The 54,894-nt window shown below is 67.3% G+C and carries 56 protein-coding genes (1 of these 56 cut by a window edge); 30 read left to right on the top strand and 26 right to left on the bottom strand.

Annotated elements, in window-relative coordinates; genetic code table 11:
- The 7 genes from V9K93_RS17025 to recO form a co-directional block, all read left to right on the top strand.
- Positions 1–289, top strand: partial view of a DegQ family serine endoprotease gene (locus V9K93_RS17025; RefSeq protein ID WP_337302914.1) — the 3' end only. Its footprint begins 1,247 nt before the window's first position; only the last 289 of its 1,536 coding nucleotides appear in the window; the start codon falls outside the window, past its left edge; the stop codon is at positions 287–289.
- 180 nt (positions 290–469) lie between these two features.
- Positions 470–2,263, top strand: a complete 1,794-nt coding sequence (lepA, locus tag V9K93_RS17020; RefSeq protein ID WP_046985802.1) for a translation elongation factor 4 — start codon at positions 470–472, stop codon at positions 2,261–2,263.
- Between the two features lie 54 nt (positions 2,264–2,317).
- Positions 2,318–3,112 (top strand): signal peptidase I, encoded by a 795-nt coding sequence (gene lepB / locus V9K93_RS17015; protein ID WP_006382890.1) that lies wholly within the window; start codon positions 2,318–2,320, stop codon positions 3,110–3,112.
- A 52-nt stretch (positions 3,113–3,164) separates the two neighbouring features.
- On the top strand, positions 3,165–3,548 hold the full coding sequence (locus V9K93_RS17010) for a DUF4845 domain-containing protein (RefSeq protein ID WP_006382889.1): 384 nt from the start codon (positions 3,165–3,167) through the stop codon (positions 3,546–3,548).
- Entirely contained in the window at positions 3,538–4,218 is a 681-nt protein-coding gene (gene rnc / locus V9K93_RS17005) for a ribonuclease III (RefSeq protein WP_046985803.1), read from the top strand. The genes V9K93_RS17010 and rnc overlap by 11 nt, the downstream gene beginning before the upstream one ends.
- Entirely contained in the window at positions 4,215–5,111 is an 897-nt protein-coding gene (gene era, locus V9K93_RS17000) for a GTPase Era (protein WP_006382863.1), read from the top strand. The genes rnc and era overlap by 4 nt, the downstream gene beginning before the upstream one ends.
- An 18-nt stretch (positions 5,112–5,129) precedes the next feature.
- On the top strand, positions 5,130–5,849 hold the full coding sequence (gene recO, locus V9K93_RS16995) for a DNA repair protein RecO (RefSeq protein ID WP_046985804.1): 720 nt from the start codon (positions 5,130–5,132) through the stop codon (positions 5,847–5,849).
- A gap of 39 nt (positions 5,850–5,888) precedes the next feature.
- On the opposite strand, the gene V9K93_RS16990 is transcribed toward recO, so the two are convergent.
- On the bottom strand, positions 5,889–6,617 hold the full coding sequence (locus tag V9K93_RS16990) for a response regulator (RefSeq protein ID WP_046985822.1): 729 nt from the start codon (positions 6,615–6,617) through the stop codon (positions 5,889–5,891).
- 127 nt (positions 6,618–6,744) lie between these two features.
- Here V9K93_RS16990 and rlmD point away from each other — a divergent pair, with 127 nt between their 5' ends.
- The 9 genes from rlmD to V9K93_RS16945 all read left to right on the top strand — a co-directional run bounded on the left by rlmD (position 6,745) and on the right by V9K93_RS16945 (position 14,076).
- On the top strand, positions 6,745–8,079 hold the full coding sequence (gene rlmD / locus V9K93_RS16985; RefSeq protein WP_136639579.1) for a 23S rRNA (uracil(1939)-C(5))-methyltransferase RlmD: 1,335 nt from the start codon (positions 6,745–6,747) through the stop codon (positions 8,077–8,079).
- A 33-nt stretch (positions 8,080–8,112) separates the two neighbouring features.
- Complete coding sequence (locus tag V9K93_RS16980; RefSeq protein WP_046985805.1) at positions 8,113–8,598, top strand: CYTH domain-containing protein; 486 nt, start codon at positions 8,113–8,115, stop codon at positions 8,596–8,598.
- 112 nt (positions 8,599–8,710) lie between these two features.
- The gene (locus V9K93_RS16975; protein ID WP_012511804.1) at positions 8,711–9,406 is read left to right on the top strand and encodes a DsbA family oxidoreductase; all 696 of its coding nucleotides are present in this window, start codon (positions 8,711–8,713) and stop codon (positions 9,404–9,406) included.
- Between the two features lie 162 nt (positions 9,407–9,568).
- Positions 9,569–10,576: a beta-N-acetylhexosaminidase gene (gene nagZ, locus V9K93_RS16970; protein ID WP_337302913.1), complete on the top strand. Its 1,008-nt coding sequence runs from the start codon at positions 9,569–9,571 to the stop codon at positions 10,574–10,576.
- Complete coding sequence (locus tag V9K93_RS16965; protein ID WP_337302912.1) at positions 10,576–11,130, top strand: hypoxanthine-guanine phosphoribosyltransferase; 555 nt, start codon at positions 10,576–10,578, stop codon at positions 11,128–11,130. Before nagZ ends, V9K93_RS16965 begins: the two co-directional genes overlap by 1 nt.
- A gap of 82 nt (positions 11,131–11,212) precedes the next feature.
- The gene (locus tag V9K93_RS16960; protein ID WP_046985807.1) at positions 11,213–11,959 is read left to right on the top strand and encodes an S-methyl-5'-thioinosine phosphorylase; all 747 of its coding nucleotides are present in this window, start codon (positions 11,213–11,215) and stop codon (positions 11,957–11,959) included.
- An 88-nt stretch (positions 11,960–12,047) separates the two neighbouring features.
- A complete protein-coding gene (locus V9K93_RS16955) occupies positions 12,048–12,254 on the top strand; it encodes a cold-shock protein (RefSeq protein WP_005410590.1) in 207 nt (68 codons plus the stop codon).
- Between the two features lie 101 nt (positions 12,255–12,355).
- Positions 12,356–13,624 (top strand): FAD-dependent oxidoreductase, encoded by a 1,269-nt coding sequence (locus tag V9K93_RS16950; RefSeq protein ID WP_337302911.1) that lies wholly within the window; start codon positions 12,356–12,358, stop codon positions 13,622–13,624.
- 182 nt (positions 13,625–13,806) lie between these two features.
- A complete protein-coding gene (locus V9K93_RS16945) occupies positions 13,807–14,076 on the top strand; it encodes a hypothetical protein (RefSeq protein WP_046985809.1) in 270 nt (89 codons plus the stop codon).
- Between the two features lies 1 nt (position 14,077).
- On the opposite strand, the gene pdeM is transcribed toward V9K93_RS16945, so the two are convergent.
- The 4 genes from pdeM to V9K93_RS16925 are packed head-to-tail and all read right to left on the bottom strand — an operon-like array spanning position 14,078 to position 19,767.
- Positions 14,078–14,719 (bottom strand): ligase-associated DNA damage response endonuclease PdeM, encoded by a 642-nt coding sequence (gene pdeM / locus V9K93_RS16940; protein WP_046985810.1) that lies wholly within the window; start codon positions 14,717–14,719, stop codon positions 14,078–14,080.
- On the bottom strand, positions 14,709–17,168 hold the full coding sequence (locus V9K93_RS16935) for a ligase-associated DNA damage response DEXH box helicase (protein WP_337302910.1): 2,460 nt from the start codon (positions 17,166–17,168) through the stop codon (positions 14,709–14,711). Before V9K93_RS16935 ends, pdeM begins: the two co-directional genes overlap by 11 nt.
- The gene (locus tag V9K93_RS16930) at positions 17,165–18,772 is read right to left on the bottom strand and encodes an ATP-dependent DNA ligase (RefSeq protein ID WP_136639576.1); all 1,608 of its coding nucleotides are present in this window, start codon (positions 18,770–18,772) and stop codon (positions 17,165–17,167) included. The genes V9K93_RS16935 and V9K93_RS16930 overlap by 4 nt, the downstream gene beginning before the upstream one ends.
- On the bottom strand, positions 18,769–19,767 hold the full coding sequence (locus tag V9K93_RS16925; protein ID WP_046985813.1) for a ligase-associated DNA damage response exonuclease: 999 nt from the start codon (positions 19,765–19,767) through the stop codon (positions 18,769–18,771). Before V9K93_RS16925 ends, V9K93_RS16930 begins: the two co-directional genes overlap by 4 nt.
- 113 nt (positions 19,768–19,880) lie before the next feature.
- On the opposite strand from V9K93_RS16925, the gene V9K93_RS16920 reads away from it, so the two are divergent.
- Positions 19,881–21,518, top strand: coding sequence for an acyl-CoA dehydrogenase family protein (locus V9K93_RS16920; RefSeq protein WP_295382097.1), 1,638 nt, complete (start codon positions 19,881–19,883; stop codon positions 21,516–21,518).
- Between the two features lie 357 nt (positions 21,519–21,875).
- Here the strand turns inward: V9K93_RS16920 and V9K93_RS16915 are convergent, their stop codons facing one another.
- The 3 genes from V9K93_RS16915 to V9K93_RS16905 all read right to left on the bottom strand — a co-directional run bounded on the left by V9K93_RS16915 (position 21,876) and on the right by V9K93_RS16905 (position 24,085).
- On the bottom strand, positions 21,876–22,286 hold the full coding sequence (locus V9K93_RS16915; RefSeq protein ID WP_046985815.1) for a hypothetical protein: 411 nt from the start codon (positions 22,284–22,286) through the stop codon (positions 21,876–21,878).
- Positions 22,287–22,443: 157 nt separating this feature from the next.
- A complete protein-coding gene (locus V9K93_RS16910) occupies positions 22,444–22,785 on the bottom strand; it encodes a hypothetical protein (RefSeq protein ID WP_004153024.1) in 342 nt (113 codons plus the stop codon).
- A 124-nt stretch (positions 22,786–22,909) separates the two neighbouring features.
- Positions 22,910–24,085: a thiolase family protein gene (locus tag V9K93_RS16905; protein WP_012511797.1), complete on the bottom strand. Its 1,176-nt coding sequence runs from the start codon at positions 24,083–24,085 to the stop codon at positions 22,910–22,912.
- A 183-nt stretch (positions 24,086–24,268) separates the two neighbouring features.
- Here V9K93_RS16905 and V9K93_RS16900 point away from each other — a divergent pair, with 183 nt between their 5' ends.
- Entirely contained in the window at positions 24,269–27,112 is a 2,844-nt protein-coding gene (locus V9K93_RS16900; protein ID WP_337302909.1) for a S8 family serine peptidase, read from the top strand.
- A 44-nt stretch (positions 27,113–27,156) separates the two neighbouring features.
- Here the strand turns inward: V9K93_RS16900 and V9K93_RS16895 are convergent, their stop codons facing one another.
- Complete coding sequence (locus tag V9K93_RS16895; RefSeq protein ID WP_004153019.1) at positions 27,157–28,254, bottom strand: Glu/Leu/Phe/Val dehydrogenase dimerization domain-containing protein; 1,098 nt, start codon at positions 28,252–28,254, stop codon at positions 27,157–27,159.
- Between the two features lie 278 nt (positions 28,255–28,532).
- On the opposite strand from V9K93_RS16895, the gene V9K93_RS16890 reads away from it, so the two are divergent.
- Complete coding sequence (locus V9K93_RS16890) at positions 28,533–29,609, top strand: HDOD domain-containing protein (protein ID WP_046985817.1); 1,077 nt, start codon at positions 28,533–28,535, stop codon at positions 29,607–29,609.
- 3 nt (positions 29,610–29,612) lie between these two features.
- Here V9K93_RS16890 and V9K93_RS16885 read toward each other — a convergent pair whose 3' ends face one another.
- The 3 genes from V9K93_RS16885 to V9K93_RS16875 all read right to left on the bottom strand — a co-directional run bounded on the left by V9K93_RS16885 (position 29,613) and on the right by V9K93_RS16875 (position 32,597).
- Positions 29,613–31,202, bottom strand: coding sequence for a phospholipase D family protein (locus tag V9K93_RS16885; RefSeq protein WP_337302908.1), 1,590 nt, complete (start codon positions 31,200–31,202; stop codon positions 29,613–29,615).
- Positions 31,203–31,350: 148 nt separating this feature from the next.
- Complete coding sequence (locus tag V9K93_RS16880) at positions 31,351–32,049, bottom strand: RNA pseudouridine synthase (RefSeq protein WP_046985819.1); 699 nt, start codon at positions 32,047–32,049, stop codon at positions 31,351–31,353.
- Positions 32,050–32,096: 47 nt separating this feature from the next.
- A complete protein-coding gene (locus V9K93_RS16875; RefSeq protein WP_046985820.1) occupies positions 32,097–32,597 on the bottom strand; it encodes a M48 family metallopeptidase in 501 nt (166 codons plus the stop codon).
- A 61-nt stretch (positions 32,598–32,658) separates the two neighbouring features.
- On the opposite strand from V9K93_RS16875, the gene V9K93_RS16870 reads away from it, so the two are divergent.
- Both V9K93_RS16870 and V9K93_RS16865 read left to right on the top strand, forming a co-directional pair.
- Positions 32,659–33,216, top strand: a complete 558-nt coding sequence (locus V9K93_RS16870; RefSeq protein WP_046985821.1) for a DUF2058 domain-containing protein — start codon at positions 32,659–32,661, stop codon at positions 33,214–33,216.
- Between the two features lie 160 nt (positions 33,217–33,376).
- Positions 33,377–33,643 (top strand): DksA/TraR family C4-type zinc finger protein, encoded by a 267-nt coding sequence (locus V9K93_RS16865; RefSeq protein WP_100435179.1) that lies wholly within the window; start codon positions 33,377–33,379, stop codon positions 33,641–33,643.
- Positions 33,644–34,165: 522 nt separating this feature from the next.
- Here V9K93_RS16865 and V9K93_RS16860 read toward each other — a convergent pair.
- Together V9K93_RS16860 and V9K93_RS16855 are read right to left on the bottom strand one after the other, a co-directional pair.
- Positions 34,166–34,759, bottom strand: a complete 594-nt coding sequence (locus V9K93_RS16860) for a mechanosensitive ion channel family protein (protein ID WP_136639571.1) — start codon at positions 34,757–34,759, stop codon at positions 34,166–34,168.
- A gap of 35 nt (positions 34,760–34,794) precedes the next feature.
- The gene (locus V9K93_RS16855; RefSeq protein ID WP_046988612.1) at positions 34,795–34,974 is read right to left on the bottom strand and encodes a hypothetical protein; all 180 of its coding nucleotides are present in this window, start codon (positions 34,972–34,974) and stop codon (positions 34,795–34,797) included.
- Between the two features lie 125 nt (positions 34,975–35,099).
- On the opposite strand from V9K93_RS16855, the gene V9K93_RS16850 reads away from it, so the two are divergent.
- From V9K93_RS16850 to V9K93_RS16840, 3 genes are read left to right on the top strand one after another with little or no spacing between them, the layout of a single operon-like run.
- Complete coding sequence (locus V9K93_RS16850; RefSeq protein WP_019337006.1) at positions 35,100–35,678, top strand: RNA polymerase sigma factor; 579 nt, start codon at positions 35,100–35,102, stop codon at positions 35,676–35,678.
- Entirely contained in the window at positions 35,675–36,214 is a 540-nt protein-coding gene (locus V9K93_RS16845; protein ID WP_295382093.1) for a hypothetical protein, read from the top strand. The genes V9K93_RS16850 and V9K93_RS16845 overlap by 4 nt, the downstream gene beginning before the upstream one ends.
- Before the next feature lie 11 nt (positions 36,215–36,225).
- Positions 36,226–37,107: a DUF4097 family beta strand repeat-containing protein gene (locus tag V9K93_RS16840; RefSeq protein WP_136639569.1), complete on the top strand. Its 882-nt coding sequence runs from the start codon at positions 36,226–36,228 to the stop codon at positions 37,105–37,107.
- 49 nt (positions 37,108–37,156) lie between these two features.
- Here V9K93_RS16840 and V9K93_RS16835 read toward each other — a convergent pair whose 3' ends face one another.
- The 3 genes from V9K93_RS16835 to V9K93_RS16825 all read right to left on the bottom strand — a co-directional run bounded on the left by V9K93_RS16835 (position 37,157) and on the right by V9K93_RS16825 (position 39,236).
- Positions 37,157–37,339, bottom strand: a complete 183-nt coding sequence (locus V9K93_RS16835; protein WP_012511788.1) for a hypothetical protein — start codon at positions 37,337–37,339, stop codon at positions 37,157–37,159.
- Positions 37,340–37,350: 11 nt separating this feature from the next.
- Entirely contained in the window at positions 37,351–37,644 is a 294-nt protein-coding gene (locus tag V9K93_RS16830) for a YkgJ family cysteine cluster protein (RefSeq protein ID WP_050559906.1), read from the bottom strand.
- Positions 37,645–37,874: 230 nt separating this feature from the next.
- Positions 37,875–39,236, bottom strand: coding sequence for an Hsp70 family protein (locus V9K93_RS16825; protein ID WP_337302907.1), 1,362 nt, complete (start codon positions 39,234–39,236; stop codon positions 37,875–37,877).
- Positions 39,237–39,416: 180 nt separating this feature from the next.
- Here V9K93_RS16825 and V9K93_RS16820 point away from each other — a divergent pair, with 180 nt between their 5' ends.
- Positions 39,417–39,752 (top strand): zinc ribbon domain-containing protein YjdM, encoded by a 336-nt coding sequence (locus V9K93_RS16820; protein WP_046985596.1) that lies wholly within the window; start codon positions 39,417–39,419, stop codon positions 39,750–39,752.
- A gap of 7 nt (positions 39,753–39,759) precedes the next feature.
- Here the strand turns inward: V9K93_RS16820 and V9K93_RS16815 are convergent, their stop codons facing one another.
- Positions 39,760–40,902, bottom strand: coding sequence for a transglutaminase domain-containing protein (locus V9K93_RS16815; RefSeq protein WP_337302906.1), 1,143 nt, complete (start codon positions 40,900–40,902; stop codon positions 39,760–39,762).
- Positions 40,903–41,131: 229 nt separating this feature from the next.
- Between V9K93_RS16815 and V9K93_RS16810 the strand changes: the two genes are divergently transcribed.
- The 4 genes from V9K93_RS16810 (at position 41,132) to V9K93_RS16795 (ending at position 43,996) form a co-directional block, all read left to right on the top strand.
- Positions 41,132–41,734, top strand: coding sequence for an HD domain-containing protein (locus V9K93_RS16810; RefSeq protein ID WP_046985598.1), 603 nt, complete (start codon positions 41,132–41,134; stop codon positions 41,732–41,734).
- A gap of 49 nt (positions 41,735–41,783) precedes the next feature.
- Positions 41,784–41,957 carry an oxidoreductase-like domain-containing protein gene (locus V9K93_RS16805; protein WP_046985606.1) on the top strand — a complete coding sequence of 58 codons (174 nt, stop codon included), beginning with the start codon at positions 41,784–41,786 and terminating at the stop codon, positions 41,955–41,957.
- Positions 41,954–42,571, top strand: a complete 618-nt coding sequence (locus tag V9K93_RS16800) for a DUF998 domain-containing protein (protein WP_337302905.1) — start codon at positions 41,954–41,956, stop codon at positions 42,569–42,571. Before V9K93_RS16805 ends, V9K93_RS16800 begins: the two co-directional genes overlap by 4 nt.
- 78 nt (positions 42,572–42,649) lie before the next feature.
- The gene (locus tag V9K93_RS16795; protein ID WP_046985600.1) at positions 42,650–43,996 is read left to right on the top strand and encodes a virulence factor family protein; all 1,347 of its coding nucleotides are present in this window, start codon (positions 42,650–42,652) and stop codon (positions 43,994–43,996) included.
- Positions 43,997–44,121: 125 nt separating this feature from the next.
- Here V9K93_RS16795 and mprF read toward each other — a convergent pair whose 3' ends face one another.
- Complete coding sequence (gene mprF / locus V9K93_RS16790) at positions 44,122–46,686, bottom strand: bifunctional lysylphosphatidylglycerol flippase/synthetase MprF (protein WP_046985601.1); 2,565 nt, start codon at positions 46,684–46,686, stop codon at positions 44,122–44,124.
- A 192-nt stretch (positions 46,687–46,878) separates the two neighbouring features.
- Here mprF and V9K93_RS16785 point away from each other — a divergent pair, with 192 nt between their 5' ends.
- Positions 46,879–47,226 (top strand): RidA family protein, encoded by a 348-nt coding sequence (locus V9K93_RS16785; RefSeq protein ID WP_005418155.1) that lies wholly within the window; start codon positions 46,879–46,881, stop codon positions 47,224–47,226.
- Between the two features lie 53 nt (positions 47,227–47,279).
- On the opposite strand, the gene rnfB is transcribed toward V9K93_RS16785, so the two are convergent.
- The 7 genes from rnfB to V9K93_RS16750 all read right to left on the bottom strand — a co-directional run bounded on the left by rnfB (position 47,280) and on the right by V9K93_RS16750 (position 54,865).
- Complete coding sequence (rnfB, locus tag V9K93_RS16780) at positions 47,280–47,693, bottom strand: Rnf electron transport complex subunit RnfB (protein ID WP_046985602.1); 414 nt, start codon at positions 47,691–47,693, stop codon at positions 47,280–47,282.
- A 25-nt stretch (positions 47,694–47,718) separates the two neighbouring features.
- Positions 47,719–48,309, bottom strand: a complete 591-nt coding sequence (locus V9K93_RS16775; RefSeq protein ID WP_046985603.1) for an HAD family hydrolase — start codon at positions 48,307–48,309, stop codon at positions 47,719–47,721.
- Positions 48,310–48,385: 76 nt separating this feature from the next.
- A complete protein-coding gene (gene metG / locus V9K93_RS16770) occupies positions 48,386–50,467 on the bottom strand; it encodes a methionine--tRNA ligase (RefSeq protein ID WP_253079462.1) in 2,082 nt (693 codons plus the stop codon).
- 102 nt (positions 50,468–50,569) lie between these two features.
- On the bottom strand, positions 50,570–51,013 hold the full coding sequence (locus tag V9K93_RS16765; RefSeq protein WP_046985605.1) for a DUF2147 domain-containing protein: 444 nt from the start codon (positions 51,011–51,013) through the stop codon (positions 50,570–50,572).
- Positions 51,014–51,436: 423 nt separating this feature from the next.
- Entirely contained in the window at positions 51,437–51,841 is a 405-nt protein-coding gene (gene gloA2, locus V9K93_RS16760; RefSeq protein ID WP_046983546.1) for an SMU1112c/YaeR family gloxylase I-like metalloprotein, read from the bottom strand.
- A complete protein-coding gene (locus tag V9K93_RS16755) occupies positions 51,838–52,908 on the bottom strand; it encodes a serine hydrolase domain-containing protein (protein ID WP_046983547.1) in 1,071 nt (356 codons plus the stop codon). The genes gloA2 and V9K93_RS16755 overlap by 4 nt, the downstream gene beginning before the upstream one ends.
- A gap of 16 nt (positions 52,909–52,924) precedes the next feature.
- The gene (locus V9K93_RS16750) at positions 52,925–54,865 is read right to left on the bottom strand and encodes a DUF885 domain-containing protein (protein WP_046983548.1); all 1,941 of its coding nucleotides are present in this window, start codon (positions 54,863–54,865) and stop codon (positions 52,925–52,927) included.
- Between the last annotated feature and the right edge of the window lie 29 nt (positions 54,866–54,894).

Raw genomic sequence — 54,894 nt, 5'->3', positions numbered from 1 at the left:
CAATGCACTGCTTGGCCTGGATGTCAGTGATCTGACCGCGCCGCAGCGCAAGCAGTTCGGCCTGGACGGCAACGAAGGTGTGCGCATCACCGGGGTCAAGGGCCAGGCGGCACGTGATGCGGGCCTGGCGCCGGGCATGGTGATCCTGCAGGTCGGCCGCACCACGGTCGGCAGCGTGGATGCCCTGAACCGCGCGCTGTCCAGCTACAAGAAGGACGATGTGGTGATGCTGCTGGTACGTACCGGCAACGGCAACAGTGCCTTCGTGGCGGTCAAGGCCGGCCAGTAAGGCCTGCCGGGGCCGCCCTGGCGGCCATTGCGACTCCCCCGAAGCCCCGCCCTGGCGGGGCTTCGGGCATTCCGGACCCGGCCCGATGAGGCCGTTTTCGCGGCCGGGCCCCGGGCGTGCGATAATCGACCGTTACCCTGACGACGCCGCGCGCCGCCGCCACCTATGTCTTCTGATTCGATGCGGAACATCCGCAACTTCTCCATCATCGCCCACGTCGACCACGGCAAGTCCACGCTGGCCGACCGCATCATCCAGCTCTGCGGCGGCCTCCAGGCCCGCGAGATGGAAGCGCAGGTGCTCGACTCCAACCCGATCGAGCGCGAGCGTGGCATCACCATCAAGGCACAGTCGGTGTCGCTGCCATACCTGGCCAAGGATGGGCAGACCTACCACCTGAATTTCATCGACACCCCGGGCCACGTCGACTTCTCCTATGAAGTCAGCCGCTCGCTGGCCGCCTGCGAAGGCGCGCTGCTGGTGGTCGACGCCGCCCAGGGCGTGGAAGCGCAATCGGTGGCCAACTGCTACACCGCCGTCGAGCAGGGCCTGGAAGTGGTGCCGGTGATCAACAAGATCGACCTGCCCACCGCCGACATCGAGCGCGCCAAGGCCGAGATCGAGGCCGTGATCGGCATCGATGCCGCCGACGCCGTGCCGGTCAGCGCCAAGACCGGCCTGAACGTGCAGGACGTGCTGGAAGCCATCGTGCACCGCATCCCGCCGCCGAAGCCGCGTGACACTGACAAGCTGCAGGCGCTGATCATCGACTCCTGGTTCGACAATTACCTGGGCGTGGTCTCGCTGGTGCGCGTGATGCAGGGTGAGATCAAGGCCGGTGACAAGCTGCAGGTGATGTCCACCGGCCGCAACCACCAGGTCGACAACGTCGGTGTGTTCACCCCGAAGCGCAAGGTGCTGCCGGCGCTGCGCGCCGGTGAAGTGGGTTGGGTCACTGCCAGCATCAAGGACGTGCATGGTGCGCCGGTCGGTGACACCCTGACGCTGGCCGCCGACCCGGCGCCGAAGCCGCTGCCTGGTTTCCAGGAAATGCAGCCGCGCGTGTTCGCCGGCCTGTTCCCGGTCGATGCCGAAGACTACCCGGACCTGCGCGAAGCGCTGGACAAGCTGCGCCTGAACGATGCTGCGCTGCGCTTCGAGCCGGAAAGCTCCGAAGCAATGGGCTTCGGTTTCCGTTGCGGCTTCCTCGGCATGCTGCACATGGAGATCGTGCAGGAGCGCCTGGAGCGCGAGTACAACCTGGACCTGATCAGCACCGCGCCGACGGTGGTGTACGAGGTACTGAAGACCGACGGCACCATCATCAACATGGACAACCCGGCCAAGCTGCCGCCGGTGAACCATGTCGAGGAGATCCGCGAGCCGATCATCCGCGCCAACGTGCTCACCCCCGAGGAGTACATCGGCAACATCATCAAGCTGTGCGAAGAAAAGCGTGGCAGCCAGATCGGCATCAACTACCTGGGCAGCCAGGTGCAGATCAGCTATGAGCTGCCGATGGCCGAAGTGGTGCTGGACTTCTTCGACAAGCTGAAGTCGGTCAGCCGCGGCTATGCGTCGCTGGACTATCACTTCGTGCGCTTCGATGCCGGCCCGTTCGTGCGCGTGGACGTGCTGATCAACGGTGACAAGGTCGATGCGCTGTCGCTGATCGTGCACCGCAGTCACGCCGACCGCCGCGGCCGCGAGCTGTGCGAGAAGATGAAGGACCTGATCCCGCGCCAGCAGTTCGACGTGGCCATCCAGGCTGCCGTCGGCTCGCAGATCATCGCCCGTACCACGGTCAAGGCCATGCGCAAGAACGTGCTGGCCAAGTGCTATGGTGGCGACGTTTCGCGCAAGAAGAAGCTTCTGGAAAAGCAGAAGGAAGGCAAGAAGCGCATGAAGCAGGTCGGCCGTGTGGAGATCCCGCAGGAAGCGTTCCTGGCCGTGCTGCAGATGGACAACAAGTAAGCCCGCACCGGCCCTGCGGGGCCGGTCGTCTGGTGACGTTGCAAAGGACCCTGAATGAAACTGTTTGAGATCCTCCTGGTCGTGCTGACCCTGTCCTCGGGCCTGATCCTGCTCGCGGACAAGCTGTATCTCGCCAAGCGCCGCGCCCAGCGCGCGGGCCTGCTCGATTCCGAGCCGGTGCTGGTGGACTACTCGCGCGCGTTCTTCCCGGTGCTGGCGATCGTGCTGATCGTGCGCAGCTTCATCGCCGAGCCGTACAAGATTCCGTCCAGCTCGATGATGCCGAACCTGCTGATCGGCGACTTCATCCTGGTCAACAAGTTCTCCTATGGCCTGCGCCTGCCGATCAGCAACACCAAGTTCGTGCCGGTCGGTGAACCGTCGCGCGGTGACGTGGTGGTGTTCCACTTCCCGGGCCACAGCGACCAGGATCCGGCCAAGGGCGAGAACTTCATCAAGCGCGTGATCGGCGTGCCGGGCGACACCGTGGTCTTCGAAGGCGACGGCGTGATCCTCAACGGCGAGCCGCTGAAGTACGACAACAAGGGTATCTACGCCGGCCACAAGGGCCAGGGCGAAGGTGCCAACCTGCTGGTCGAGCACCTCCCGGGCCGTACCCATACCGTGCTGGAGACCGACTATCCGCGCGGCCAGGGCCAGTGGACCGTGCCTGCCGGCAAGTACCTGGTGATGGGCGACAACCGCGACAACAGCGACGATGGTCGTTTCTGGGGCCTGCTGCCGGAAGAGAACCTGCGCGGCAAGGCATTCCTGATCTGGCTCAACTGCCAGGGCTGGTTCTGCAAGGATGGCTTCGAGCCGTCGCGGATCGGTTCGAGCATCAACTGATCGGGCATCAACTGAGTATTTTCACATCCAACGCGTATCTGGGGAGAACGCAATGAAGACGATGAACACGCAGCGTGGCATGACCCTGACCTCGTTCCTGGCGGTCCTGATCGTGGTCGGTTTCTTCCTCTACATCGGCATGAAACTGTTCCCGATGTACCAGGAGTACTACGCGGTGCGCTCGGCGATGAAGAGCCTGGCCAACGAGCCGGGCGTGGGCAGCATGGAGCCGTCGCGGATCCAGGACCTGTTCTTCAAGCGCCTGTACATCAACTACTCGGACAACGTGAAGCCGGCCAACGTCAAGTTTGATCGTCGCGACAATGGCTGGACCCTCAAGGTCAACTACGAAGTGCGCCGGCCGCTGGTCGGCAACCTCGATGTGGTTGGCAAATTCGATTCTTCCCAGGACCTGACACGAAGCGGTGCCCAGTAAATTCATCCAACGTGGCGACCTGATCGGTCATGCCTTCAGCGATCCGGCCCTGCTCAAGCAGGCCCTGACGCATCGCAGTGCCGGTGCGCCGCACAACGAGCGCCTGGAGTTCCTCGGCGACAGCATCGTCAACATGATGGCGGCCGAGGCGTTGTACCAGCGCTGGCCCAAGGCTGACGAAGGCGCGATGACCCGTGCCCGTGCCGAGCTGGTGCGTGAAGGCGCGCTGGCGGTGATCGGGCGCACTCTGGAACTGGGCGAACGGCTGACCCTGGGGCCGGGCGAAATGAAGTCCGGCGGTCATCGTCGCGACTCGATCCTGGCCGACGCGGTGGAAGCCGTGGTGGCCGCGATCTACCTGGATGCTGGCTTCGAGGCCTGCCGGGCAGTGGTTCTGCCCTGGTTCAGCGCTTCGATCGAGGCATTGCCGGCCTCCGGCCGGCCCGAGAAGGACCCCAAGACCCGCCTGCAGGAATGGCTGCAGGCCCGACAGAAGGCGTTGCCGCAGTATGAACTGGTGTCAGAATCCGGTGACGACCATGCCAAACACTTCCGGGTACGCTGCATCGTAGCCGACCCGGCCGCCAGCACCGAGGGCGAAGGCGCCTCGCGGCGGCTTGCCGAACAACAGGCGGCTGCGGCCGTCCTAGAACAACTGGATTCCAAGTGAGCGAACAAACTCCCCATCATTGCGGCAGCGTGGCCGTCATCGGCCGCCCGAACGTGGGCAAGTCGACCCTGACCAATGCCCTGGTCGGCGCCAAGGTCAGCATCGTCTCCAACCGTCCGCAGACCACGCGCCATCGCCTGCTGGGCATCGCCACCTATCCGGAAGGCCAGCTGGTGCTGGTCGACACCCCCGGCCTGCACAAGGTGCAGAAGCGGGCGATGAACCGGGTGATGAACCGCGCCGCGCGCGGCTCGCTGGAAGGCGTCGACGCCGGCCTGCTGGTGATCGAAGCGGGTCGTTGGGACGAAGAAGACAGCCTGGCCTTCAATGTGCTGCGCGACGCAGGCATCCCGGTGGTGCTGGTGGTCAACAAGATCGACCGGCTGAAGGACAAGGGCGCGCTGCTGCCGTTCCTGCAGGAAGTCACGGCCGGCCGCGATTTCTCGTCCGTGCATCCGATCTCGGCGCAGAAGCGCAACGGCCTGGAAGCCCTGGTGCGCGACGTGCTGGCACTGCTGCCGGAAGCGCCGCCGATGTTCGGCGAAGACGAGATCACCGACCGCAGCCAGCGCTTCCTGGCCGGTGAGCTGGTGCGTGAACAGTTGATGCGCCAGTTGGGCGAAGAGCTGCCGTATGCCACCACCGTGGAAATCGAACGCTTCACCGAAGATGGCAACCTGCTGCGCATCGGTGCGGTGATCTGGGTCGAGCGCGAGGGCCAGAAGGCCATCGTGATTGGCAAGGGTGGTACCCGCCTGAAGGAGATCGGGGCCAAGTCCCGCCTGCAGATGGAGCGTCTGTTCGGGGCCAAGGTGTTCCTGGAAACCTGGGTACGCGTGCGTGAAGGCTGGTCCGACGACGAGGCCGCACTGAAGGCCTTCGGTTACGAGTAACCCGGAACGGTCGCTTCGATGCTGATCGAGGACGACACCGGCTTCGTGCTGCATGCACGGGCCTACCGTGAGACCAGCCTGCTGGTCGAGGTATTGAGCGCGCAGCATGGCCGCATCGGCCTGCTCGCGCGCGGTGTGTCCACTGCCAAGGGCCAGGTGCTGCGCGCCGCCCTGCAACCACTGCAGTGGATCCGCTTCAGCGCATTGCAGCGCGGTGAGTTGGCCCAGCTGCGTGGCGCCGAGGCGCTGGACGCGGCACCGCGTCTGGTTGGCCAGGCGATGCTGGCCGGCTTCTACCTGAGTGAGCTGACCCTGCGCCTGGCCCCGCGCCAGGACCCGCTGCCGGAACTGTACCTGGCCTACGGCGAAGCGCGTGCGCGACTGGGAGTGGGGGCGGGCCTGGCCTGGACTCTGCGCCGGTTCGAACGCGAGCTGCTGACCGCGCTGGGCCTGGGTTTTGAGCTGGACAGTGCCAGCGACGGTCAGCCGATCGACCCGGCCGCGCGCTATGAACTGGACCCACAGGAAGGCGCGCAGCGCCTGCTGAGCGAGCGCGGTGGCGAACGCCGCGCAGCCGCGACCGGCTCGGCGCTGCTGGCGCTGGCCGCCGATGAAGAGCCTGATGCCGCCGACCTGGCGAGCCTGCGCCTGCCGATGCGGCGGGTGCTGGCCCATCACCTCGGGCCGCGGGGACTGAAGTCCTGGGAAATGCTCGAGCAGCTCGCTCCCAGGCGTTGAGGGGTGTTTGGCAGGGCTTGCAGCCCTGCCGAGCGACCCTCAATGCAGCAGGGCAGCTACCGCGTCGCGGAACCCCGCCTGGGCCTGCCCGGACTCCGGCGCATGATGCAACTGGCGCACCGCACGGGCCAGGCGTGCCGCGCCCACGAAGCCGCAGCTTGCCTGCAACCGGTGCAATTGGCTGCGCAGCTGGCGCTCGTCGTGCTGGTCCACCGCCTGCTCGACCGCATCGCGCACGCCCGGCAATTCGGCCAGGAACAACTCGCGCAGGGCGATCAAATGGTTGCGCTGGCCATTGAGCGCGGCCAGCGCCGCCGTCTCATCCCAGTCCTGGACCTGCAGCTCGACCGCCGCCGGCACCTGTGCCATGACGATCCCGGCGGGGCTGTTGACCAGGGCGCGGCGCACGGCCTTCAGCAACTGGTCGCGGCCCAGTGGCTTGACCAGGGTGTCGCTGAACCCGGCCTCGCGCAGGCGGGCATGAATGGAGGTATCACCGTCGGCGGTATGCGCCAACGCCGGCGTATCGGGGTGTGAACGGCGCAGTTCGCGCAACAGCTGCGCACCGTTGCCGTCAGGCAGGTTGACGTCGATCAGCCACAGATCATGCGCGCCGGGCTCGGCGCTGGCCAGGGCACTGGCCAACGAGTCTGCGGTGTCCACGTCCGCCGGTAACGTTTCCAACGCCGCTTTGAAAAAACCGCGGCTGATGATGTCGTCCTCGACAAGCAGGAAGCGGGGCCGGCTGGCCCGCGGGGTCATCTGCATCAGGGCTGCCTCCATGTCAGCTGCTGTAATCATCAAGCACGGCGGCGGCGGGCGCAAGCGGGTCCGGACCCTGCCGGTCAGGATCTGCGACAATACGCGCCCATTTTTGCCCGCAGCCTGTCGCCACGTGGCCCGATCCCGTTCCCGCATCGACCGTACCCCGTTCCAGACCGAAATCCTCGACCTCAGCCATGATGGTCGCGGCGTCGCCCGCCGTGAAGGCGAGGGTGGCAAGGTCACCTTCGTCAGCGGCGCCCTGCCGGGTGAGGTGGTCATGGCTGAACAGACCGCCCGCAGCCGCCATTTCGACGAAGCGCGTACGGTGGAAGTGCTGAAGGCCTCGCCGCAGCGCGTCACCCCGAAGTGTCCGCACTTCGGCACCTGCGCTGGCTGCGTGCTGCAGCACCTGGACGAAGACCAGCAGATCGTCGCCAAGCAGCGCGTGCTGATGGACAACCTGGAGCGGATCGGCCATGTGAAGCCGGGCACCGTGCTGGCGCCGCTGGTCGGCGAGAGCTGGGGCTACCGCCGCAAGGGCCGCTTCTCGGTGCGCCGGGTCGAGAAGAAGGACAAGACCCTGGTCGGCTTCCGTGAACAGGATCCGCGCTTCGTTGCCGATCTCAGCCAGTGCCTGACCGTGATCCCGGAAATCGGTACCAAGGTCGAGGCATTGTCGACCTTCATCGAGTCGCTCGATGGCAAGCGCGACATCCCGCAGATCGAATTCATCGCCGGTGACCAGGCCGTGGTGCTGACCGTGCGCCACCTGCAGCCCTTGAGCGATGCCGACCGTGCTGCCTGGGCCGCCTTTGGCCAGCAGCATGGCTTCGTGATCTACCTGCAGTCCGGTGGCGTGGATACCGTGCAGCCGCTGGACGGGCAGGGCGTGCCGCTGTCGTTCCGGCTGGCGCCGTGGGACGTGGAGCTGGCGTTCCGTCCGCTGGACTTCATCCAGGTCAACGCCAAGCTCAACGAGAAGATGATCGCCCATGCCCTCGACCTGCTGGAGCCCGGCGAGGATGAGCGCGTGCTGGACCTGTTCTGCGGCCTGGGCAATTTCACCCTGCCGCTGGCCCGCCGCGTGCGCGAAGTGGTGGGTGTCGAAGGCGATGCCGGCCTTGTCGCCCGCGCCCGTGAGAATGCCGAACGCAACGGCCTGCCCAATGCCCAGTTCTTCAGCGCTGATCTGACCCAGGACCAGCGCAGCACGCCGTGGATGCGCCAGGGCTTCGACAAGCTGCTGCTGGATCCGCCGCGTTCGGGCGCGATCGAAGTGCTGCAGCAGCTGCCGTTGAAGCAGTTCAAGCGCATCGTCTATGTCAGCTGCCACCCGGGCTCGCTGGCACGCGATGCCGGCTACCTGGTCAATGAGCAGGGCTTCACCCTGGTCAGCGCCGGCGCCATGGACATGTTCCCGCATACCGCGCACGTGGAAAGCATCGCGGTGTTCGAGAAGCGCTGAACGGCTGCCATGCCCATCGCGCATAATGGCGCGATGGGCATCGAAATCGAACGCAAATTCCTCGTCAGCAGCGAGGGCTGGCGCGCCGCCGCGCACCGGGTCATCCCGATGGCGCAGGGGTACATCAACGACCTGGGCGCGCTCGATCGCGGCACACAGAACGCCTCGGTGCGCGTGCGCATCGAAGGCGACCATGCCGCGCTGAACCTGAAGTCGCGCACCATCGGCCACACCCGCCAGGAGTTCGACTATCCGATCCCGGTGGACGATGCCCGCGCACTGCTGGCGCTGTGCGTGGGTGGCCTGATCGACAAGCGCCGCCATCTGGTCGAATACGCCGGCCTGACCTGGGAAGTGGACGAGTTCCTCGGCGACAACGCCGGCCTGGTGGTGGCTGAGGTTGAGCTGGACAGCGCTGACCAGGCTATCGACCTGCCGGACTGGGTTGGTAACGAAGTCACCGACGACGCCCGCTACTACAACGTCGCGCTCGCCAACCACCCCTATTCACAGTGGTGAACCCTGAAAAGGGGACGGAGGGGATTAAGCCGCCTTTACCCCATCTGTGCGGAAAGCGACTTAATCCCCTCCGTCCCCTTTTATCGAGGGTGTCGGCCCCCATGTGGAAAGGATGAGAATCGACATCTACTCCGACGTGGTCTGCCCGTGGTGCTGGATTGGCAAGCATCGTTTCCAGCAGGGCGTGCAGTTGCTGGGCGCGGACGCGCCTGAACTCGACATCCATTGGCAGCCGTTCCAGCTGGACCCGGACGCGGACGCTACCCCGGTCCCGCTGCGCGAGGCCTACGTGCGCAAGTTCGGTGGTGTCGAGCGCACCGAGCAGATCCTCGGCCAGACCCAGACCACTGCGCGTGCAGAAGGCCTGCCGATGGATTTCGGCCAGGGCCAGGTGCGGGTGACCACGCTGCCGGCGCACCGGGTGCTGTGGCTGGCCGGCCAGCACGGCGTGCAGGATGCGGTCGGCGAAGCGCTGTTCCGCGCCCACTTCGAGCATGGCCAGAACCTGGCGGACCCCTCGGTGCTGATCAAGGCCGGCGTGGCTGGCGGCCTCGACGCTGGTGAAATCGCGCAGATGCTGGCCTCCGACCGCGGCCTGGCCGAGGTCGAAGCCAAGCTGGCGCAGGCCCATGCGCTGGGCATTTCCTCGGTGCCGACCTTCGTCATCGATGGAAAGTGGGCCATTTCCGGGGCACAGCCGCCGGAGGCCTTCGCCAACGCGCTGCGCCAGATCGCTGCCGAACAGGGCGCTCCGGCAGCTTCGGCTGACGGAGACGAGGCCTGCGGCCCGGACGGCTGCAAGGTCTGAGCGCACCCCAAAAGGGGACGGAGGGAATTAAGACGTATCCAGCCCGTAGGGGCCGATTGCGACTTAATCCCCTCCGTCCCCTTTTCTGACCACTGCGCCTGTCGGCCGGTTCTGCGACAATGCGGCACTGCGCCATGCGGGCGCGCGTTGTGGAGATCGACCATGCTGCTGATCGGCGTTGCCGGCACCGAACTGACTGCCCAGGAGCGTGACTGGCTGCAGCACGATGCCGTGGCCGGGGTGGTGCTGTTCAAGCGCAACTTCGCCTCGCGCCAGCAGGTGACCGATCTGAGCGCGGCGATCCGTGCCGCCGCCCCGCGCCCGCAGCTGATCTGCGTGGACCAGGAAGGCGGCCGTGTGCAGCGTTTCCGCGAAGGCTACAGCGAGCTGCCGCCGCTGCAGGACATCGGTGCGCTGTACGCCACCGATCCGCAGCAGGCGCTGGCCCTGGCCGAACAGCATGCCTGGCTGATGGCCAGCGAAGTGCGTGCCAGCGGCCTGGACCTCAGCTTTGCGCCGGTGGTCGACCTTGGTCGTGGCAACCGCGCCATCGGCAACCGTGCCTTCAGTGAAGACCCGCACGTGGTGGCGGCGTTCACCGCAGCGTACGTGCGTGGCATGCACGCGGTCGGCATGGCCGCCACGCTCAAGCATTTCCCCGGCCACGGCACCGTGCTGGAAGATACCCACGTCGATACCGCGATCGATCCGCGCGCGCTGGACGAGCTGCGCGCGCAGGACCTGGTGCCGTTCAAGGCCGGCATCGCCGCAGGCGCTGACGCGGTGATGATGGCGCACGTGATCTATCCGCAGGTGGCACCGGAACCCGCTGGCTACTCGCCGCGTTGGATCCAGGACATCCTGCGTGGCGAGCTCGGCTTCCGCGGCGTAGTGTTCTCCGACGACATCGGCATGGCCGCTTCGCACAGTGCCGGTGGTGTGCCGGCACGCGTGCATGCGCACCTGGATGCCGGCTGCGACGTGGTGCTGGTCTGCCATCCGGAACTGGTCGATGAAGCCCTGCATGCGGTGCAGGGACGCTCCCTGAATACTGCTGCGCTGCTGGGCCTGCTCGGTCGCGGCGCGCTTGGTTGGGACGGCCTGTTGGCCGATGCCCGCCATGGTGACACCCAATCCCATTTGCTTGAAACCCTTGGAAGAACCGTCTGATGCCCAACCTCACCATTTCCCAGGCCCTGGCCCAGGCTGACCTGCTGGTCGACCGCCCCACCATCGACAAGGCCATCGCTGGTATCGCCGACGCCATCGCGCGCGATTACATGGGCGAGGTGCCGCTGTTCCTGTCCATCATGCACGGCGCGCTGCCGTTTGCCGGCCAGCTGGCGCTGGAACTGGGCGCGCGCGGCCAGGACGTGCAGTTTGATTACCTGCACGCGACCCGCTACCGCGGTGAAACCACTGGCGGCGACCTGGTCTGGAAGCACAAGCCGGCCACCTCGCTGTTCGGCCGCCGCGTGTTGCTGGTCGACGACATCCTCGACGAAGGCTACACCCTGCAGGGCGTGCGTACCTGGTGCCTGGAGCAGGGCGCGACCGACGTGCGCATCGCCGCGATGACCGTGAAGCAGCATGACCGCGCGCTGCCGGACGTGGTTGCCGACTACGCCGGTATCGAACTGCCGGACCGCTACGTGTTCGGCTTCGGCATGGACGTCAACGAAACCCTGCGCTGCGTGCCGGCCATCTACGCGATGAAGGAATAACGGCGCAGCCGCCCGCGGCGTGTCTTCTTCCACCGCCGGCATCCTCGGGTGCCGGCGTTCGTCTTTTCATGGAGTGCTTCGAATGCAACAGATCGCCCTTGCCGTGATCGGCGGTACCGGTGTCTACAACCTGGCCAAGCTCGACGACGTGCAGACCCATGAGGTCGACACGCGTTTCGGTCGTCCCTCCGGCCCGGTACGCGTGGGCACGCTGCTCGGCCATCGCGTAGCGTTCCTGGCACGGCATGGCGAGGGCCATTCGCTGCCGCCGCACAAGATCAACTATCGCGCCAACCTGGCCGCATTGCAGCAGATCGGTGCGCAGCGGGTGCTTGCGTTGAACACGGTGGGTGGCATCGGCGACGACTTCGGTCCGCGCGTGCTGGCTTGCCCGGACCAGATCATCGACTACACCTGGGGCCGCATCAGCACCCTCTGTGAAGAAGAGGGCAGCGACGTGCTCCACGTCGATTTCGGCCATCCGTACACGCCGATGCTGCGCAGCAAGATCCTGGCGGCGGCCAAAGTGACCGGTGTCACGGTCCATGACGGTGGCTGCTACGGCGCGACGCAGGGCCCGCGCCTGGAAACCATCGCCGAAATCGCCCGCATGCGCCGCGATGGCTGCGACCTGGTGGGCATGACCGGTATGCCGGAAGCCGCGCTGGCACGGGAGCTGGGGCTTGATTACGCCTGCCTGGCGATCATCGCCAACTGGGCTGCCGGCTGTGGGGACGGCGAGGAGATCACGATGGCCGAAGTGCTGGCCAACGTGCAGGCGGCCAGCAACGGACTTCCGGAACTGGTGGGCGAATTGGCACGGGGGTGATTGTCTTCGCTGAGCAAGCTTTGCATACTCAGCTTGTGCGCGGGTTCAGCGTACACCACCCATTCATTGCATAAGGTCTCGCATCACCATGCCGAACGGTACCGTCAAGTGGTTCAACGACGCCAAGGGATTTGGCTTCATCTCGCCGGAGGATGGCAGCGCCGACGTGTTCGCGCACTTCTCCGCCATCAACTCCAAGGGCTTCCGCAGCCTGCAGGAAGGCCAGCGTGTCACCTATGACGTGACCCAGGGCCCGAAGGGTGCCCAGGCTTCGAACATCACGCCGGCCGAGTGATCCACTCGACAGTGCGTTGAAAACCCCGCTTCGGCGGGGTTTTTTTTGCATTGCCGCCTGCGACCCGTTCGCCATCGGCCCGGCTCGGGCACAATGCGGGCATGACGGAACGACTGCGCATCGCCGTGATTGGTTACGGCACCGCTGGCCAGGCATTGGCCATCCTGCTCACCCGTGACGGCCACGAGGTGGAGATCTTCGAGCGTGTGCCCACGCCCGGGCCGGTCGGGGCCGGCTTCCTGCTGCAGCCCAGCGGCCTGCAGGTGCTGTGGCAGATGGGCCTGCTCGAGGCCGTGCGTGCGCATGCCGCACCGGTACATCGCCTGTATGGCGATACGCCCTGCGAGCGTGCGGTGATGGACATGCGCTACGACGGCCTGGACGCGCGCCTGCATGGCCTGGGGATGCAGCGCGGGGCATTGTTCTCGCTGCTGGATGAAGCCCGCGCCGGCGCGGGCCAGTTGCATGCCGGAACGACCATCGTCGAGGTGGATGCCGAGCACGGCCGCCTGCGCGACAGCGAAGGGCGTCAGCACGGCCCGTTCGATCTGGTCATCGCTGCCGATGGCGCAGCGTCTTCGCTGCGCGGCACCATCGAGGAGGGCGCCGGGCTGGATCGTGTGTATCCGTGGGGCGCGCTGTGGTGCCTGTTGCCGGCCGAAGATTGGCCGCATCTACAGGAGCTGCGCCAGCGCTATGTGGCTGCGCGCAAGATGATCGGGCTGCTGCCGGTGGGTACCCGCCCGGGCGACGACACGCCGCGGCTGAGCTTTTTCTGGAGCCTGCCACGCGCCGACTTCGAACGCTGGCAGGCCGATGGCATGGCCCCCTGGCTGGATGAACTGCACACGCTGTGGCCGCAGGCCAGTGCGCGCTTCGCGCATCTGCAGGGCGCCGGACAGCTGGCGCGCGCGGTCTATCGCGATGCGGTGATGACGCGCTGGCATCACGGCCGGATGGTGCTGGCCGGTGACGCCGCGCATGCGATGAGCCCGCAACTGGGGCAGGGCGTGAACATGGCGCTGCTGGATGCGTTGGCGCTGCGTGATGCGCTGCGCGCGCACGGCGGCGGTGCGATCGCGCTGCAGGCCTACCAGGCGCAGCGGCGAGCGCACGTGGCCGTATACCAGCGCTGGAGCCGCTGGCTGACGCCGCTGTTCCAATCCGATCGTGATGTGTGGGCGAAGGCACGCGACGTGCTGCTGGGACCGATGGGGCGCCTGCCCGGTGGCCGTGGGCACATGCTGCGTGTGCTCAGCGGCACCCAGCACGGCTGGTTCGGTTCGCTGGCACTCGATCCCGCCTTCATCGATGCACTGGCCGATGTTGCCGAGCCACACCGCATCAGCACGGCAAAAGCACTCGCGTGAAGCCGCGTCGTCACGTGAATTAACGGTTGCCTCACTGCGGATATGCGACAAGAAGGGAGCACGCAAACGTCGCGTCGCCCGTTTTCCTTTCCGTGATCAACATCGCGCGTGGCCCGGGCGGTCCTGCCGTTGCAGCCTGTTGCGGCCCGGATGTGCCGCCCGATGTTGAAGAGGAGGACGCCATGTTGTTCGCGGTCGAAGAGCTGGAATCGGAAATCTGCAAGCTGCGCGGTCTGCTGCAGATGCTGCACGAGGACCAGCCCGACGTACTGGAGGACGTGTTCGAGTTCCATGTCGGCAGCCTGATCAGCCACGCATCGCAGGAGCATCACGCGCGTATCCGCGCCTGTGCGCAGGAGATGCTTGCGGCGATCCGGGCACTGCCGCGGCGGCGTGACGATGACACGCCGGATTTCCGCGTGATGCCGGAGCTGGACATCCGCCCGGCCTGAGTCATGGCGCTGGCAGTTGCACCAGGCTGCCTTCCACGCAGGCCAGCATGCGCTCGCCGCGTGCCGGTGCAGGAACGATGCCAGCGGTGAACGCGGAGAACGCGGGCAGGACCGTGATCCGCTCGCGCAGCCAGAAGGCGGGAAAGCGCCGGCGCAGCGAAGGCAATGCAACCTGCGGATGCAGATGCCCCGCGATCACGTGCAACGCCGCATCCGGTGTTGGTTCATGGCGGAGCAGGAATGGCGGCAGTCGCGCTTCCTCGTGGATCTGCACCTGCAGTTGGGCATGCGGCAGCTGACGGTCGTGATTGCCGCGCAGCACATGCACCTCCAGCCCGGCATTCCGTTCGCGCCAGCCCAGCCACTGCTGGTACCACGCTGCGCGATGCGCTGGCCCATGCAGGATGTCGCCGAGAATCCACAGTTCGCGACAGGCATGCTCGTCCAGCAACACCTGCAGTCGTTGCAGGTCTTCCGAAGTGCCGCCGCTCGGCAGCGCGATTCCCGCGCGGCGGAACACATCAGCCTTGCCCAGGTGCAGGTCGGCGATCAGCAGCGCCTGCCGCGCTGGCCAGTACAGTGCGCGCGTGCCGGCAATAATCATCGGCTCGCCGGCCAGCAGTAGCGGAAGTTCATCGGCCATGGCGGCGTTCCAGCTGGTGTGCGGCGCGCTGCACGCGGGTCCGCCAGTCTTCGTTGCTGAACTGCCCGCGCAGCCGCTCGGCCCACAGCGGGAACCCCAAAGGCGTGAGTGATGAAGGGCGCTGCACCAAAAGGGACTTCGTGCCGATCCTCGCCAGTACCTGCTGCAGTCCGGGAAGGTCCAGGCTGTCGTGCAACACTTCGTGTTCGGCCAATGCCAGCAGCAGATGGTCGGGATCGTGCTCGCGCAGCACGTCGTACAGCAGGCCCGCCGAGGCCTGCAGCTGGCGCAGCGAACGCGGCATGCCGCCTGGCAGGCTCGGCACCAGCAGGCCGGCCACGCGCGCGATGCCGCGGAACTGCCGACGCGCCAGCTCACCGAGGTTCACCGCTGCACGCAGGTCATCGAGCAGTTGATCGGTGGTGAACAGGGCCAGCCACTGCTGCGCGTCCAGATCGACCGCCTGTGCCGGTGCCAGCACCAGGCCGTGGTCGTTCACCGCATAGCCGATGCTGTTGCGCTGCCGGCGCGTGATGCGCAGTGCCAGCAGTGCGGCCAGTGCCTCGTGAACGTGACGGCCGGCAAACGGAAACACGAACAGGAACTGGCCCTCGCGGCGCCGCACCTCCTCCACCAGCAGGCGGTCCTGCCCCGGAAGTGCGGACAGTTGCTCCTGCAGTGCCAGCAGCGGTGCCAGCCAGCGTGATTCGGCACTCGCGTCGGCCCCTGACAGGACCGCTTCCAGTTCGTGCCCGAGCGCCATCGACAACGGCAGTTGGCCACCCTGCCAGCGCGGCACAACGCCGTCGCCAGCTCCGCGCGCCAGCCGCACGAAGGCGGTCATGTCGCGCAGCTGCACCAGCTCAAGCAGGCGGCCCGCGAACTGGAAACGATCACCGCGGCGCAGACGGCTGGCGAACTGTTCCTCCACCGCGCCCAGGCCTCCGCCGCGCAGGAACTGCACGCGAACGCTGCCATCGCTGCTGATGGTGCCGATTGACAACCGGTGGCGCAGCGCCTGGCGGCGATCATGCATTCGGTAGTGGCCATCGGCGTCCTGCACGACCTTGTGGAAATCGGGGTACTGGGCCAACGCCTGGCCGCCCTGCACGATGAATGTCAGCACCGCCTGCCACTGATCATCAGCAAGCGCGGCGAAGGCATGGGTGCGACGTACCTGCGCCAGCAACGCATCGCTGTCGAAGCCGCCGGCGAGCGCGCGGCTGACCGCATGCTGGGCCAGTACATCCAGCGACAGTGTCGGCGGTCGCCGTGCTTCGACCACGCCTTCACGCAACGCGCGGCGCACGGCTGCGTACTCGGCCAGTTCCAGCGCGTGGCTGGGAATGCACAGGACGGTGCCGCTGGCACCGGGACGATGGCGCGCGCGGCCTGCGCGTTGGCGCAGGCGTGCCACGCCCTTAGGGCTGCCGAGCTGCAGCACCTGTTCGACCTCTGGAAAATCCACGCCAAGGTCGAGGCTGGACGTGGCGACCACGCAGCGCAATGCGCCGGCGCGCAGTCCTTCCTCGACCTGCTGGCGCAGCACCGGATCCAGCGAGCCGTGGTGCAGCGCCAACGTGTGTGGATCTTCCGGCCAGACCGCGGCCAACGCCTGGTGCCACAGTTCGGCCTGCGCGCGGGTGTTGGTGAATAACAGGCTGCTGCGCGCCTGCATCAGCGCGTCCAGCACACGCGGCAGCTGTGCAAGGCCAAGATGCCCGGCCCACGGAAAACGTTCTCCTGGTTCGGGCAGCAGGCTGCGTACCGTGATCGGGCGCGGGCGGACGCCTTGCACGATCGGTGCGTCCGGACGGTCGGGCAGCAGCACGTCGCGCGCCTGGGCAAGATTGCCCAGCGTGGCCGACAGCCCCCACAGCTGCAGCGCGGGGGCGGCGTCGCGCAGCACCGCCAGGTCCAACTGCAGCAGCACGCCGCGCTTGTTGCCCAGCAGTTCATGCCATTCGTCCACCACCACGCAGCGCAGCTGGCGCATGCGCGGCAGCGTATCCGGATAGCTCAGCAGCAGCGCCAATGATTCCGGCGTAGTCACCAGCACATCGACGCGACCCTCGCGTGCCTGTCGGCGTTCGCGGCTGCTGGCGTCGCCACTGCGCAGCCCGACGCGCCAGCCCAGTCCCAGTCCATCGACCACGGTCTGCAGTGCGTGGGCGGTATCGCTGGCCAATGCGCGCAAAGGCGTGACCCACAGCACCTGCAGCGGACGCACCGCACTGGCGCGGCGGGGAGCCGGCTGCGGATCGATCATCGCCTGCAGCAAGGGGCCGCCGAACATCGCCAGCGTCTTGCCGCTGCCGGTGGGTGTGTGCAGCAGGCCGGATTCTCCTGCCAGGTAATGCCGCCACATCGCGCGCTGGAACGGCAGTGAGCGCCAGCCTCGCGTCGCGAACCAGTCTTCCAGCCGGCGCAGCGCCTGGCTGCGGGTCATCGCGCCAGCGCCTGCAGGCTGGCCAGCTGGTCGGCCTCACTGGCCGGTTTGTCGTGCCGCCAGCGCAGGATGCGCGGAAAACGCACGGCGATCCCGGACTTGTGCCGGCTGCTGCGGTTGACCGCTTCGAACCCGAGTTCGAATACCTGTTCGGCGCGCACGCTGCGCACAGGCCCGAAGCGCTCGCGCGTGTTGGCGCGGATCCAGCGATCGAGAGCCAGGATCTCCTTGTCGTCCAGACCCGAATAGGCCTTGGCTACCGGCACCAGCGTGTCGCCGTCCCATACCCCGAAGGTGTAGTCGGTGTACAGCGTGCTGCGCCGCCCGTGTCCAGCCTGCGCGTACAACAGCACGGCATCGATGGTGAGTGGATCGACTTTCCATTTCCACCAGTCGCCGCGTCGTCGTCCGGACTGGTAAGCCGATGCGCGCCGCTTCACCATCAATCCTTCGACACCACGCTCGCGTGCTGCTTCCCGCAGTGCTGCAGCCTGCGACCAGTCATCGGCGGGAACTTCGGGCGAGAGCTGGATACGCGTGTCGCCCAGTGCGCCGATGACTTCGGCGAGGCGCATGCGCCGTTGCTGCAACGGCAGTCCGCGCAGATCCGCGCCCTCCTGTTCAAGCAGGTCGTAGGCCAGCACCCGTACCGGTGTGTTGCGCAACGTCGCCGTACCGGGCTTGCGCCGTTGGATGCGGGTCTGCAGCGCGGTGAAGGCGCGCGGCAGGCCGGTGGCCTCATCCCAGGCCAGCAGCTCGCCGTCCAGTACGCAGCCATCGGGGAGGCTCATCGCCGCCTGTTCGATCTCGGGGAAGCGGCCGTCCAGGCGTTCCTCGCCGCGTGACCACAGTGCCACTTCGCCACGCCGGCGCAGCAGTTGCAGGCGGATGCCATCCCATTTCCATTCCAGCAGCCAGTCGTCGACGGGACCGAGGCGATCGCCGGGAGTGCCTTCCAGTGGCGAGGCGAGGAAGAACGGGTAGGGCTGTTGCCGGTCCAGTGGCAGCTCGTCCGGCGACAACAGCTGGCCCAGCAGCCCGGGTGAGGGCACCCAGGCGCCGAGCATGCGCTGGGCGATGCGCGCGATGTCCAGGCCGGACCATTCGGCCAGCGCCTGCTGCACCAGACGCTGCGAAACACCCACGCGCAGGGCGCCGGTGAGCAGTTTGTTGAACACCAGGCGTTCGCGGCTGCACAGCTGCTGCCAGCCCGAGACCACCGCCTCGCGGCGTACCGGTTCGGGCTGGTTGGCCACCGCCAGGAGGTGCTGTTCGATCCATTCGGCCAATGGCCGGTCGAGCGAAGGCTGCGCTGGATCATCCAGCAGCAGGGTCAGTGTCTCGGCCAGGTCTCCGACCTGGGCATAGCTGTCTTCGACCAGCCACGGTGGCAGCGCCGATTCTTCGGCAATCCAGGCGCGCAGTTCGCCACTGGCGGCGATCTTGCGGCGTGCGCCGCCTACCTTGCCGCCGCTGAGCAGGTACAGCGCCCACGCCGCATCATGCGCACGTGCATGGCGGAAGTAGTCGACCAGCGCCGCACGCTTGTCCAGTGTCGCGGTGCTGCGGTCCAGGCGCTGGTAGAGCGCGGCGAAGGCCTTCATTCCTCGCTCCCGAAATCGGTACGGAAGGCTTCGGCAGCCACGCCGCGCTCGCGCAGGTAGGGAATCAATGCGTCGGTATTGCCATGGGTGGCGATTACCCGCTGCGCGCCGGTCTGTTCGATGGTCTGCAGCAGTGCGGGCCAATCGGCGTGGTCGGAAATGACGAAACCGCGATCGACATTGCGGCGACGACGGTTGCCACGCAGTTGCATCCAGCCCGAGGCGAAACCCAGCTGGTGGCGGCCGAAGCGGCGCATCCATGGTGTGCCCGCGGCCGAGGGCGGGGCGAGGATCAACTGGCCCGCCGCGTCCGGCTGGCGGCCCTGTTCGGCCACGGCGAGCGTCTCCAGCATCGGTACGCCGGCCTGCCGGTAGACCGCCACGCCATTGGCGATGGCGCCGTGCAGCCAAACCGGGCGATCATCCAGCGGCAGCAGTTCAGCCAGCACCCGCTGCGCCTTGCCGAGGGCATAGCAGAGCAGGATCGCGGCCTCGCCGCGCTGCTCGCATTCGCGGCGCCAGGCGACGATCTCTGCAGCGACTGCGGGGGTGTCCGGCCAGCGATAGATCGGCAAGGCAAAGGTGGCCTCGGTGATGAAGGTATCGCAGCGCACCACTTCGAACGGCGTGCAGGTGGGATCAGGCTGGCGCTTGTAATCGCCGGAGGCTACCCAGACCTGCTCGCCGTCATCGATGCGCACCTGCGACGAACCGAGTACATGGCCGGCCGGATGCAGCGACACCTGCACCCGGCCGAGCTGGAAGGGCACACCTTCGGCATGCGCCTGCACCGGTACATCACCGAGCCGCCAGCGCAGGATCGGCAGGCTGCCTTTGCTGCAGTGGTATTCGCCCATGCCCGGGCGGGCGTGGTCGCCATGGCCATGGGTGATGACCGCGCGCGGCACCGGCCGCCAGGGATCGATATGGAAATCACCCGCGGCGCAGTACAGCCCTTCCGGGCGCAGTACCACCAGATCGTCGTTGCCTGCCATGCGATCACTGTGGCGCGCGCTTCGTGCACGGGGTGAGAATCGGCCTGAACGCGGGCTTGGCGGGCGATGCGGCACAATCGGGACGCACACTTCTTGCCGCCAGGATGGACCGGATGAGTGGACCGAGCTTCAGCAGCAATGCGCCCTTCGAAACCCATGTGGTGCTCAACCAGCCACCCCCGTTTGCCGGCCGCCAGCTGTGGACCGACGATGTGGCGTTGATGGAGGCGGTGCAACGCGAAGGCGCCGGCAGCTTCGCGCCGCGGTTGGCGGTGTACGGCGCGCTGGCCGGTGATGAGCTGTACCGGCTCGGCTTCGATGCCAACCGCGATCGCCCGCGCCTGCGCACGCACGATGCGCAGGGCCACCGCATCGATACGGTGGAGTTCCATCCGGCCTATCACCAGCTGATGGGTACGGCGAAGTCGCACGGCGTCGCTGGATTGTCCTGGCACGAGCCACAGCCCGGCGCACATGTCGCGCGGGCGGCGCTGAGCTACCTGCACCACCAGGCCGAGGCCGGCACCAGTTGCCCACTGACCATGACCCACGCAGCGGTGGCGGTGCTGCAGTCGCAGCCGCACCTGGCCGAGTGGGCGCGCAAGGCCGCCGCGCCGGTCTACGACCCGCGCGATGTACCGGCAACGGACAAGGCCGGCATTACCCTCGGCATGGGCATGACCGAGAAGCAGGGCGGTTCGGATGTGCGTGCCAACAGCACGCGGGCCGAACCGATCGATGGCGAGCGTTACCGGCTGGTTGGCCACAAGTGGTTCTTTTCGGCACCGATGTGCGATGGCTTCCTGGTGCTGGCACAAGCGCCGGGGGGATTGACCTGCCTGCTGATGCCGCGCCGGCTGGCCGATGGCGACCGCAATGCGTTCCGGTTGATGCGGCTGAAGGACAAGCTCGGTGACTGGGCCAACGCGTCCAGCGAGGTCGAGTTCTGCGGTGCGCAGGCATGGCGCGTGGGCGAGGAGGGGCGCGGCGTGGCCACCATCATCGGCATGGTGATGATGACCCGCCTGGACTGCATGCTGGGCGCGGCGGCGGAGATGCGCATGGCCTTGTCGCAGGCGCTGCACCATGCACGCCATCGGCGCACGTTCGGCAAGCTGCTGGTGGAGCACCCGCTGATGGCCAACGTGCTGGCCGACCTGGCGCTGGAGTCGGAGGCGGCCACGGTGCTGTCGATGCGCATCGCGCGTGCAGTGGACCGTGCCGGTGTGGACGCCAATGAGGCGGCGCTGGCGCGGGTGGGTACGGCGCTGGGCAAGTACTGGGTCTGCAAGCGTGCGGCGGGCTTCGTCAACGAGGCGCAGGAATGCCTGGGTGGCGCGGGCTATGTGGAAGAGTCGATGCTGCCGCGCTTGTACCGGCAGGCGCCGTTGAATTCGATCTGGGAGGGCAGCGGCAACATCCAGTGCCTGGACGTACTGCGCGCGTTGGCGCGTGAGCCGGAGGCGCTGGAGGCGCTGCGCACGGAACTGGCGTCGGTGGCCGACCGGGATGCGCGCTATGCAGCGGCATTGCAGCGCTGGGCAGCGGCGGCGCCGCCGGACGAGTCGCAGGCGCGGCTGTTCTGCGAGCGCACTGCGCTGCTGCTGCAGGCCGCGCTGCTGCTGCGTGCGCGCAGCCCGATGGCGGAGGCATTCGTACGCAGCCGGTTGGAAGGGGATCACGGGCTGGCGTTCGGGACGCTGCCGATGGGGCTGGATCTGTCGGCGATGCTGGCACGCGCGCTGCCTTAGGGGCGGCCAACGGCGGAGCCCCTCGTGGTGGGCGCTGATACTGATGGGTGGGCCGCGCGGGTAGGTCGCGCAGGGGGCGCCGTGAATACGTCCTTGTAGCTCGGTCGCCGCTTGCTCGTGTACGCAGTCCTGCGCACACGGCAAGACCGGGGTTGGGCGTCCTGCCCAACCCGCCCGAGGCATGCCTCGGGCCCATGCGGCTCACGCCCCTGCGCAACCTACCCGCGCGTCCGAGGACGCTTTCCGTACGCGTCCACCACGGAAGCAACAGAAAGAGCAGAGAGCGAAAAGCAGAAAAGCCGCGGCAATGCCGCGGCTTTTCCTGTGGCGCCGAGCCGATGCTTGGCGAACGAACCTTTAGTGCTTGGCTTCTTCCTTGGCCGCGTTGGTCTTCGCGTCGTTGGCGACATCGCGGGCCTTGTCGGCAACCTTCTGCGCGGCGTTGGCGGTGGCGTCGCTGGCGTGTGCGGCGGCGTCGGTTGCAGCGTCCTTGGCCTTGTCGGCAGCGTTGGCGGTAGCGTCTGCTGCCTTGTCCAGCGCCTGCTGGGTATCGGCGGCGGCCTGCTCGGAGGCGGCGGCGGTCTTGTCGGCGGCTTCGCGGGTGGCAGCCGCAGCCTTGTCGACGGCGTCGCGGGCGGCAGCGCCAGCGCTGTCGGCGGCCTGCTGTGCGTCCTGCTTGGCCTGTTCGGCTTCCGGGCCCTTGCAGGCGGCCAGGGCCAGCAGCAGGGAGGCGGCCAGCAGGGTGGTGGTGATCGGACGAATCTTCATGGCGGTCTCCGGTACTGCAATGGATGGGGACGCCAGCCTATTCATGCCGTTGTGAAGACGGGGTCGCGATGCAGCGGCTCAGTCGCGCGCATTCGGGAAAAGAAAAAGCCGCTGGCGAACCAGCGGCTTTTCCAGAACAGCGTGAAGAAAGAAGTTATTACTTCTTGGCTTCTTCAGCAGCGTCCTTGGCCTTCTCAGCGGTGCCTTCAGCAGCCTTGGCAGCGTCAGCAGCGGCGCCGGCAGCGGCGTCGGTGGCAGCAGCGCCAGCCTGGGCAGCAGCGTCAACCGAAGCGTCAGCAGCGGTGGCGGCGGTGTCAGCGGCCTGCTGGGCAGCGTCGGCGGTCTGGGCGCCAGCAGCGGCGGCCTGGTCGGCAGCAGCCTGGGCTTCGGTGGCGGCTTCGTTGGCCGAAGCAGCGGCGTCCTGGGCAGCTTCCTGCTTCGAGCAGGCGGCCAGGGCCAGAGCCAGGGACATCGCGACCAGCAGCTTGTTGATGCTCATTGTGTAAATCCTCGTCGTTAGAATTAGGCAACGCGCATGCTGCGCGCCGACAACATGATGACAAGCCAAGATTGGGTGTCAAGCGATCCCGCATTCATTTTTGCGAAATCATCGTTAAATCTTTTTAAATCAATTCGATGGCGATTGCGGTTGCTTCGCCGCCGCCGATGCACAGGGTGGCAATGCCGCGCTTGCCACCGCGCGTGCGCAGGGCGTTGACCAGGGTCACCACCAGGCGTGCGCCGGAGGCACCGATGGGATGGCCCAAAGCGCAGGCACCGCCATTCACGTTGAGCTTGTCGTGCGGGATGCCCAGTTCGCGCATCGGCGCCATTGCGACCACGGCAAAAGCCTCGTTGATTTCGAACAGGTCGACCTGGTCCAGCGACCAGCCGGTCTTGTCCAGCAGCGTGTGCAGCGCGCCGATCGGGGCGGTGGTGAACCACTCCGGTTCCTGCGAATGGGTCGCGTGGCCGACGATGCGGGCCAGCGGCGTGATGCCGCGCGCCGCGGCGTCTTCCTCAGTCAACAGGACCACTGCAGCAGCGCCATCGGAGATGCTGGAGGAGCTGGCGGCGGTCACGCTGCCGTCCTTCTTGAAGGCCGGACGCAGGGTCGGGATCTTGGCGATGTCCGAACGGCCCGGCTGCTCGTCGGTGGCGACCTCAACCTCGCCCTTGCGGGTGGCGACCTTCACCGCGACGATTTCATCGGCGAACGCACCGTTGGCCTGTGCGGCCTGCGCGCGCTTGACCGATTCAATGGCGTAGGCGTCCTGCTCTTCGCGGCTGAACTGGTACTTGTCCACCGCACATTCGGCGAACTCACCCATCGCCTTGCCGTCGTATGCGTTGACCAGCCCATCGTGGGCCATGTGATCGACCGCCTGGAAGTTGCCGAAGCGGTTACCGGTGCGCGAGTTGGGCAGCATGTGCGGCGCGTTGGACATCGATTCCATGCCGCCGGCGACGACGATGCGGGCCGAACCGGCCTTGATCAGGTCATGGCCGAGCATGATGGTCTTCATGCCCGAGCCGCATACCTTGTTGAGGGTGGTGGCACCGACCGACAGCGGGATGCCGGCAGCGATCGCGGCCTGGCGGGCGGGCGCCTGGCCGAGGTTGGCCGGCAGCACGCAGCCCATCAGGACTTCAGAAACGTCGCTGGCCGGGACACCCGACTGCTCCAGGGCGGCGGCGATGGCGGCCGCGCCGAGGGTCGGGGTCGGCACACCGGTGAACTGGCCGAGGAAGGAGCCGATGGCGGTGCGCTTGGCGGCGGCGATGACGATGTTGGACATGGCAATCTCGTTGATGCGTAAGCAATGTTCGGAAAGGAGACCGGGGGCCGTTGGAAGCGTCCCGGTTTCCCGGCAGACTGCGTGGGGGTCGGCCCAAGTATAGAGGGTCGGGGAGGGCCGCCGCTGGGCGCCGCCGCATGCCTGCCAGGATCAAGGCAGGCCAACGTTCATGGGAAGGAATCGATGGAACGCACGACGATGATGAGGTCTGTCCTGGCAACCGCGCTGGCGCTGGCGCTGACCGCTTGTGGTGGAGGTGGTGGCGGCAGCAATGTGCGCATCGATCCGCCTGCTCCCCCCGTGCCGCCACCGACCACGCCGCCACCGACCACGCCGCCGCCGGCCAAACCGCAGGAGCCGACCTTCGATGCGCATCTGGCAGTCACCAACGCGCGTGCCGCACAGGCCGCCGGACTGACTGGCCAGGGTGTGCGCATCGGTATCGTTGACTCGGGCGTGCAGCGCAATGCGGTGGCGCTGAATGGACGGGTGCTGGCCAACTTCAACTACATTGATCCGGCAAGGAACAATCTGGGCGTTGACGACGTGGTCGGCCATGGCACCGCGGTGGCCAGCCTGGCCGCCGGCGCAGCGGTGGGGTCGTGGCCGGGGGGGATCGCGCCGGGCGCCCAGATCGTGTCGGCACGGATCATTTCCGACAAGCCACCGACCGATGACGGCAGTGGCCAGGGCAATTCCTTCAGCGGCCCGCTGGGCGTGGCCCAGGTCCACCAGGACCTGATCAGCTACAACGTGAAGGTGATGAACAACTCATGGGGCGGCCTGTACTGGACCGACCTGCCGACCACTGCGCAGGTGGCTGCCGAGTACCGGCCGTTCGTGATCAGTCACGGTGGCCTGGTGGTGTTCGCCGCTGGCAACGATGGTCGCAGCGAGCCGAGCAGCCTGGCCGCGCTGCCCAGCCAGAAGGGCGTGGCCGGTTCACTGCCCGCGGCCGATCTGGAGCGCGGCTGGCTGGTAGCCACCGCCGTGGATCCCTATGCGCCCGGTACTCTGGCCAGCTACGCCAATGCCTGTGGGCAGGCCGCACGCTATTGCCTGGCGGCACCGGGCAGCGCGGTCTATCCCGATGCCGGTGGCGGCAGCTACTACTGGAACTACGGCACCTCGTTCGCGGCGCCATTGATTTCCGGCGCTGCCGCACTGGTCTGGCAGCGCTTCCCATACTTCGACAACAACCTTGTACGGCAGACCCTGCTGGGCACCGCCAAGGACATCGGCGCGCCCGGCGTGGACCCGGTGTTTGGCTACGGTCTGCTCGACATCGGTCGTGCGATCAACGGTCCCGGCCGCTTCGACTGGGGTGATGTGGTCGCCAACGTGGATGCGGGCTCGACCAATTCGATCTGGAGCAATGACATCACCGGCGGCGGTGGCCTGGTCAAGCAGGGCGGCGGCAAGCTGGTGCTGGTCGGCAACAACAGCTATGCCGGCGCCACCCGCATCGAGCGCGGCATCCTGTCGCTGCAGAACGGCGGCGTCATCCGCTCCAACGTGACCATTCTCGGCCAGCCCGATCCGGACTCCACTGGGCTGCAGTTCAACGGTGGCACGCCACGGGTGATCGGGGACGTGACCAACGGCAGCAGTGTGTTCCTCACCACCGCTAATACCACCGGCACCATCGAGGGCAATTACACCCAGCAGGCCGGTGCGCAGCTGATGATCGCTCTCGGCGCCAATGCGCTGCAGGTCACCGGCAACGCGAAGATCGACGGCGGCGTACGCGTGCACGGCATGGTCACCGGCTACGTGCCGCAGAACGGCACCCGCCAGGATCTGATCCATGCGGCGGGCAGCCTGAGCGGCACCTTCAGCACCCCGGCCACGTCTACCGGTCTGCAGGGACTCTCCCTGGTGTCATCCACTTATGGCTATGACAGCAACAACGCCTGGTTGAACCTGACCCAGGTCAGCGTCACTGCCGCGGCCAGTGGACTGAGTGCCTCGGCGCAGGCGGCCGCGCAGCGCGTGCAAGGCGCATTCGCTGTGCTCGATGGCAATCCCGGCCTGCAGGGATCGCAGTTCGGTGCGGCAGCCGCTGCGCTGCAGTGGACCGGCGGTGGCCAGCAGGGTCTCGCCGACAGCCTGCAGAGCCTGTCCGGGCAGGCGCATGCGCGGGCCGAGGCGGCGACGTTCGACAGCATCGACATGTCGCGGCGCGCGATCGCCGAGCGCTTCGATCGCGTGCAGGCGGCACCGCGGCTGCGCGGCACCTGGCAGAGCGCGCTGGGCGAGGCCGGGCAGGGCAGCTTCGCCGGCAATACCGCCGACAGCCGTGGCTGGATGGCGGGCCAGGATCTGCCGCTGGGCAGCAACGGCTTGATGGGCGTGGCCTTCGGCGAGACCCGCAGCAACGGTGGCAGCAGCTTCGGTGGTGATCGCGGCCGCGACCGGCAGGCACAGGCGCAGCTGTATGCCGGCTGGAACCTCGGGCGTGGTTACGCGCTGGCCCAGTTCGGCAGCGGCCAGTTCACCCGCGCGCTGGACCGCCAGCTGCTGCTGGGCGCTGGCGCGTATGGCGTGTCTGCACGCTACGGCGGCCGTTTCAGCAGTGCCAGTGTCGAAGGCGGTTATCGCTTCGGTCGCGCAGGGGCATCGTTGACGCCGTATCTGGGGGCCAGCAGCACCCGCGTCGATACTGATGCGTTCAACGAGCTGGGCGGGTTCGGCTTCGGCCTGCGCGGTGATGCCAACCGCGTGCAACGCAGCCAGATGCTGGCCGGCCTGCGTGGTGAACGCGGGTGGGGACGCTGGACCCTGCGTGGTCACGCCGAATGGCAGCAGCGCTTGGATGGACGCGACGCGGACTGGCAGGCCAGTTTCGTCGGCGTCGATGCCTGGGCGCCACTGGCCGGCTGGGATGCGCCGCGCGGCAGTGCGCTGTTCGGTGTGGCGCTGGAATCGTGGTGGGGCCGCAATGGACGCCTGAGCCTGGGCTTCGACCAGCGCGTGGGTGGCAATGATGCGCGGCAGGCCGCGTTGCGCTACAGCACCGGCTTCTGAGGATCGGGTCGCGCCGGGGAATGCCCGGCGCGACCACGGCAGGCTCAGCCGCCGCGCAGGTTGCCCAGGCGCGGGGTGCTGCGGCCGAGCGGCATCTTCAGCTTGCCGATCGACAGGATGCGGCTCTCGGCGATGCGGTCGGCCGCCCGCTGCGGCGCGATGTTCTCGCGCTGCGACAGTTCGAAGATGCGGGTGAGGTTGTGGTAGATGCTGCGGATCAGGCGCATCGCGCGTTCGCGGTTGTAGCCATCGATCTCCAGCGACACGTTCATCACGCCGCCGGCGTTGACCGCATAGTCCGGCGCATACAGGATGCCGCGCGCGTGCAGCTCATCGCCGATTTCCAGGCTCGACAGCTGGTTGTTGGCGGTACCGCAGATGATCTTCGCCTTGATCCGCGGCAGGGTGTCGGCATTGATGGCGCCTTCCAGTGCGCACGGTGCGAACACATCGGCGTTCACCTCGTGGATCTCGTCCGGCTTGACTGCTTCGGCGCCGAAATCGCTGACCGCGCGATCAACCAGCGCGCTGTCCAGATCGGTGACATACAGCTTGGCTCCGCGATCGCGCAGCAGCTTCACCAGTTCCATGCCGATGTGGCCCAGGCCCTGCACCGCGATGCTGGTCTTGCCCACTTCCTCATGGCCGAACTTGAAGCGCATCGCCGCCATCAGCGCCTGCAGCGCACCGTAGGCGGTGAAGGGCGCCGGATCGCCGGAGCCGCCATGGACCTGGTGAACGCCGGTCACGAACTGGCTCTCCAGGTAGATGTTCTCCATGTCGTTGACGTCGGTGCCGACGTCCTCGGCGGTGATGTAGCGCCCACCGAGCGAATCGACATAGCGGCCGAAGGCACGGAACAGAACTTCGGTCTTGTCCACCTTCGGGTCGCCGATGATCACGGCCTTGCCGCCACCCACGTTGAGGCCGGCCAGCGCATTCTTGTAGGTCATCGTCCGGCTCAGCCGCAGCACGTCAGCCAGTGCCTCGTCGGTGCTGGCGTAGGGACGCATGCGCACGCCGCCCAGGGCCGGGCCCAGGGTGGTGTTGTGGATGGCGATGATCGCCTGCAGGCCGGCGTCGTGGTTGTGGCAGAACACCACCTGTTCGTGGCCGGTGGTGGCGAGGGTTTCGAATAGCATGGCGTCTCCGATGGCGCGAACAGCGGCGAACTGCAGCGAACGGCCAGTGAACGGTAGGGTCCCAAAACAAAAAAAGCGACGTCGTCGGTGCAGGGGGACGGGTCGCGCGGCGCCATTCTAGTCCATTCCCCCGGCCGGTGCCGTCGACATCGGCAGCCTTCCGGTTAAAGAAGATGAAAGTGCGGCCGATGCTGCGACGACGGCGGGTAGCCGGATTCGTGTGAAGAGGCAGGGCAGTCAGTGACGGCACGGGCACCACAACGACAGGGCGGGCGGCGATGACGCCGGCCTGGTGGCGATCGCTGCGCGGCTGGCTGGCGCGCTCGACCGGGACCGCACCGTCCCGCTTGGCGGCTGTATCGCGACAGGCAGTGGCGGCGGCAGCTGCCAGCCTGCAGGGTGAAGCCCTGCCATCGGCGGAGATCGCGGCACATCTGCAGCGCGGCCTGCATGCGCTGGCGCTCTACCCTCGGCTGGCCGGTGAGCCGGCGCCGGTGCAGGATCCGGCGTTGGGGGAAGCGGTGGCACGCGCGCTGCAGGACCGCGACTGGGCCACCCGGCAGCTTCCACGCCGTCCGCAGCTGCTGCCGCAATTGATCCAGACCGTGAACGACGATGCCGCCTCGGCACGGGTAATGGCCGCGATCATCGGCCAGGACCCGGTGCTGACCGGCAATTTGCTGCGCATCGCCAACAGCCCGGCCTACAAAGTGCACGAGCGACCGGTGGAGAGTCTGCAGCGGGCGGTGACCCTGGTCGGTACCGAAGGCGTGCGGCAGATCATCAGTGCAGTGCTGGTGCAGCCGGTGATGCAGATGCAGTGCGATGCGTTCCCGCAGTTCAGCACGATCATCTGGGAGCACGCGCTGCTGGCTTCGCGCGCGGCTGCCGACCACGCGCGCACGGTCACCTTCGGTGATGCCTTCGCCGCACAGTGGCTGGGTCTGGTGCAGGGGCTGGGTGCGGCGCTGGTGATGCGCCAGCTGCTGCAGGAAGCCCAGGCACGCGGAGAAGCTGTGGAGCCGGCGCTGGCCCTGCAGCTGCTGCAGCAGTGGTCGCTGCCGTTGGCACAGCGCGTGGCAGCGGCATGGGAACTGCCCGAGCCGGTGCACCAGGCGCTGGCGCCGGAGGCGGACGGACCACTGGCCGACAGCCTCCGCCTGGCCAGCGCGGCGGCTGCGGCCAGCCTGTTGTGCCGGCATGGCCATGCCAGCCAGGGCCGCATGCTGGCCCTGCTTGAACAACTGCCGTCGGCACCACCGCATGCGCTGCGCTGGATCTGGCGGCGCCTGCACGGCCGCAGCGTGGAAACGCTGGATGAAGCCGCACAGGATGAGGCCGGAACGGCACCCTGAGCGCTACAGCTGCGATTCCACCGGCAGCCAGCTGATCACCCGCGCGGTCCAGCGCTTGCCTAGGCTGGCACCGGGTTCGGCTTCGACCCAGTGCGGCGGCGGCTGCCGTTGCAGCCAGCGCAGCGCATCGTTCCGGCCCAGTGCCAGCCACCAGCTGTGTTCGGGGCTGGCCAGGCGCAGGTATTCATCGCGCAGCTGCGCCCCCAGCACTGGGTCGTCGAACAACACGCCCATCTCGGTATTGAGGAAGGCCGAGCGCGGGTCGAGGTTGAACGAGCCGACGAAGCCGCGGCGGTCATCGACCACGAACGCCTTGGTGTGCAGGCTGGCACCGCTGCTGCCGAACAGGCTGGTATCCAGCTGGCCATGCGCCTTCAGCTCGTACAGCTGCACGCCGGCCTTCAGCAACGGCACGCGATAGCCCATGTAGCCACCGTGTACCGCCGCCACGTCGTTGGCGGCCAGTGAGTTGGTGACCACGCCGACCTGCGCACCGCGCGCAGCCATTGCCGCCAAACCCTCCACGCCTTCCACGCCAGGCACGAAGTACGGCGAGATCAGCAATGCACTGCGACGGGTGCTGCGCAGTTCCTCACTGAGCGTGCTGACCAGCCAGCCGCGGCGATCATCGTCGCGGTGCTTCATCGGTGGATCGGAAGCGATGCGTACGTTCGCGCTCCAGTGCAGCGGCTCAGGGCTGGGCCGCTGCAGGCGGCGCGAGTCGGCCACACGCTGCAGATAGGGCTGCGCCTTGGCATGCATCGCATCCAGGTCCGACTGCCGTACCAGCTGTCGCAGCTGTTCATCGCTGTATGACGCCAGCGCGGAAATCGGGATGGCCGCGGTGCTGTTCCAGTAGTCGTCGAAGATCTGGTTGGCCTGCTGCACGGCGGGCCCGGCCACCACCAGGTCCAGGTCCTGGAAGTTCACGTCGTCGCGCGCGCTGAAGTATTCCTCGCCGATGTTGCGGCCACCGACGATCGCGATGCGGCCGTCTGCGATCCAGCTTTTGTTGTGCATGCGGTGGTTCACGCTGAAAGCGCGCTGCACCAGCTCCAGCGTACGCGCGATGCCGCTGCGGTTGCGGAACGGGTTGTACAGGCGGATCTCGATGTTCGGATGCGCATCGAGCGCCATCATCAGCGCGTCCTTGTCCTTGGCGTTCATGTCGTCGAGCAGGATCCGCACGCGCACACCGCGCTCGGCGGCGTCGTACAGCGCCTTGGCCATCAGGTGGCCGATCAGGTCGTCGTGCCAGATGTAGTACTGCAGGTCGAGGCTGCGTCCCGCATGCGAGGTGATCATCGCGCGCGCCGCGAAGGCGTCCATGCCATCGCTGAGGAAGGCCACGCCGGATTGCCCGGGATGGGCCGCCTGCAGCGGCCCGATCTGCTGGTCGATACGGGTCTGCGCCGGCTGCAGTGGCAGCACCTGCGAGGGCACGCCACGCGCCTGCGGGGTGAGGTGGTCGGCCAGCAGCAGGCCGGACAGGACCAGCAGCAACAGGATTGCGAGGAGGATCGCAGCGACGCGCAGCAGGCGTCGCCACAGGGGCTTGGGCGGGCTCATGCCCCGATGGTAGATCCACGCCATGCGTGGATGAAAGCCAACAGACCTGTCGCCGTAGATCCACGCCATGCGTGGATGGGGTCAGAGCCCTTTCCCGCGGAAAGGGATCCGACCCCGAGGGTTGAAGGGGCAGAGCCCTTGCCTGCGGCAGGGGATCCGACCCTGGACGGCCTCAGAACCGCTCGTCGCTGCCCAGGTAGCGCCACTGCCCCGGCGGCAGCGGCCCCAGCGCCACGCGGCCGATGCGCAAGCGGCGCACTGCGGCAACCTGCAGCCCCACGGCGCCGACTGCCACGCGCAGGCCCTTGGCCGTCAGGCCCTTGCCGGCGAAGCGCAGGCGCTGCTCACTCTGCCAGCTGACCTTGGCCCCACCGGATTCGTGCTGCAGCCGCGCCATCAACCAGGGCCCGCGTTCGGGTCCGCCTTCAGCCACTTCGATCAGGTACTCCTGCTCGGTGCGGCCGAGATTGCGCTGCAGGTGGGCGAGCGTCGCCGGATCCTGGCTGACCACCACCAGGCCGCTGTCGCTGGCCGGAAGCGCGGCAGCCAGCTGCAGTCCATGGAAATGGCGCTGCAACGGGCGGGTACCGCTGGCATCAAGTTCACTGCGGCTGTCGCTGCTGATCAACGCACACAGCGCTTCGGCCGCGACGCCAGCAGGCTTGTGCAGCAGCATGGTGACCCGCTCGGCCTTGTCATCGCTGGCCTGTTCGGCCACCACGATCACCGCGCTCTCGTCGACCGGGCGCTGCGGCTGCTCGACCACCTCGCCATTGACGCTGACCCAGCCGCCTTCGATGTAGCGCCGGGCTTCACCGCGCGGGATGCCGAGCAGGGCGGACAGGCGTTTGTCGAGACGGGTCGGTTCCATGGCGGAAAGGTCAGGCAGGGGGCGCGCAGTGTAGCCGCAACGCCGGTTCAGCGCTGGCCGCGGTTGGCCAGCTCGGTCAGGTACAGGCGGGTATCGAACTCCAGCTGCAGGTAATCCGGCTCCATGTGCTGGCACAGCTGGTAGAAGGCCTTGTTGTGGTCGGCCTCCTTCAGATGGGCCAGTTCGTGCACCACGATCATGCGCAGGAATGCGGCAGGCGCCTGCCGGAACACGGTGGCGATGCGGATCTCGCGGCTGGCCTTGAGGCGGCCACCGTGTATGCGGGAAATGGCGGTGTGGGTGCCCAGTGCGTGCTTGATGACTTCCAGCGTATTGTCGTAGCAGACCTTGTTGAGCGGCACCGATTTGCGCAGGTAGCGGTCCTTCATGTCCTGCGTGTAGTCGTACAGCTGGCGGTCGCTGCGCACTTCATGCGGATCGGGATAGCGCTGCTGCAGCCAGGGGCCGAGCTTGCCCTGCGCCAGTAGTTCGCTGACCTGGGCGACCAGGGGTTCGGGATAGCCGGTGAGGTACTTCAGGACTGCCATGCAGGGGCGGCGGGGCGTCGGTAGAATGGGGCCTCCAGATTACACGCGGTACGCATCGACCATGGCAAAGCCCAACGCGCTGCAGGAACAATTGCTCAAGGCCGGCCTGGCCAAGAAGTCGCAGGCCAGCGCCGCCGCGAGCGCGCAGGCCAAGGCCCGCCAAGGCAAGGCCGAATCGACCTCGGCCGAGGTCCAGCGTGAGGCTGAACGTGCCCGCGCGGAGAAGATCGAGCGCGATCGCGCGCTGGCGGCCGAGCGCAATGCCCAGGCCAAGCAGGCTGAACAGAAAGCCCAGGCCAAACAGATCATCAGCGCCCATGCCGTGCCCCACAAGGGCGACGACGAATACCGCTTCAGCGACGGTGCGGCGATCCGCACCCTGTTGATCGACCCCAAGCTGCGCAAGGCGCTGTCGGTGGGCGTGCTGGTCATCGTCGCCCACGGCGAGGGCTACGCGTTGCTGCCGCGCGCTGCCGCCGAAAAGGTGCGTGAACGTGCCCCGGAAGCGATCATCGTCGATCACGGCCAGCAGGGCTCGACCTCCGAGATCTCCACCGGCAACGCTGAAGACGATGCCTACTACGCCCAGTTCCAGGTGCCGGACGACCTGGTCTGGTAAGCAAGAAAGGGGACGGAGGGGATTAAGTCGCGATCGACCTGATCCGGGCCGTCTGCCTTCTGCTCAGCTTGCTGAAGGCCCGCCGGGAATGGCCCGGCGCTACCGTTTACTGCGCGGTGTATCGTCCCCATATCAGGCGACACACCTGCGGAGGATGGCCATGGCCACCGGTTGGGCGGGAGACGGCGCGGTCCAGGACCAGATCGATGCCACGGTTGACGATGCGATTGCCCGCGCGCGGCGCCAGCTGCGTGAGGGCCCGGGTCTGGAGCACTGTGAGGAGTGCGACGCGCCGATCCCGTTGGCGCGGCGCCAGGCCGTGCCTGGTGTACGTCTGTGCGTGGCGTGCCAGCAGGTGCATGACGACGAAGAGCAGGCGCATGCCGGCTACAACCGCCGTGGCAGCAAGGACAGCCAGTTGAGGTAAAGGTTGTTCGGCAGGGCTTGCAGCCCTGCACCCGCAGATGCTTCAAGCCAGGGCAACAGCAACAGCTGGCATTCAGTGGGATGGCGGGACGGTGTGGGTAGGCAGGACACGCCGTAAACCCATCCATGGGGGCTCGATGGCGCCATCCATGGCGCCAACGGTCCTGCCTACCCACACCGTCCCACCTCTGACAGATTTCCTGGATCTGATAGATCCACGCCATGCATGGATGAAATCTGTCAGATATCGATAGTCAAATTGGGGTCAGAGCCCGTTGCGTAGCAACGGGATCCGACCCCGTGCCGTCCCGGCAGATCGCGGAAATCTGTCGAAGGCGGGGTGGGGCCGGTGGCGGGAGTGTCCGCGGCATGGATGCCGCGGCCAAGCCCCCATGGACGGGTTTACGGCGTCTCCCGCCACCGGACCCACCCCGTCATCCCGCAGGAAACCAGCTTTTGCTGTTGCTGTTGCATTGTTCCAGCTCGTAGCGGGTGCAGGGCGCAGCCCTGCCGAAAACCACCCTCAGCCGTCGCCCTGGATGCCACCGGGGGCCTGTGCCGGGTCACGCCAGCGGCGCACCGTGCGCTGGAAGAACAGGTTGTTCGGCAGCTGCAGCACCGTGCCCTCGTGGCCGTCGCCGGTTTCCTGCAGCGTGGTGTAGATCAGGTTCACGTCGATCACCCGGCCCTTCAGGCCCGGCTTCTCGCCGTTCTCCAGCACTTCGATGTAATCGTGCAGGCGGAACGGGCGGGTGGTGAAGATCAGCAGCGTGCAGAAAATGTTGGACAGCACGCTCCAGGCCGCGAAGAAGGCCACCGCGCCCACGGCAGCGAAACCGGTGAACGCAGTCCACAGCACCGAAGGTGACGCGCCCAGCAGGCTGAGGATGTACAGCAGCGCGCTGAAATAGACCACGAAACTGCTGATCCGGCGCGCGCCCATCGCCATCTCCGGCGGCAGTGTGTAGTGCTCGGCGAAGCGGCGGATCAGGCGCCGTGCCAGCACCCTGACCAGCCAGGCGGCAAGCAGGGTCAGCAGGATCTTCACGGCGATACCCACGTCATGCAGCCAGGGGTAGGTCCAGGGGGGCAGGTGATCCTTCAGCGACAACATCATGGGACGACAACAGGTGGCGGTAACAAACGCTGATGTTACCCGGCGCGTGCCGGCGATTCGACCGTGGGTGTCCAGGCCAGGCAGACCAGCTCCTGGCGATGCTGCTGCAGGCAGGCGCGTCCGTTGTCCGCACGCAGCTGCAGTGACAGGCCCAGTGCCTGCAGCACAACGCAGGCGGCGATCACCAGCAGGGCGGCGCAGGATGGGCTGGACATGGCAGGGCTCCCGGACGGCATTTTCATGAAGGACCTACCATGGATGCAGCAGCCGCCGAAAAGGTTGCATCGCGTTGGCGGTCGATTGCCTTAAACCTTTTCCCGGGCCGGTGCATCCAAGCGATATGCTCGACACCACCATGCCCGCGCTGCCTGCCGCCAACGACGCCGTCGACGAACCCGCCCTGGTGCGGGCAGCGGCCGCCGGCGATACCGCTGCCTATGAACTGCTGTACCGGCGCCATGCGCCCCGTGTATTTGCTGTGCTGTGGCGGCTGTGTGGCGGCCAGCAGGCACGCGCCGAAGACGCATTGCAGGAAGCGTTCCTGCAGGCGTGGAAGGCGCTGCCGGGGTTCCGCTTCGAAAGCAGCCTGTCGACCTGGCTGCATCGCCTGGGCGTCAACGCCGCGCTGATGGAACTGCGTGGGCGTGCTGCCGGGCAGGATCACGACAGTCTCGACGAAGTGGACGGAGGCTTGCAGGAACTGGCGGTACACGACCGCTGCGCCGGCACCGAACGCGACCTCGAACGGGCGCTGTCGACGCTGCCACCACGGGCACGTGCGGTACTGGTACTGCACGACATCGAAGGCTGGAAACACCAGGAAATCGCCGAACAGCTGCAGATGGCCGTCGGCAGTTCCAAAGCACAGTTGCATCGTGCGCGCGGCCTGTTGCGCGCACGGCTGGGAGACATGACATGAGTACACGCGACCACGATTCCGACCACGACCTGCTGGCACGCCTGCGCGCGCTGCCAGCCGAACGCAGCGTACCCACCGATGGCTGGGCGCGCCTGTCGGCGCACTTGCCGCCGCGCGAAGCGCCCGTGGACCCCACGCCGGCCGACAACGTGGTGGCCCTGCCGCTGCGCCCACGTCGCCGCTGGTGGTTGCCGGTGGGGGCTGCACTGGCCGCCAGTCTGGCGCTGTACGCGGTGGTGCCTTGGCGCCATGCGCAGTTGGATGAGCCGATGCCGGCACAGTCAGCGCTGCAGCTGCAGGCGGCGGCAATGACCGAGCAGTACCAGCAGGCCGTCGCTTCGCTGCCCGATGGACGGGCGCCGGAATGGCAGCCAGCCCTGCACGAACTGGATGAAAGTGCGGCGCAGATCCGTGCCGCACTGGCGCAGGACCCGCGCGCCCCGCACCTGCTTGGCCAGCTCAAGCGTACCTACGCGCTGCGGCTGGAACTGACCCGGCAGGCGGCCTATGCCGCCGAGTCCGGCTTGACGACCTGAGGAGATCCCCCATGACCCGAATCCTGATGACCTGCTGCGCCGCCCTGTTGCTGGTGCCCGCCGTGGCGCTGGCCGATACGCGGATCGACGAGCGCCACAACCTGGCGCCGGGCGGCCGTATCGAGCTGAGCAACGTAGCCGGCAAGGTGACCGTGCGCGGCTGGGACCGCAACGACGTGCAGCTCACCGGCACGCTCAGCGATGGCCTGCAGCTGCGCCAGGAAAAGAGTGCAAACCGCGTGCGCTGGGAGATCGAATACCCGCGCCGCAACAACAGCGGTGGCGCCACGCTGGTGCTGAATGTGCCACGCTCGGTGGAGCTGCTGTTGAGCACGGTCAGCGCCAGTCAGGAGATCAGCGGCATCGATGTTCGCCGGCTGCAGGCCGACACCGTCAGCGGCAGCCTGAGCGCGTCAGGGCGCAGTGGCGACAGCAAGCTCAATACGGTCAGTGGCAGCGTCAATGCTCGCCTGCAGACGCCGAGACTGGACGTGAACACGGTCAGCGGTCGCATCGAAGCGGGCGGCGGCGTGTCCGGTGATATCGGTGCGCAGACCGTATCGGGTCGGGTCGACGTCGATGCGGGGCGGGTGCAGCGCCTGGCGGTGGAAACCGTGTCGGGCAGCATCGACCTGGCCGCGGCCGGACTGGCGCCGGGTGGCCGCATCAATGTCGAATCGGTGAGTGCATCGGTCAACCTGCGCCTGCCGCGCACGGTGTCGGCACAGCTGTCGGTGAACAGCTTCAGTGGTTCGATCAACAGTGACGCCGGTGACGTCGAGCGGCCGCGCTATGGGCCGGGCAGCCGCCTGGACACCCGGCTGGGCGGCGGTGATGGTGACATCCGCATCCAGTCGCACTCGGGCAGCGTGCAGGTACGCCTGGATCGCTGAGCGCGGTCCGGCAGGCCGCGGCGGCAGCGCCGCCGCGGTCGGGGGAGGGTCAGCTGGCTTTCTTCAGCGCCCAGGTGGTACCGAGAACTTCGATCTTGCCACCGCTCTTGCGGAACGCGGCCAGGTCCGAAGCGATCGAGTCGCTGCTGACCACGGTGCTGGCGGATGCGCCCTTGCGTTCACTGCGGATGCTGTTGCTGGCCTTCGCGGGGGTCTTTGCCTTGCGGGGCATGGTGGCTCCTGTCAGGTGGAAGGGGAGGAAAGCGCGCAGGACTCGGCCTGGCGCAGGTAGTCCTGCCGCTCGCGGCGGCAGTCGTCGCCGCCCATCGAGAACTGGCGGCAGATCGCCGGGCGCTGCGAATAGATCGTGCAGCGCAGGTGATACGGATCGATCGCCGCGCACCAGCCTTCTTCGTTGCGCGCCATCACGGCACGGCCGTGGGTGTCGCGCGACAGGAACTGGCCGGGCACGTGGTCGCCGGGCTGCAGCAGGACCGGCAACCGGCAACAGACCGCGTCACAACGGCGGCAGTCGATGGGTGCTGGTTCAGCGTCAGGTTGTACGGCCACAGGGGCCTGGCGGGTGCCCAAAGCGGGTCTCGATGGCGGCTCGGGTAATACGCGGACCATGATCGAGCCAGAGGGCATGGTCGCCAGACCCGCCGGGCGGGCCAGGCTGCACCATGGGTACACACACCGGCGAGGCCAGCGGAAGGTGCAGCGGTTTTCTAGCCGACCAAGGGTAGCTCAGACCGCGTAACGTTTTGTTAATCCCGGCTGGCTGCCGCCAGCGCGAGGCCCTGGACCACGCCCAGCGAGGGTTCGCCATGGACCATGCGGGCACCCGGGAAGGCCTCGGCCACCGCCTTGCGGAGGTAGCCTGCGCGGGACATGCCGCCGGTCAGGAACACCGCATCCGGGTCGCCGCCGATGTCGCTGCGGACCTGGGCCAGCAGTTCGCGGATCTGGCTCAGGTAGCCATGGGCGGCGGCGGCCAGGCCGGCGGCGCTGTTGTCCACGTGCAGGTCGCGGGCGATGTAATCCAGCGTGCTGCGGTGTTCGCTTGCACCGCTGAGGGCGATCTTGGCGCGCTCGACATCGCGGTACAGGCGGGCCGTGTTGCCGGTGTCCTGCAGTGCCTGCAGGCGCGCGCCCCACGGCGCGTCGACGTTGTCGTAGTTGTGCTGGCGGAATTCGCGCTGGCGGGTCATGTCCTGCACGGTGGCCGCTTCCACGTAGTGGTGGGTGGGCACGCGGGTGATGCCGCGGCCGAACAGCGGCATGTAGCCGGACAGGCTCAGGGCCAGGTCGATATCGGTGCCGCCGCGGGCAATACCCCAGGCACGGTGGATGCGCGGGGCCTGGCTGCCCCCCACTTCGGCGTGGGCGATATCGGTGGTGCCGCCGCCGATATCGACGATCACCGCCTGATGGCGATCGCGGCTTTCAGCGTGGTAATGCATTGCTGCGGCGGCAGGCTCTTCGAGGAAATCGATGTGGTCGAAACCAGCCTGGCCGGCTGCTTCGCGCAGGATGTCCAGGGCCTGGTCGTTGCCGGCCTCGCCGATCGAGCTGCGGAACTGCACCGGGCGGCCAAGCAGGGCGGCGCGCAGCGGCTGGCCGAGCTGGGCGCTGGCGGTCAGCCGGATGTGTTCGAGGATGTGCGCGGCGATACCGGTGATGGTCTGCTTCGCGCGCGGGTGCAGGTTGTAGCCCAGCATCGACTTCGGGCTCTGCACCAGGTTGCCCTCGTGTTCCTCGAAATAGGCTTCCAGCGCTTCATCGCCGTAGATCGCGTTCTGCAGCAGGTCATTGGCACTGCGTTCCTTGCCGGCGCGCGCTTCCATCCATTCGCGACGCAGGGCGCGCAGGGCTTCGCGACGCAGCGCCTGCGGCGTGCGTTCCTGGCCGGCGGCGCGGGCCGCGCGCGCGGCGCTGTCGATCATCTGCTGCAGCTGGTGTTCCTGGCCGTCATCGAGCTGGAAGTCGTCCGGGTCGGGGACCACGCCGGGGAAGTACACGCTGGTGCGGAACTGCTCGGCGTCACCGAAGCGGATCGGCAGCAGTTCACCGTCACGCACGATGGCGGCGGCGGAGTTGCTGGTACCGAAGTCGATGCCGAGGCGCATGGGGGGTTCCGGGGACGATCAGGGGCCGCGCACTCTGCTGCAGTTCGCGGCCGACTGCAAGTTCCTGCGTCCTCGCGGGCCGAGCTGGACCGGGGCACCCTCAGGCACCACCCGTGGAAATGGGAAAAAAGGCCGGGCGGTTACAATGCAGGCTGTTGATTCATTTCGAGGTACTTGCCGATGTCTTCTGTTCCCGCCTGCCCGCAGTGCACCCTGGAAAACACCTATGCCGATGGCGCGCTGTGGATCTGCGCCGACTGTGGCTTCGAGTGGACCGCCGAAGAAGGTTCCGGTTCGACCCTGGTCGTGCGTGACAGCAACGGCAACACCCTGCAGGCCGGCGATACCGTTACGGTGATCAAGGACCTGAAGGTCAAGGGCTCCTCGATTCCGCTGAAGCAGGGCACCGTGATCCGCAACATCCGCCTGGTCGAGGATGATGCCGAGCACATCGAAGGCAATTCGGACAAGATCAAGGGACTGGTCCTGAAGACCTGCTTCCTCAAGAAGGCCTGACCGCCGATCAGCGCCGGGCCTGCTGCTGCGCGCGCCAGCGGGCCAGGCTGTCCAGCTTGGCCTGGTAGCGCGCCTGCTCGGGGGCTCCGCCGAGTTCCTGCGCACGCAGCAGTTCACGGTCGGCGCGCCTGAGCTGGCCGGCCAGGAAATACACCCGCGCCAACCCGAAGTGGAACTGGTGCGCGGTGTCGTACAGGCGTACTGCCTGCCGGTAATAACGGATCGCCGCATCCAGCTGGCCGGCGCGTTCGGCCTTGGCGCCGAGCATGTACTGGGCGAATGGATCTTCGCGCTGGACCCACTGCAGGCGCCGCTCCAGCACCTGCGCCTGGGCCACCAGCCCCAGCTTGCGGTACAGCGCACTGGCGTTGTTCAACGCGGCGTCATGGCGGTCATCCAGGCGCAGGGCCATTTCCAGTGAACGGCGCGCCGCAGCGACATCGCCGCTGCGGTTCTCCAGCACGCCCAGGTTGTTCCAGGTGGCGGCAAAACTACTGTCCTGGCCCAGCGCGGCCGCGTAGAACGCACGCGCGCCGGGAATGTCACCAGCGGCCATGCGTTCGGCGCCGCGGTTGTTGTAGAAATGCGCCAGCGCACGCGCCTGACTGATCGGTTGCGGGCCGTGGCGGTCGTACAGCACGTTGCGGTCCAGGTCGACGGTGGCGAAGCGCCCGCCGAATCCAACCCCGGCATTGACGTGGCCCACGCTGTAAACCAGTCCCTGCGCCTGGTCCTGGTACCAGGACACCACCTGGCCCACTTCCTGCACGCGCGCCTGGATGCCGGCCTCGCGTGCCAGCGCAACGAACATCAGGGTGAAGGCCAGGCAGTTGGCACGACGCTGCTGCCAGATCTCGCTGACGGTGAGGGTCGCGTCGGCGTCGTACTGCAGGTCCATGCCGTGGCGGTCGAAGATCATCTCCACCAGTCCCTGCAGGCGTTGCTCACGCGAGTAGCCGCGATTGATCACCTGCGTGCGCAGCATCTCGCGCATCTCAGCGGGGATCGCCGATACCTGCTGCGGCGACGGAATGGTGGGGGAGGCGGTGATCGCGGTGGCATCGGCCCCGGCGGGGCCCAGTGCAAGCGCGGGCGGCGCTGCCAGCGTGGCCAGTGCGAGGAACAGGAAGCGAGCGGCAGGATGGTACATGACGGCTCCCGACAGCGGCGGGCGCTCCCGCCTGCGGCGAGTGTAGACCCGCGAGGAGGCCGCCGGCGTCACCGTTGGTCGGCAGCGCCATCCATCCACAACCGGTGTGGACCAGCGCTCGACAAAGCTGTGGACAACCGCGTCCAGGCCGCGCCTGGCAAGCGTCGTGAGGGTGTGGTGAAAGAACCGCCAGCTTGCCCGGTGCCAGCACAGGCGTGATGATCCGGGTATGGACTTCTCTCCGCTGACGCTTGCACCGGCGCAGTGGCAGGCGCTGCAGGACAGCTATGCAACGCCGCCACGGGCCTACCACCACTTCGGCCATGTGCGCGCGGTGCTGCAGCACTGCCAGGAGGTGGCCGAGGGCCCGGGCTGGCAGCAACCGGCCGAGGTCTATCTGGCCGTGCTCTACCACGATGCGGTCTACCAGGCCGGGCGCAAGGACAACGAGGCGCGTTCGGCGCAGCTGGCGGTGCAGGCCATCGCGCAGGCGCCAGAACTGGCCGGCGTCGATGCGGCCCGGGTGGAGCAGCTGATCCTGCTGACCGCACGCCATGGCGCGCTGGGGCTGGACGATGTCGACGCCGAAGCGGCCTTGTTCCTGGACTGCGACATGGCGATCCTGGCCGCGCCGGAACCGGTGTTCACGGCCTACGACCGCGGTGTGGCCGAGGAGTACAAGGGCGTGGTGCCAGGCTTCCTGTACCGTGCCGGCCGGCGTCGATTCCTGCAGGGCCTGCTGCGCGCGCCGCGCATCTTCCTCAGCGAATTCTTCCACCAGCGCCTGGACGCAGCGGCCCGTGAAAACCTGCGCCGCCAGTTGGGCGCCTGAGCCAGCCCGTTACACTGGGGCCTGTTTCCACCGATTGCCGTTTGCCACCGTGTCCGTCACTGATCCCGATCCCCGCCCCGTGCCGCCGGAAGAACCCGGTCCCAACGAATGCTGTGGCAGTGGCTGCCCGCTGTGCGTACTCGACCTGTATGCCGACGAGCTGCAGCGCTATCGCAAGGCGCTGGCCGAGTGGAAGGCGCGGCATCCGGAGGCGACGCCATGAGCCGCATGCGGCCTGCGGCGCTGCTGGCGATGGCGGCATTGCTGCTGTTCATGGCCACAGCGTTGTGGACCCAGTTCGCACGCACCGACCTGGACTGGGTGCGGGCAACGCTCAGCCTCTACCTGCACGGACCGTGGGGGCTGCTGCTGCGAAGTGCGTACTGCCTGCTCGCGCTGGCGATCGCTGTGCTGGGCATCGCGTTGTATCGCGGCAGCATCGGCCCACGGCGCAGTTCGGCGGCGCCGTTGTTGTTCACGGCGTCCGCGCTGGGCCTGGCCACGGTCGCCATCGGTGACAGCTGGTTGCCCGAGGCAACACCGCTGCTGGCCCCTTTCATCCATGGGCTGGCGGCCAATACCGCGTTCCTGTGCGCCAGCGTCGGCATGCTGCTGCAGGCCTGGTACCTGCGCCGCGAACCGGGCTGGAAGACCGCTGCCAGCCTGCTCTGGGGCTGGGCCTGGCTGGCCTTCGTGCTGCTGTGGCTGCATGTGTTGTGGCGCGCCGGGCCGCCGCGCGGGCTGGGGCAGAAGGTGGTGATCGCGGTGATCGTGGGCTGGCTGTTGTACTTGGCCTTGGCGCTGTACCGCCGCGGCCGTCAGGCCGCAGCCGACTGAATCCCCAACGGACTGCGCCGGTACATGCCGTGCACGCGGCAGCGGCGTATCGTGTGCGCATTCCACCGGGGTTGCGACATGAAGCATGCAGGGCTGGGCAGGGCAATGGGAGTGGTACTGGCGCTGGCTGCACTGCCGGCGACAGCGGCGGTCACCGCACAGCAGTTCAGTCATGGGCGCTTCGAGCAGATCCCGGTGCACATGCCGGCCGGCACGCCGCAGCGTGTGGTGATCTGGTTCCATGAGCCCGCCGCCGGTGGCGACACCAGCCGCCTGCCGATCGAGGCCCTGCGTGCAGACGGCGCGCTGGTTGCGGCAGTGGACATCGCGCACCTGCGCGGGGTGCTCAAGCGCGAAGGTGATCCGACCTGTTCGTTCGGCTCCGGCGATGTGGAGAATTTCTCGCGCTGGCTGCAGGCCTCCCTGCATCTGCCCGGCTACCACCTGCCGCTGGTCGGCGGCGATGGCGAAGGTGCCGAGATGGCCTACACGCTGGCGGCGCAGGCCGACACCCAGGTGTTCGCCGGCCTGCTGACCACTGGCTTCTGCCCGGACCACAACCATCAGCGCATGGTCTGCGGCGATGGGGTCAAGCACAACGCGCTGCAACCGGCCGAACTGAATTTCCCGTGGTTGAGCGCCGCTGGCGACCGCGGCTGCAAGGTTGGCCAGGCCAGCGCGTTCGTGCAGCAGGTCGCGATGGCGCGCGAGTTCAAGCGCACCACGCGTGGTGATGCATCACCGGGCCTGGTGGCTGCGGCGCGGGTGATTGGCGCACAGGCGGGCATCAGCCTGGCCCCGCCACCAGCTGTGCTGAAGGGGTTGCCAGTAGTGGAAGTGCCGGCCTCCGGCAACGGTGACACGCTGGCGGTGTTCGTCTCCGGTGACGGCGGCTGGGCCGGCCTGGACAAGGACGTTGCGTCTGCGCTCAACGAGCAGGGCGTGGCAGTAGTCGGCATCGATTCGCTGCGCTACTTCTGGAGCGAGCGCACGCCGAAGGGCTTTGCCGGTGACCTGCAGAAGATCATCGACCACTACCGCACCCAGTGGCATCGCGACAAGGTGATGCTGATCGGCTTCTCGCAGGGCGCCGACGTACTGCCGGCCACCATCAACCAGCTCGATGCCAGTACGCGCGACTCGCTGGATCGTATCGTGCTGCTGTCGGTCGGGAAGAAGGCCGACTTCGAGTTCCACGTCAGCAACTGGCTGGGCGGTGGTGGCGACGGCCTGCCGATCGCACCGGAAGTGGCCAGGTTGCCGGCAGCCAAGACCGTGTGCGTGTATGGCGACAAGGACGAAGACGCACTGTGCCCGGATCTGCCGGCCAATGATGGTGTGAAGAAGGTAAAGCTGCCCGGCGATCACCATTTCGGTGGCGATTATGACCGCCTCGCCGAAGTGATCCTGAAGGGCGGTATGTAGCGCTTGGTAGATGCTGACCTTGGTCGGCGCTGGGGCTGAGGGCGCCTTGGGGATGAGCGTGTCGACCAAGGTCGACACCTACCGGGCGGCAAGTAGCGCCGGGCCATGCCCGGCGGATAGCGGCCTCAATTCCGCCGTGGATCCAGCGAGATCAGCCGCGTGGCATCGAGCAGCGCGGCGGGCAGGTGCATGCCACCGGGTGCGGCCAGATAACGCGGCCGCCATTGCGGGTCGAACTTGGACTTGAATCGGCGCAGGCCACTGAACCCGTAGAAGCGCTCGCCGTGCCGCGCCAGCAGGCCGGCCAGCCGGTTCCAGCGCCCGGCCAGTCGATGCTGGGCCAGCCCGGACAACGGCGCCATGCCCAGCGAGAAACGCGCATAACCTTGTGCGCGGCCCCACAGGAACAGCTCGATGAAGAGGAAGTCCATCGTGCCCTTCGGAGCTTCGTTGACGTGGCGCATCAGGTCCACCGACAGCTCGGCACCGGCCGGTGCCTGCCACAGGTTGGCGAAGGCCACGATCTGGCCCTCGGCTTCGACCAGTGCCACCGGGAAGCGGACCAGGTAATCCGGGTCGTAACTACCGAGCGAGAAGCCCTTCTCATCGCCGGCCTTGTCTTCCAACCATGCGTTGGAGATCGCGTGCAGGCGCGGCAGCAGGCTTGGGATCTCTTCCACCGATGCCACGCGGAAGGACAGGCCGCTGCGCTTGCCGCGGTTCCAGGCCTGGCGCAGGTCGGCACGCTCGCGTCCCTCCAGCCCGAAATCATGCAGCGGCACCATCGCTTCTTCGCCCAGCTTGACCAGTCCCAGGCCGAGGTCGAGATAGGTCTGCCAATAGGTTTCACCGACCTGGTAGAACACCGGCCGCAGCCCGAGCCGGTCGGCTTCCTCGCGGAAGCGCCAGATCAAGGCGCGCGCCACGTCCGGCGGACCGACCGGATCGCCCATCGCGATCAGCGAACCGCCATAGCGCTGCATCATCACGAAGCCCTGCTTGGCCTCATCACGCAGAACCGCCTTGTCGGCAGTCAGGACCAGGCAGGCCTGGGTATCAGTGGCGCCAGCCAGCACGGGTGCCAGTGACTGCAACGTAGCCTCGTCGGCGGGTTGCAGTGGGCTGCGCGTGCTGTGCAGCAATCGCGCCAGGCCGAACATCACCAGCGCGATCGCGACCACCAGCAACGCACGCAGTGCGCGCGGTGCATTGCCCGACACTGCGAACTGCCACCACAGCTCGTTCTGGTACTCGACGTGGCTGTAGGTGAAGAACAGCAGCCAGGTGACCGCCACCAGCACCAGGCCGAGGTTGCGCAGCCATGGCCATGACCAGGCTTCATCGAGCAGTGCGCCCTGGCGGTAGAACTCGCGGCGTGCGGCCCACAGCGCCATCGCCACCAGCAGCGCAGAAACCGCGATCAGCAGCTGGCCACCGCGCAGCCACAACGGCAACGGGGTGATCACGCACACCGCCATCGCCAGCATCCACGCGGCGTGGCTGCGCCTGGCCAGGCCTTGTCCGATCAGCAGCAGGGCGACACCGCTGAGACTGCCGATCAGGTGCGAGGTTTCCAGGATCGGCAGCGAGGCGCCGACCAGATGACGACGTGGTGTTGGCAGCGTGCCGTCAATGACCAGCGCGGCACCGATGCTGAACACCGCCAGCGCGATGATCTGCGGTAGCCATGGGCGCAGCGCGTTCCAGCCGGCACGGGTTGCCCCAGCACTGGCCTGCAGCGGTTGCCGCAGCGCGGGCGCGAGGGCAAGCAGGGTGGCCAGCAGTAGTGGCAGCACGTAGTAGGTGACGCGGTAGATCAGCGCTGCGGCCAGCACCGCTGCCGGGGCTACCTGTGGCAGCAGCTTCAGCAGGCTCCACTCGAACACGCCCAGGCCCGCCGGCACGGTCGAGACCAGGCCGGCCAGCACCGCCACCAGGTACAGGCCGACGAAGCCGGGCAGGCCGGTGGGCGTGGAGTCGGGCAGCAGCACATAGAACGCAGCACTGGCCAGCACCAGCTCGATGACGCTGAGTACGGTGACACCCAGCATGGTGCGGCGGTCGGGCAACCAGAGTGCATGGCCGAACACGCTGAACTGCCGTCCCTCGCGGCCGACCAGCAACACGGTGCCCACAAATGCGAGCAGGGCGGCCACGCCGACCACGCGCACCGCGTCTGGATTCAACGGCAATGCCAATGCCGCCGCTGCAGGCTCCATGCACAGCGCCACGCTGATCAACAGCCACGCACCGAACACGAAACCGAGCGTACTCATCAGCACCACCTGGCCGATCTGCGCCAGGTCCAGGCCGGCGCTGCGGTAGCCGCGCAGGCGCACGGCGCCGCCGGTCAGTGCGGCAAAGCCCACGGTCTGGCCGAGGGTGTGCGCGAGGAAGGCCGTGATGCCGATGCGCGCCGGATGCACGCGGATGCCGCTGCGGCGCAGGCCGATGGCGTCGAAGCCGATCAGGCAGGCATAGCTGGCCAGGCCGAGTACCACGGTAAGCGCGATCTGGGTACCGCTGAGCTGGCGGAAGGCCTGGCGGATGGCACGGTAGCCATGCTCGTCGAACTCACCGGCCAGGCCATGCAGGGCCAGTGCCAGGATCAGCAGCGGGATGACGATGGTGGCCACCCGCTTCCAGGTGGGCGTGGAAGGGGGAGCGATGGAATCGGAGGGGGCGGTCATCGGCGCAAGGGTGCGGCAGCAGGGGCGAGGGCGGTGTCAACGCGGGCGTGGCGCATCGTGCGCCTGTCGCTGGCATTTGACCAGCAGAACTGTCATGGGCCGGTAGTGGCATTGCGTGGAAAGCGTCCATGCACCCACCGTTGGCTGGTTTGGAGGACAATGCAGGCCTGATCACCCGCAGGAGCCACGCCCATGATGGAGCGTTACGACGTCGGACCGCGCATGTCCGAAATGACCGTGTACAACAAGGTCGCCTATCTCTCCGGCCAGATTCCGGAAGACACCAGCCAGGACATCACCGGGCAGACCCGGCAGGTGCTGGCCGAGATCGACAAGCTGCTGGCGCTGGTGGCCAGTGATCGCCAGCACGTGCTGCGTGCGGAAGTCTTCCTCGCCGACATCGCCGATTTCGATGGCATGAACAAGGCGTGGGACGAGTGGGTGGTCGAGGGTGCAACGCCGGCCCGCGCAACGTTCGAAGCCAAGCTGGCCCACGCCGAGTGGAAGGTCGAGATCGTGGTGACGGCGGCCGTACCGTAATCATTGAACGGGGTCAGATCCCTTTTCCGAAGGAAAAGGGATCTGACCCCCTGTTACAGGCGCACCAGCTCGATGCAGTCCACCGGGCACGGCGGGATGCAGAGCTCGCAGCCGGTGCACAGATCGGCGATCACCGTGTGCATGTACTTGGCACCGCCGACAATGGCATCCACCGGGCAGGCCTGGATGCACTTGGTGCAGCCGATGCAGTCGGCTTCCACGATCAATGCCACCTGCGGCGCCTTGTGTTCGCCGCGCGTGCGGTCGAACGCAGCCGCAGGCACACCCAGCACCTGCGCCAACGCCCGCGCGCCTGCGTCGCCTCCGGGTGGGCAGCGGTCCACGCCGGCTTCGCCACGTGCCATCGCCTGCGCATACGGGCGGCAGCCGTCGTAGCCGCATTGCCCGCATTGGGTCTGCGGCAGCAGGCGGTCGAGGCGTTCGGTCAAGGGCGGGGTCAGGCTCATGCGTGGCGAAGGCTGCGCGTTGGGGTTACTTCAGGGGTTTGCCACGGAACCAGCGCTCGTGCGCCAGCGCCAGCATCGGTTTGTCTTCGGAACTGTCACCGTAGGCATGGATGCGTACGTAGCGCGACAGATCGAACTGGCGGCGGATGTGCTCGACCTTGCGCGGGCCGCAGTCGCCGCCCGCATAACGGCCGGTCAGGCGGCCGTCCTGGCTTTCCAGCCGGTTGCAGATCAACTGCAGGCCCAGCTGCTCGCACCACGGCTTCAGGTACAGGTCCAGCGAACCGGACACGATCACCACGGTGTGCTGCTGTTCCTTGTGCCAGCGGATCTGCTCCAGCATCTCCGGCCGCACCACTTCGGGCAGCACATCACGCGAGAAACCGGCTGCCAGCGTGGTGATGTCATCGCTATGACGGTCGCTGAAGGCCAGGCGGGTGACGCGTGCGCGGATACGTTCTGCCGAGATCAGCTTCAGCTTGTACGCAGCCAGCCACGGGCCGATCTTCCACCATGCCTGTGCCAGCTGTTCGGCCGTGGCGACGCGGCGCAGGAAGCGGCCATAGGTATCGCAGGTGGTCACGGTGTGGTCGAAGTCGAACAGCGCCAGTTCCATTGCGTTGCCTCCCATCGCGTTGCTTCCCCGGGCCGGTGCCGGCGGGCGCGGCCATAGGCCACGCCCGCCGCGGGCATCAGCGGACCGGCATGCCCGGCTGTGCGCCGCTGTCGGCGTCCAGCAGCGCCAGTGCGCCGCCGTCGAAACCGGCCGACAGGATCATGCCTTCGCTCAGGCCGAAGCGCATCTTGCGCGGGGCCAGATTGGCGATGAACACCACGCTGCGGCCGACCAGCTTTTCCGGCTCGCCATAGCTGCCGCGGATGCCGGAGAAGATCTGGCGCTTGCCCAGTTCGCCGGCGTCCAGTTCGAAGCGCAGCAGCTTGTCCGAACCTTCCACGAACTCGCACGCCAGCACCTTGCCAATGCGCAGATCGAGCTTGGCGAAGTCGTCGATGCCGATCGTGGCCGGTGCATCGGCGTTGTTCGCTTCGGGTTTGGCGGCGACAGGCGCGGCGGGCTTGGCAGCTTCGCTCTTGGCGGTGGGGGCTGCAGCGGTGGTGGTCTGCAGGGTGTCCTTGGAGGCGTCGATCATGGCGTCAATCTTCTTCGGGTCGATACGGGTGAACAGCGGGGTGTAATCGGCGATGCGATGGCCCAGCAGCGGCTGCGCCAGTTCGGTCCAGTCGTTCACCTGTGCGGCCAGGAAGGTTTCGGCCTGTGCGGCGGTGGCCGGCAACACCGGCTTGAGTGCGGTGACCAGCACGCGGAACAGGTTCAGGCCCTGGCTGCACACGGCCTGCAGCTGCGCATCGGCGCCTTCCTGCTTGGCGATCACCCACGGCTTTACATCATCGATATAGCGGTTGGCTTCGTCGGCCAGCGTCATGGTCAGGCGGATGGCGGCGGCCGGGTCGTTGCGCTCGTACGCTTCTCGGATCGGTGCCAGGCCATCGACGAAGCGCTGGTACTGGGCCGCGTCGGGCAGCTGCGCAGCCAGAAGGCCGTCGAAACGCTTGCTGATGAAACCGGCACAGCGGCTGGCGAGGTTGACGAACTTGCCGACCAGGTCCGCATTGACGCGCGCGATGAAGTCACCCAGGTTCAGGTCGAGGTCGTCGACGCCGCCACCGGACTTCGCCGCGAAGTAATAACGCAGCGCTTCCGGTTCCAGGCCGGCATCGAGGAACGTACGCGCCATCACGAAGGTGCCGCGCGATTTGCTCATCTTGGCGCCGTCCACGGTCAGGTAGCCGTTGACGTGCAGGCGGGTTGGCGCGCGGTGGCCGGTGCCATGCAGCACCGCCGGCCAGAACAGGCCGTGGAAGTTGACGATGTCCTTGCCGAGGAAGTGGTGCAGCTCGGTGCTGGTGCCGGCGCGCAGGTGCGCCTCGAAGTCTTCGCCGATCCTGCCGCACAGGGTCTGGAAGCTGGACAGGTAGCCGATCGGTGCGTCCAGCCAGACGTAGAAGTACTTGCCCGGCTGGCCGGGAATCTCGAAGCCGAAATACGGCGCATCGCGCGAGATGTCCCACGCGCGCAGGCCACCTTCGGCATTGAGCCACTCACCCAGCTTGGCCTTCACGCCCGGCAGGGCGACATCGCCGGCCAGCCATTCGCGCAGGAACGCATCGAAGTGGCCGACCTCGAAGAAGAAGTGCTCCGAATCGCGCATTTCCGGTGTGGCGCCAGAGATGACCGAGCGCGGCTCCTTCAGGTCGGTCGGCGCATAGGTGGCGCCGCAGACTTCGCAGTTGTCGCCGTACTGGTCGGCGCTGCCGCAATTCGGGCAGATGCCCTTCACGTAGCGGTCGGGCAGGAACATTCCCTTGGCCGGGTCGTAGAACTGCGCGACCGAGCGGCGACTGATGTGCCCGGCCGCTTCCAGCTTCAGGTAGAACTGCTCGGTCAGTGCCTTGTTGGCTGCCGAATTGGTCGAGTCGTAATGGTCGAAGGCCACGCCGAAGGCGGCGAAGTCACGTTCGTGGCTGGCCTGGATGTTGGCGATGAAGGTTTCCGGGGTGACCCCGGCCTTCTCTGCGGCCAGCATGATCGGGGTGCCGTGGGTGTCGTCGGCGCAGACGAACCAGGCCTTGCCGCCGCTCATTCGCCGCGCACGCACCCAGATGTCGGCCTGGATGTAGCCGACCAGGTGGCCCAGGTGCAGCGGGCCGTTGGCGTAGGGCAGGGCGGTGGTGACGAGCGCGGTACGGGTCATGGTCGCGGGGTGAAGCCGAGGGGAACCGCAGAGTATCGCATGCCCGCAACGAGGTGACCCGGCCGGGGCCGGGTCACGGGTGTGAAGCGGGGGACGTGGCGCTTACTCGCGCTGCCAGGTCTGCGCGCGGCAGATGAAGGCGATGCAGCCGGACACATCCAGCTTGGTGCCGCCGGCCTGCAGCTCCATCTTCGACTTGTAGGTCTTGCCGTTGGCCGGGTCGAGGATGGTGCCGCCGGACCACTTGTTGGCGCCGTCGGCCTTCAGGTTCCAGAGGATGGTCATGCCCTTCACCGGCTTGTTCTTGTTGGCACCTTCACAGCCGTCGCAGACCGGGTTCGGGCCCTTGTCCGAGTGCAGGATGTCGACCACCTTGCCGGACAGCGTGCCATTGGCGGCCTGGGTGATCTCGACGATCGACTTCACCTTGCCGGTCTTGTCGTCGATGGTCTTCCAGCGGCCGGCGGCGCCGTCGGCGGCCTGCGCCGAGAGCGCGGCCAGGCACAGTGGCAGCGCCAGCAGCAGGGTCTTGAAGGTCTTGCGCATGGTCCCCTCCCAGGGTTCATTCCGGCACGGTGCCGGTATGGGTCGACTGTATACCCATTCGGCGGGGTATGGGGAAGGGGGGGCTTTGGCCGGGTTGCACCCGGCACCCGCAACAGCAACGTCAACGGCAACGGCAACGGCGTGCATTCCGTGCGGCGGCGGGGTGGGTCCGGTGGCGGGGGACGCCGTAAACCCATCCATGGGGGCTTGGCCGCGGCATCCATGCCGCGGACACCCCCGCAACCGGCCCCCCCGCCTTCGACAGGTTCCGCGATCGGTTGGAATGGCATTGCCTGCTCTTGGTGGGTGTCGACCTTGGTCGACACGGTAAATCCACGCCATGTGTTGATGGGACTTTCCGTGGCGGCGGCGGGGTCAGATCCCTTTTCCATTGGAAAAGGGATCTGACCCCGACACACACGCTCAAGCGATCTCGTACAACTCCAGCGGCAGGTCGTCGGGGTCGGCGAAGAAGGTGAAGCGGCGGCCGGTGTATTCGTCCACGCGGATCGGTTCGCAGGCTATGCCATGCGCGGCCAGGCGCTCGATGAAGGGTTCCAGCATGGCGACGCGGAATGCGAGGTGGCGCAGGCCCTGGGCTTCCGGGCGGCTGGGACGGGGCGGCGGGGAAGGGAAGGAGAACAGTTCCAGCTGGCTGCCGTCGGGCAGTGCCAGGTCCAGCTTCCAGGAGTCGCGCGCGCTGCGGTGGTTCTCGGCCAGCACGCGCAGGCCGAGGATGCGCACGTAGAAGTCTTTCGAGCGCGCGTAGTCGCTGCAGATCAGTGCGGCGTGGTGGATGCCCAGCAGGGCGCAGGCGTCATCGCTCATTGCAGGGTGTCCAGCCAGCGCTGGGCAATCTTCTGCGCCAGCGGATAGGGTTCGGGGTCGTTGCGGTTGCTCAGCACGATCACGGTCAGGTGCTTTTCCGGATGGCGCACGATCACGTTGCGGAAACCGATGCTCTCGCCGCTGTGCCATTGCACCGGCCCGTTCAGGCGCCAGCCGAAGCCGTAGTGCGGCACGTCGGCTTCGGGCGTCGACGTGGCCGGGCTGAACATCGCGCGGCGCGAGGCCTTCGACAGCAGGCGGTCGTCATACAGCGCGGCATCCCAGCGGGCGAGGTCGTCCAGCGAGGAATAGATGCCGCCATCACCCAGCACGGCGCTGGTGGTGCTCTGGTCGGTGCGTTGCCAGTGGCCGTCCAGCTCGCTGTAGCCATAGGCGCGCTGAGCCACCACATCGACGCCGTCCTGGTGGGCCACGGTATGGGCCATGCCCAGCGGGCGGAAGATCCGCTGTTGCAGGAAGCCCGCGAAATCCTGGCCGGAGGCGCGGCCGACGATCAGCGCCAGCAGCGCGTAGCCACTGTTGCTGTAGCGGTATTGCGTGCCGGGTGCGAAGTTCAAGCGGTCCGCGCGCGACAGCAGGGCCAGCACATCGGCATCGTGCACCTGGCGGGTGCCGGCCGGGTCCATCAGGTCTTCGTAATCGAGCAGGCCACTGGTGTGCGAGAGCAGTTGGCGGATCGTGATGTCCGCCGCCACCGGGGGCAGCTCCGGCAGCCAACGTCGGGCCGGCTGGTCGAGCCCAAGCCGGCCATCCTCCACCAGCAGCAGCACAGCCGCGGCGGTGAACTGCTTGCTGACCGAGGCCAGCCGGAAGTTGCTGGCCGGAGTGACTGCGGTGCGGTCTTCCACCACCGCCAGGCCATAGCCGCGGCGGAACACCGGTTTGCCGTCGTGCAGCACCAGCACGGCGGCGCCGGGCACCTGGCCGTCGTAGGCCTGCATCAGGCCGTCGATGCCCGTATCCGGTGGGGTCAGCACCGGTGCGGCGGCGCCCGCCAGAGGCAGCAGGCCCAGCACGGCAGCGAACAGGGCGACGGCAGGGCGCATGACGGCTCCAGAGGGGTCAGGGCGAAGGCGTGGGCGTGGTGCTGGCCGGCTGCGCCATCCAGCGTTCCATCTTGCGGCTCAGTACGTCCAATGGCATCGAGCCGTCCTTCAGCAGTTCGGCGTGGAAACGTCGCAGGTCGAAGGCTGCGCCCTGCCGTGCCTTGGCCTTGTCGCGCAGGGCCACGATGGTGGTCAGGCCGGCCACGTTGGACAGCGCCTGGCCGGGCTGGGCCATGATCCGCTCGACTTCGGCGTTGGCGTCATCGCTGCTCATGTCCACGGTCTTCTGCAGGTAGGCCACGGCCTGTTGCTTGCTCCAGCCCTGCGCGTTCACACCGGTGTCGGCCACTACGCGCGCGGCGCGCAGCAGGCGCGAGTACAGATAACCGATGCGGTCATAAGGGTCGGTGTAGATGCCGAGATCCTCGCCCAGGGTTTCCGCGTACAGGCCCCAGCCTTCGACGAAGGCAAGGTCGCCACCCAGGCGGCGGAAGCGCGGCAGCTTGGCAAGTTCCTGCTGCAGGCCCAGCTGCACGTGGTGGCCGGGAATGGCTTCATGCAGGTACTGCACCGGCACGCTCCAACGCTTGCGGCTGGGCAGGTCTCGGGTGTTGACGTACAGCAGGCCTGGTTGCCCGGCCGGCGACGGCTGGTAGGCCGCCGCAGCGGAGGTGAGTGCACGCTCGGGCTCCACCGCGCGTATTTCCAGTGTGGACTTGGGCAGGGTGTCCAGCACCTGTGGCAGGCGCGCGTTGACCTGCTGCTGCACCTGGCGATAGCGGTTGATCAACGCATTGGCGTCGCCGTACTGGAACTGGCGGTCGTTGCGCATGCTGCGCAGCAGCTTGGACGGCGTACCGCGCAGCTTGGCGTCCTTCATCACCGTGGCGATCTGAGCCTGCAGCTCCTGCACGCGCTGCTCGCCCAGCGCGTGCAGCTGCGCGGCGGTCTGGTCGCTGGCGGTGGTCTGCACGATCAGGTTGGCATACCAGGCCTGGCCATCGGGCAATGCGCCCAAGCCGCTGCTGGCGCGGGTGGCCGGCAGGTACTCGGTGGCGATGAAGCCGCGCAGGGCACGGTAGGCCGGCATGATGCGCAGTTCGATCATGCGCTTGTACTCAGCACTGATACGCGCCTTGTCCTCGGCTGCGATGGTGTTCGGCATGGTGCGGATCGGCGACCAGAAGATGCTCTCCTCAGCGGTTGGCTTGATCACTGCATCCAACTGCGGAATAACCTTCTCCATCAGGTCGCGCGGCTGCACCACGCCGGCCTTCACGCCCTGCCGCATGTTGTCGATGGCCTGGTCGAACAGCTCGGGAATGCCCAGCGAGCGGCGCGACCAGGTGTCGTAGTCCTGCGCGGTATTGAACGGCTGCGCGCCGGCACCGGAACCGAGGATCGCCATGATGCTGCCGACGTTGTAGTACTGGCTGATCGGCATCATCCAGCTCGGGTAACGCTCGGCGGCCAGCGAGGCGCGCGCATCGCGCACGAAGATCTCGTAGCTGAGCAGGTCCTGGCCCTGCAGGCCGTCATTGCCGAGTTTCTCGACCTTGCCCAGCCATTCGGTAGTGAAGTCGTGCGACTGCTGGCGCCAGGTGGGGGACAGGATGTTGGGCAGCTGGTCGTTGTAGCGGGTCTCGCCCTGGAAGGTGGCCTGCAGCGGATTCAACCGCATCGAGGCATCCCAGTACTCGTCGTACAGGCGCTCCAGCTGCACCTGCTTGGGCACGGCGCGGGCCGGTGCGACGGGACGTGGCGCAGCGCGGCGCGCCGAACTGCCACGGGCCGGCGCGGTGGCGCGGGCGGGCCTGGCCTTGGGCTTGGCGGCCTGGCGAGTCTGCGCGGCGGCAGGGCGGCTGGCCTTCTTCTTCGCTGCTTCGGCCGACGGCACGGCACTGAACAGGAACAACGCGGCAATGGCGGCGGCCAGGGCGCGGGGGGAATACGGCATCAAGAAGCTTCCGTGGAACACAGACCGTG

The organism is Stenotrophomonas sp. CCNWLW162, assembly GCF_037203745.1.
Lineage (GTDB): Bacteria > Pseudomonadota > Gammaproteobacteria > Xanthomonadales > Xanthomonadaceae > Stenotrophomonas > Stenotrophomonas maltophilia_AQ.
The sequence above is the reverse complement of the archived record's forward strand: the minus strand, read 5'-3'. Positions and strand labels throughout refer to the sequence as shown.

Coding starts and splice junctions, on each gene's coding strand:
- lepA (WP_046985802.1), top strand. CDS start 470: ATGCGGAACATCCGCAACTTCTCCATCATCGCCCACGTCGACCACGGC.
- lepB (WP_006382890.1), top strand. CDS start 2,318: ATGAAACTGTTTGAGATCCTCCTGGTCGTGCTGACCCTGTCCTCGGGC.
- V9K93_RS17010 (WP_006382889.1), top strand. CDS start 3,165: ATGAAGACGATGAACACGCAGCGTGGCATGACCCTGACCTCGTTCCTG.
- recO (WP_046985804.1), top strand. CDS start 5,130: ATGCTGATCGAGGACGACACCGGCTTCGTGCTGCATGCACGGGCCTAC.
- V9K93_RS16990 (WP_046985822.1), bottom strand. CDS start 6,617: ATGCAGATGACCCCGCGGGCCAGCCGGCCCCGCTTCCTGCTTGTCGAG.
- V9K93_RS16980 (WP_046985805.1), top strand. CDS start 8,113: ATGGGCATCGAAATCGAACGCAAATTCCTCGTCAGCAGCGAGGGCTGG.
- V9K93_RS16975 (WP_012511804.1), top strand. CDS start 8,711: ATGAGAATCGACATCTACTCCGACGTGGTCTGCCCGTGGTGCTGGATT.
- nagZ (WP_337302913.1), top strand. CDS start 9,569: ATGCTGCTGATCGGCGTTGCCGGCACCGAACTGACTGCCCAGGAGCGT.
- V9K93_RS16965 (WP_337302912.1), top strand. CDS start 10,576: ATGCCCAACCTCACCATTTCCCAGGCCCTGGCCCAGGCTGACCTGCTG.
- V9K93_RS16960 (WP_046985807.1), top strand. CDS start 11,213: ATGCAACAGATCGCCCTTGCCGTGATCGGCGGTACCGGTGTCTACAAC.
- V9K93_RS16955 (WP_005410590.1), top strand. CDS start 12,048: ATGCCGAACGGTACCGTCAAGTGGTTCAACGACGCCAAGGGATTTGGC.
- V9K93_RS16950 (WP_337302911.1), top strand. CDS start 12,356: ATGACGGAACGACTGCGCATCGCCGTGATTGGTTACGGCACCGCTGGC.
- V9K93_RS16945 (WP_046985809.1), top strand. CDS start 13,807: ATGTTGTTCGCGGTCGAAGAGCTGGAATCGGAAATCTGCAAGCTGCGC.
- pdeM (WP_046985810.1), bottom strand. CDS start 14,719: ATGGCCGATGAACTTCCGCTACTGCTGGCCGGCGAGCCGATGATTATT.
- V9K93_RS16935 (WP_337302910.1), bottom strand. CDS start 17,168: ATGACCCGCAGCCAGGCGCTGCGCCGGCTGGAAGACTGGTTCGCGACG.
- V9K93_RS16930 (WP_136639576.1), bottom strand. CDS start 18,772: ATGAAGGCCTTCGCCGCGCTCTACCAGCGCCTGGACCGCAGCACCGCG.
- V9K93_RS16925 (WP_046985813.1), bottom strand. CDS start 19,767: ATGGCAGGCAACGACGATCTGGTGGTACTGCGCCCGGAAGGGCTGTAC.
- V9K93_RS16920 (WP_295382097.1), top strand. CDS start 19,881: ATGAGTGGACCGAGCTTCAGCAGCAATGCGCCCTTCGAAACCCATGTG.
- V9K93_RS16915 (WP_046985815.1), bottom strand. CDS start 22,286: ATGAAGATTCGTCCGATCACCACCACCCTGCTGGCCGCCTCCCTGCTG.
- V9K93_RS16910 (WP_004153024.1), bottom strand. CDS start 22,785: ATGAGCATCAACAAGCTGCTGGTCGCGATGTCCCTGGCTCTGGCCCTG.
- V9K93_RS16905 (WP_012511797.1), bottom strand. CDS start 24,085: ATGTCCAACATCGTCATCGCCGCCGCCAAGCGCACCGCCATCGGCTCC.
- V9K93_RS16900 (WP_337302909.1), top strand. CDS start 24,269: ATGGAACGCACGACGATGATGAGGTCTGTCCTGGCAACCGCGCTGGCG.
- V9K93_RS16895 (WP_004153019.1), bottom strand. CDS start 28,254: ATGCTATTCGAAACCCTCGCCACCACCGGCCACGAACAGGTGGTGTTC.
- V9K93_RS16890 (WP_046985817.1), top strand. CDS start 28,533: ATGACGCCGGCCTGGTGGCGATCGCTGCGCGGCTGGCTGGCGCGCTCG.
- V9K93_RS16885 (WP_337302908.1), bottom strand. CDS start 31,202: ATGGCGTGGATCTACCATCGGGGCATGAGCCCGCCCAAGCCCCTGTGG.
- V9K93_RS16880 (WP_046985819.1), bottom strand. CDS start 32,049: ATGGAACCGACCCGTCTCGACAAACGCCTGTCCGCCCTGCTCGGCATC.
- V9K93_RS16875 (WP_046985820.1), bottom strand. CDS start 32,597: ATGGCAGTCCTGAAGTACCTCACCGGCTATCCCGAACCCCTGGTCGCC.
- V9K93_RS16870 (WP_046985821.1), top strand. CDS start 32,659: ATGGCAAAGCCCAACGCGCTGCAGGAACAATTGCTCAAGGCCGGCCTG.
- V9K93_RS16865 (WP_100435179.1), top strand. CDS start 33,377: ATGGCCACCGGTTGGGCGGGAGACGGCGCGGTCCAGGACCAGATCGAT.
- V9K93_RS16860 (WP_136639571.1), bottom strand. CDS start 34,759: ATGATGTTGTCGCTGAAGGATCACCTGCCCCCCTGGACCTACCCCTGG.
- V9K93_RS16855 (WP_046988612.1), bottom strand. CDS start 34,974: ATGTCCAGCCCATCCTGCGCCGCCCTGCTGGTGATCGCCGCCTGCGTT.
- V9K93_RS16850 (WP_019337006.1), top strand. CDS start 35,100: ATGCTCGACACCACCATGCCCGCGCTGCCTGCCGCCAACGACGCCGTC.
- V9K93_RS16845 (WP_295382093.1), top strand. CDS start 35,675: ATGAGTACACGCGACCACGATTCCGACCACGACCTGCTGGCACGCCTG.
- V9K93_RS16840 (WP_136639569.1), top strand. CDS start 36,226: ATGACCCGAATCCTGATGACCTGCTGCGCCGCCCTGTTGCTGGTGCCC.
- V9K93_RS16835 (WP_012511788.1), bottom strand. CDS start 37,339: ATGCCCCGCAAGGCAAAGACCCCCGCGAAGGCCAGCAACAGCATCCGC.
- V9K93_RS16825 (WP_337302907.1), bottom strand. CDS start 39,236: ATGCGCCTCGGCATCGACTTCGGTACCAGCAACTCCGCCGCCGCCATC.
- V9K93_RS16820 (WP_046985596.1), top strand. CDS start 39,417: ATGTCTTCTGTTCCCGCCTGCCCGCAGTGCACCCTGGAAAACACCTAT.
- V9K93_RS16815 (WP_337302906.1), bottom strand. CDS start 40,902: ATGTACCATCCTGCCGCTCGCTTCCTGTTCCTCGCACTGGCCACGCTG.
- V9K93_RS16810 (WP_046985598.1), top strand. CDS start 41,132: ATGGACTTCTCTCCGCTGACGCTTGCACCGGCGCAGTGGCAGGCGCTG.
- V9K93_RS16800 (WP_337302905.1), top strand. CDS start 41,954: ATGAGCCGCATGCGGCCTGCGGCGCTGCTGGCGATGGCGGCATTGCTG.
- V9K93_RS16795 (WP_046985600.1), top strand. CDS start 42,650: ATGAAGCATGCAGGGCTGGGCAGGGCAATGGGAGTGGTACTGGCGCTG.
- mprF (WP_046985601.1), bottom strand. CDS start 46,686: ATGACCGCCCCCTCCGATTCCATCGCTCCCCCTTCCACGCCCACCTGG.
- V9K93_RS16785 (WP_005418155.1), top strand. CDS start 46,879: ATGATGGAGCGTTACGACGTCGGACCGCGCATGTCCGAAATGACCGTG.
- rnfB (WP_046985602.1), bottom strand. CDS start 47,693: ATGAGCCTGACCCCGCCCTTGACCGAACGCCTCGACCGCCTGCTGCCG.
- V9K93_RS16775 (WP_046985603.1), bottom strand. CDS start 48,309: ATGGAACTGGCGCTGTTCGACTTCGACCACACCGTGACCACCTGCGAT.
- metG (WP_253079462.1), bottom strand. CDS start 50,467: ATGACCCGTACCGCGCTCGTCACCACCGCCCTGCCCTACGCCAACGGC.
- V9K93_RS16765 (WP_046985605.1), bottom strand. CDS start 51,013: ATGCGCAAGACCTTCAAGACCCTGCTGCTGGCGCTGCCACTGTGCCTG.
- gloA2 (WP_046983546.1), bottom strand. CDS start 51,841: ATGAGCGATGACGCCTGCGCCCTGCTGGGCATCCACCACGCCGCACTG.
- V9K93_RS16755 (WP_046983547.1), bottom strand. CDS start 52,908: ATGCGCCCTGCCGTCGCCCTGTTCGCTGCCGTGCTGGGCCTGCTGCCT.
- V9K93_RS16750 (WP_046983548.1), bottom strand. CDS start 54,865: ATGCCGTATTCCCCCCGCGCCCTGGCCGCCGCCATTGCCGCGTTGTTC.